A 54502-nucleotide genomic window follows, 5' to 3' on the forward strand; every position below is an offset into this window, starting at 1 on the left:
CCAGTCATACTCTGCGTATTTTTCTGCGCCAGCGTTTTGGTATTGATGTTCTTACTTTTGAACAGCATCCTGTGGCTTAATTCACATAAGGCGTTCTGTAGAAAATGTAACTGAGTACCGTTGCTATCTGTCAACAAACTATGACACTCTTCCCATTGGTTGAAAGTAAACCGCTTACTTTTCTCCAATCAGTAATTTTAAAACAAAGAAATGTTAATTATTGTGAAGCCTGCTTTCAGGATCTTGCTCTTAGTTACAGTAAAATTTAATAATTAGTTCTCAGTGATACAGGTCGCAAGTGCTTGCAAGAAAACATTTGCCCTCTAGTTTTACTACAATGTTGATTAAGCACAAACCCATAACGGTTGTCACCAGAATGGGGTGACGCAAAGCATAAAATGTAACATTTTGTCGTAATTTTTAACAATTACGGTTGAGTTTCAAATATAAAAGGTAAAAGGCAGGAGCAATTGTAATGGGTTTTATCAAAAAGTCAATTTCGAGTATTCAGGGTTTTCTTAACGGTATTTTGGGTTTCATTACGGGACTCTTACCAGGGAAGAAGAAAAGCAACGGCTACTTCTTAGAATTGGACGAAGCCAAAGATGCTGTGACAGATGCTGCTAAAGATGTAGCATCGAATGTGAAGAAAGTAGCAGAGACAGTTGGAGCGAATGCTAAGAAAGTAACGGCATCAATTGGATCAGAAGCACCAGCTCCATCCAAGCCAGATTCATTGAACGGAACAAAAACTGCCACAGCCAAGGGTAAGGCAAAACCAGCCAAAAATCCCAAACCAGCTGATGTTACGCTAGTTCAGACTGCTGAGGGTCTTAAAGTTGAACCTGGCAAAAATGCAAAAGCCGCAGCAGCCAAAGTACTAAAAGAGGAGCCGAAAGAAACAACCTTTGCGCCTAAATATCTTTCTCCTTCGGCTACTAGCTCTAATGGACGGCGGCGTCCAGGAGCGAATATGAGTGCTTACTTAGACATGGCACGTCAGATAAAAAAGCCTGGTTAAGTCACAGAGGCGCGGAATTTAACGTCTACTTAGTGTATTTATAGAACTGATGAGTTAAGTGTGAATACGCAAGATTAAGATAAGTTTATCAGTTGTAGATGGGAGAATTCAAACTAGGAGCGATCGCTTAATTTTCTCCACTACAACTGCATTTTTTAGGGTTGAGGCTTTTTGCTCCAACACTACCCGTCCTACGCGACCTTTGTTGAGAGTGAACTCAAAGACGATTTCACCACTGAAGCCAGAAGGCAAGTTTAATTGTTGAAGGTGTTGGCTAGGGATTGAACGTACAAACCGCCTAACTGTTGATTTTGGTTGGCTACTGTATTCATAGGTTAGATATGGCACTCCTATTTGATTTGTAAACTTACTTCTTAAGGTAGGCAATAGGTAATAGTAAACTTAATTACGAATTATGAATTACGAATTATTTAACAAACACCAGTCCACTATATAAATGAAAAGCTGAGTCCCAATTAGTCTCTTCCCTGCGAAATAGATAAATGTGAGACTTGATATTACCCAGCATTTCTGTTTGATCTAATGTTGTATCTGCAAAGGACGTGAAATCTGACCAAATTTTGACTTGAGGTAGTTGCTGGTCAATCCAACTTGATAAACTATTCCAATTAATTCTGATTGTATTTTGGCTAGCTTGGGGAATGATTTCTAAACCTTGCTGAAATTCATAGCCGCTGTCATGAAATCGGAGAATGCAATGTCTACCAGGTAGATGTAAATCACAAAACTGGGTATAGTCTTGTGTTTGAGTTTTCCGTTCCAGTTTCCGGTAGGCATCAACATCTACAACTTGTTCAAAAATGGGCAAAAGTCCCACTACTCTTGCTGTGATTTCTGACCAATCAAAGGTGAGAGAACCGAGTTGATTTGCCTGGTTGCAGCAAACAACAGTAACTTGTGGGGTAAATTCCTGAAAATATTTGACTTGATAAACTTGAATTTGCTGAATTTGAGCTATTGTTGCCCAAAAGCAAGGAATGCCAGCCTGCTGTAACTGTTTCCCGTAAAATTTAAGTTCTCCTACTTGTCCAGTGCGGTACAATCTCCAGCCACGACTTGGCAATACTAATCGTGCAGTATAAGGGTCTAGCTGCATAATCTGGGCGAATTTTCGAGATGCTTCTGTTTTCATCTCGTTACTGAGAGGCTCTAAGATTAGTACGCCAAGTTCAGTGTTATTAGGTTGAGATGTTGCTTGAGAAATGGCTCTTTGTCTTTCTTCTAGCTCCATTTCTTGCAGTCGTCGCAAACCTTGACGTGCTAACGTCACTATTTTGGTATTTATCGTATCTCGCAGCAGTTGCCGATAAATTTTTTTTGCATCCTGATATTTTCCAGATACTTCATGCAATCGACCAAGATAAAATTGCACCCAAGGATTGTCTGGTGATTCTTTTCGCAGCTGTTTGAGTAATTTAGCAGCTGTTTGATAATCTTTATGCTCAAAGGCGATCGCAACTTGCTCAATCATCACTTTAAATACACACTGGAGTGATGTCTCGCGCAAAAGGAGATTTGCGTGAGCTATAAATCATTTATACTTCACAAATTGCGGTAATCAAGGATAATGCTACTACCGGGGCTGTAACTGCTCTCAGGATGCGCCGACCAAGGGAAACAGGTTGAAATCCAGCTGACTTCGCATTTTCAATTTCTTGTATTGTCCATCCTCCCTCTGGGCCAGTAGCAATGACAATCTCCTCACATATGTTACTCAGCACTTTATTTAAATGGGGATACTCTCGACGAGCCTCACAAATGTAGCGGTGACTTGTCTGATTCGTGGTGACAGCAGTGTTAAAAGTAACAGGCTCTAAAATTGTCGGCACGAATGAGCGCTCTGATTGCTCGGCGGCTTCTATTGCGATGCGCCGCCAGCGTTCGAGTTTTTGAGGACTAGGATGAAGCAAAGTGCGATCGCTCAATACTGGTGCAATACAAGTTACTCCCAACTCTGTACAATACCGTACCACTTCATCAAATCCATTGCCTTTAGGCAACGCCACCATTAGCGTAATCGATATAGGTAATTCTGTTTCTACTAAAAGTGGTTCTAAAACCTGTGCCTGCTCCCCTGCTAGCTGCGCCAACCACCATTTTCCCCTACCATCCATTGCAATAAAGCGATCGCCTTCACGCAAGCGCAACACACGCCCTAAATAATGTTGCTGTTCTTTTGTGAGCAAAATTTGCCCTTGCTGAAGTTGGGAGGGTGCGATCGCAATTCTTTGCAGTTGAGACATTTTTCTTGATAAATTATTGCCCTGCTATAGACATCTGCTGTCTAACCCAGGTACGGAAAGCACGAGTTGCTGCTATTTGTCCAACTTTCTTGCTTTCTTGGATAAATCGGGGAATCTCCGTCACCAGCACAGGCGCAAAAGTTGGACTGTGATCGCTTTGCGAGTATTGTCCATTGTTAAGGGTGTAGATTCTCAACACATTTCCGTTATACTGCCAGAATTCTGGGACTCCCATTGAAGCGTAAAGGGTCAATTTGTCTATCTTAGGTCTGGAATATTCCACTTCTAGTACTAAGTCTGGTGGTGGATCTGTATTCAGGTCAATATTTTCTTTGTTACGGACGAAGAATTCATTTTGAATATAGTAACTACTATCCGGTTCGGCTCCTCGCTCCAAATCATCCCGCGTCATAGTCAACGAGCCAGCGCTTTTAACTTCTAAACCAAATTCTTCACACAGCACAAGAACAAAACCTTCAATCAGACGGTTTGAGTTCTCGTGTGGCATCAGCGGGGTAATAATTTCTACAATTCCGTTGTCATAAGCTAGCCTTTTATTTCGCTCAGATCCCATATCTGCCAGCATCGCTTTGAATGTCTGCCAGCTGATGTTTTGCAGCACATCCCTAGTCTCTGCGAATTTTACTGTTGTTACCATAGTTCAGTTTTTCTGTGGATGTGTTACCTAAACTGCATTAGGACTTACGCGAGAGAGACACAGATGGATTTATCTGTGTCTCTGTTTGATTTCATTATCTTCAATTTTTCGGCTTATGAAAGATTCTGAAAGTAAGCCTCTAGCGCTTCAGTAACTAACTGAGTCATCGGCTTACCTTGACTTTGGGCTACTTCCTTCAACTTGCTATAAACCTCTTCTTTCAAATTCACCCGGTGGCGTGATTTGTTTGCACCATTGGCTATTTGCGGGTCGTAGGTGGCAGTAAATTCCCGTATGGCATCAAAACCAACGCGATCGCAAAAATTACCAAAGCTTTCCTTAGATTTCCGAGATTTCTTAAAGTAAACAAAAATTGGCTCTAGGAAGCTTTCCAAGTCATTATGGTGTAGCTTATCTGTGTAAGGTTGCGCCAGTCGAGTCTGATTTGGCGAACCCCCTAACCATAATTGGTAAGATTCTGGAGCGCTACCGACAAAGCCCAATTCTGCTAAGTAGGGACGAGCGCAGCCGTTGGGGCATCCTGTCATCCTTACCACAAAATATTCATTTTGTAAACCTATTTTATCTAACAGAGTGCGAATCCGCTCCAAAATACCCGGTATTGCTCGTTCTGATTCCGTGATTGCCAAGCCGCAAGTGGGCAAAGCAGGACAAGCCATTGCATACCGCTCTAAAGGTTCGATTTTATCAGGATCACAAACAACACCGTGACTATTGAGAATTTCTTGAATGGCTTCTTTGCTATCTGGTTCGATATCGTAAAAAATCAGGTTATGGTTGGGCGTCAGGCGGATGGACAAGTTTAACTGCTCGACAATTTCCCGCAAGGCGGTTTTTAGTTGAAACGAACCTTCATCCTTGATTCGACCATTTTCAATGGAAATTCCTAAGAATAGCTTGCCATCACCTTGTTCATTCCAGCCGAGGAAGTCGTGATATTTAAACTCTGGCAATGGTTTGAAGGCTTCGACTGATTTACCGAAATATTCTTCAACTTGGGTACGGAATTTATCTACGCCCCAATCGTTTATTAGATATTTTAATCTGGCATGACGACGATCAGTGCGATCGCCATAATCTCTCTGGGTAGCAACAATTGCTTTCACTACATCGTAAACGTCATCTTTGGCTACATAACCGATGGGGTCTGCTAACCTAGCGAAAGTTTCTTCTTTACCGTGTGTTCTACCTAAGCCACCACCAGCAAAAATATTAAATCCTTCTAATTGTCCCTTCTTATTGGTAATTACTACTAAGGTCAGGTCTTGGGAATACAAATCAACCGAATTATCCCCTGGCACCGTCACGCAAATTTTGAACTTGCGGGGCATATAGTGAGTGCCATAGATTGGTTCTTCGTTGTTATGAATAATTGTGCCATTCCCATTGCGCCCTCGTGCCGCCTTCACCTCAAGGTTTTCTTCAGCACTAATTGCTTTTTCCCCATCCAACCAAATTTCGTAATAAGCACCTGTTTGTGCTGAGAGCAAGTCAGCAATATTCTGGGCATACTCCCAAGCATATTGATACTCTGGGCGATTCTTAAAGGGGGCTGGTGGTGCCATCACGTTGCGGTTAATGTCGCCACAAGCTCCCAAAGTCGTACCCAGGTTCTTGACAATTGTGGCGATCGCTGTCTTAAGATTCTTCTTTAAAATTCCGTGCATTTGGAAACCTTGACGAGTAGTTACTCGTAAGGTGTGGTTGCCATACTCATCAGCTAGTTTATCTAAAGCCAGATACAGCTGCGGCGGCACCAAACCACCCGGATTTTTTGTCCGCAGCATAAACTGGTAATCTTTTTCCTGTCCCTTGGTGCGGTTGTCACGGTTATCCTGCTGGTAAGAACCGTGATACTTCAAAAGCTGCACCGCATTTTCGGTAAAATGGGTAGTATCTTGAAGGATCTCAGTTGCTACAGGTTCACGCAAAAAATTACTATTTTCCTTGATTCCTTCTAGTTTGGAAGGCTTACGGCTAGCGATGGGGGAAGGAGCAGATTTAACCATTAGACTTGTATAGTATTCTCAATAAAGCATTAGTAGACGCCGAATCAGTACCCTTCGGCTACTTGATCCCCGGTAATCCGGCCAGAATAAAGAGGAATCTTTTAATTTTACCACGGCAAAAGGCGGCTTTCTCAGTGATGTAACACTTAACAAAACCAGCTTTTTGGAGTAGTGAGTGAAGAAGTGCTAAGTCCTGAGTACTAAGTAAAGTATAGAGTGAGTGAGGACTCAATAATCTTTTATTTGAAGCTATAGCCAATATCACCATTGATGCTAACAGCAGAAGCATCGCTATTTTGGTAGGCACCAAGCCCTACCTTGGCATTAGTGTAGACGAGAAAATTATTAGCAACTTTCTCGTCTACACCACCACCTATCACTACTGAATCTCTGTTATTTATGGGAGTTGGTGACCCATCTTTCTCTACAAAAGAATAACCACCAGTTAAATAAGCATTAGTTCTATTGGCGATGGGCACATCCACAGAAAGTTCTGGGATGATGGCACTCGTCTTATTACTCCAGAGGACATTACCGCGTGCAGAAAACGGCGTATTTCCTAATTTCACGCCACCTGTGAGATTACCACCAAATGTGGCATCGTCGTTGATGCCTTGTCCACCGCTGGTAACCCCATCTGCAACACCAGCACCAACATACATAACTAGCATCAGTACTTTTTTGGTTTCAGCAGAAGCTTGGTCAGCAGATAGAACAAGAAGAGCAACTATTAAGGAAGACAATGCAGGAATTGTCATGAAAGACTTGAGTAAGCGCCTCATAATTTTTACCAAGTTTTGTATTTCTTACTTATATATTCCAATTTAAAATCATGTGAAAATGTTTCCAAAAATTCATAGGGTTTATTAAATAAGTGTTATTATTAATGTATATTAATTACAGGGTAACTATCCTTGATAATAATAGATAAGCTATTACGCTTAGATTTCAATACATTTTTATCCTAGTTCTTTATCTAAAGCCAGACACCTTTTAAATTAATAGAATATTTGAAACTCAAACTAATACTAATTATCCGGAAACTTGCATTTAATGATTATTCCTTTTTCGTTGGCATACTTGGCGGTTCGTTTAATAAAAATTAAGTGCATCTCCATAGCGAATTGGTATAAGTCAGGATATGGTAAATAAAATACCCGATTAACAACTTTTTACCGAGCTTTTCACATAGGATGAAAAAGTAGGCTGTAGCATCTGTTGCAACAAGCTATAGAGGGAATCTATAAAGTTAATTTTGAGCAATTATTGTGGAGATTGAATAATGCTAACCGCTGCAAAAACGTTGTCTGGTTTGATGGGTTTATGTGTCGGTGATGCGTTGGGTGTGCCAGTGGAGTTTACTAGCCGTGCTGAACGAGTGAAATCTCCAGTGACAACAATGCTGGGTTATGGCACATGGAATCAACCACCAGGAACTTGGTCAGATGACAGTTCGTTAAGCTTTTGCTTGGCAGAATGCCTTTGTCGGGGGTATTCGTTGGATGCTATAGCTAATTCCTTCTGGCGCTGGTACAAGGAGGCTTACTGGACTCCTCGTGGCGATGTCTTTGATATTGGTCAAACTACCCACACAGCAATTATGCGCCTGAAACAGGGAGTTGTTCCCCATCAGGCGGGTGGCAAAGTTGAAAATAATAATGGCAATGGTTCGTTGATGAGAATCTTGCCGATGGCTTATTGTCACAGAAACTTAACTTTAGGCGAATTGCTGGCGCGGGTGCATGATGTTTCGGCGATTACCCATGCCCATGCGCGATCGCAAATGGCCTGTGGCATTTATATTAGTATTGCAGTAGCGCTCTTGGAAGGGGCTGACCTGCAAACAGCTTATTTACAAGCATTACAAGATATCCAAACAATTTATTCTGTGCGGGAATTTTTGTTAGAGAAGCCCCATTTTGGCAGAGTTTTGAATGGTGAGATTGCCAAGTTACCTGTGGAAGAGATTAGTTCTGGTGGCTATGTGATTGATACCTTAGAGTCATCCCTGTGGTGTTTATTAAATAGTTCCTCTTATTCTGAGGCGGTACTGAAAGCTGTCAACTTAGGCGGGGATACTGATACTACTGCTGCTGTGACCGGTGGGTTAGCGGGAATTTACTACGGGGTGGAAAATATTCCTCAAAAATGGATAAATAAAATTCCTCGTAGACAAGACATTATCTACTTGGCAGAGCGTTTTGCAAGGGCTGTCTATACTTAGAGTTAGGATTGAAAGTTAAGAGTTAAGAATTATGAAATTCCTAACTCCTAACTCCTAAAGTGTAGATAAAGAGTAGACCTGACCATCAATCAACAGTCGTGTAATGCCCTTGGCTTGAAGATGGGTACGAGCCTTATGAAGCATTTTACTATCAGGAACTTTAATCACGCGATCGCGCTTAGTAGAAAAGCGCTTGGCGACACGATGGTTATCAAACACCGGCAAAGTTCTTTGCTGAGTTTCGAGGCTGGGAATTTGCCCCAAGTCGCCAAAGTCCTTGAGAGGTCGGGTAATTAATTCCGAGGAACGGTCAATCACCAAATAGCAAGTTTTAGGCAAATTGGCTACCGACAGAGGTAAAACTTGAACTGATGCTTCACCTGGTCTTGGTTTTGTGACTAAAGGTCTTTGCTCATCCAAGTCATCGTCATCAAAGTCTTCTTCCTCAAAGTCGTCATCTTCTAAATCATCATCTTCTAAATCATCCAAATCCTCCGATTCGTCTAGCAAGTCTTCGCCCAGCATCTGCGCTATGACGGCCGCTCCTGGATGTTCATTCTTTAGCGGTGGGATGGGGATGCTAACTATTTCCGGCGGCTTTTGCTCTGGAGTTTCTAATTTCTCTGTGACTCGGAGCTTCGGTTTTTCAGACGCCGAGGGGCGTCGCCGCACCCGTCTACTAGCGGCGATTGACTCCGCCGTTTCCTCTGAGTAAAGTTCCTGCTCTAGATGAATTACCCGACGCGGCTGTGGCTCTACTTTTGGTACCTCCAAGGGTTGACTTTCACTTTCAACGGGTGGAACTTCTATCTCAGGCTCTGGTTGAATCGGTAGGGGTAACTGCTCGTAGCTTACCTGCGCCCTACCCTCAGGAGTTCTAGCAGCCCGCTTTAAGGAGACCAAGTATTCATACTCATCTTCTGGCAAAGTGCTTTTGAGCAGGCGACTAATTGTCGAGTTACTCACACCATAGCGGTCTGCCAAAGTTGAGGTTGTTTCGGCAGTCTCTCGATATAACTTAAGAATTTCTTGCTTGTCAGAGTCTGTTAATTTTCTCACGGTAGATACCAAAATCTTTACTAAGCTCGTTTTCGTCCGGTGGTACGCCGCGTTCGTCTTAGTGATGCGTCATATTCTAAGACAGCGCCCATGCCAAATAACACTCCACTAAACACCCAAAACACTTCTAATATCTCCCCACTTTGATAATTGGGACCTTGGGCGTATTTAAACCACATATCTGCAATGTAAAGCGAAAAAGCCGCCGCTGCAATCATTCGCCAAGACTGGGAAACTCTTCCCCCCCAAAAGGCTAAAAGCAGAATGGTAGCAATAATTAATAGAAGCACATCACTAACTACGTAAAACCAATTCAAAATAGCGACTAGCAGTTCTGTGGGTGTTTCCTGTTGCATAGAAATCCACCATGCCAACAAACTACCGAACACTGCGATTGCTAACACAATTAGCCACTGCCATTTTTCCAGATTGATTCGCCTGGAAGCCACAGCGAAAATCATACCTGCGCCAAGTAATAGATAAGTGAGTACAAAAAATATATCGCCTGAAGACACATCCGGTTCATTTTTTAAAACTATTTCGGTATAGCCGAAAATTATCCCCCCAACTAAATAGGAAAGCATACCTAAGCCAATTAAGAGCCAAACATTCCGGCCACTGACGATTTGTGGACTCAGCCAGTTCCTCAAGCATAAGATACCGGCACTCAAATAAGCTAAACCTTCAAAAATATTTGTGCCAATCACATACCACTCGGCCCGGCTTTCTATGCCATCTGCTCCGGGAACTTTGGCACTAAACAACAAATAGTATAGCAGTGCCAGTACGGCCCAGCCAATATTAGCTAAGACAATGTTCTGAGTGGTGAAAATGGATTTAGAAAGGAACGAATTCTCGTAAGAGTTATTCATAAGACTTGACTATGTAGATGCACTCTGACAGCATTTTGAGTTAAAAAACTGTATATCTAGTACTGTGTCTGCCAAACAATACACAATCAGATACCAAAAGCAAGTACCAGTAGCAGGAACTTTGTTAAAAAATTTCCATGCTACTGCCATAGTTTACCCAGTGGCGATTGATTTAGCCAACTGATAAACAGCGATCGCTCCCCTTCTGGCATATCTTCTAACTTATAAATCACTTGTTTGGTAAAATTAGCGTTGCCAAAATACGCTTTTCCTAGTCGATGCAGTTCTTCCAACAGGATAACTACATGATTTTCTTGCCAATTAGGTATTTTGGCTGTCGGCAAAGGATTTGTAGATACCAAATATTTAACTGCTTCTAGAGAAGATGCCTGCGGAAATTGTTTCTGCTGTAATACTTCTGCAATATCTTTCTCAAATAATGCAGATTGCCTAGCACCTAAAAACTCTTCAATGTCGATAGAAACACCTTGCAACAGCAAAATACTGGCTTGGATTAAAATCCCCGTTTTACTATGACCACCTGTGTCATTACCCAGATGCTCTAAACGGATTTTACCCCAGACGCTAAAGCGTTCCGGTTCCTCCAGCAAAACACAGGCTTTACCCCGATTATCCGTTAATTCTCTCCATAAGGCTCTAGCTTCTTCTTCTTGACTAGCTTTGAAAACACTAATCAAGCGAAAAGTCTGCCCTTGATAATTGAGGATCGGCACCTGCTGATCCCGTTTTGGGTGCTGAATGCTTGAGATTTCAACATCCTGCCGTTTGAGAATAAACATGGCACTAGCAAATAACTCCTCACAGGGGCACTCTTAATATGGAATATATAATGGCATTTGGCAGCATCGCCAAGGCTGAAATTACCTAGCGTGCTGTGGAAATGAACCTAGCGATCGCTAGATACTTCTCGAAGGTAGCTGCCCAGAGGGCGTTGGCGCTAACAGGCAAATAACCCCTTAGCAACACAATATATTTAAACCCCATCTGTTTCGTTTTTAGTGTAAATTTACTAGCTAGCGACTAGCATCTTAGCCTTGCTAATGGTGAATCTGCAATTTTCGATTGCTTCTTGGTAGGTAGGAACGATATAATAATGCAGGTGACTTCTTTGGGAGCCATAATTTTGTTTTGGGCGCGTAGCTCAGTGGATAGAGCAATTGCCTTCTAAGCAATCGGTCGCAGGTTCGAACCCTGCCGCGCTCGTTTTAAATAAATATGAACCCTCAAGCACTGGGACATGAGCTAATGATTTCCTCGATTGAGGGTTTAAGTCCCCCGCAACTAGTAGAGTGCATGTTTTGTGTCGGGGTCTAAATCCCCGTTATAAAACGTAATTGCTTTAACGAAGCCTCGAGCGTCATTGCGAATTGGTTTTATGGACAGATGGTATCCATTGTGATATTAATTTATGTGCATAAAAAATTTAAGTGTAGGTATTGTTTGTTGTTAGCGCTACTCTACGACTTACTGCTGCTCGCTGATAGCGCTAACATTTAAATTTGGTGTCTTTTCAAAATTACATTGTCAAAGATTGAGGATTCGTCTCAATCAATTTCGCTAAATCTTGCAAGAACGCCGCAGCATGGGCACCGTAAATAATCCGATGGTCGGAAGTAATATTGACTTGCATTTGTTGTCGCACACCAAACAAACCGTCTGCTGTTGCTACCACTTGCGGACGGGATGCCCCGATCGCTAAAATTGATCCTTGCCCAGGTGGTAAAATCGCATCAAATTTGTCTACGCCAAACATCCCTAAATTGGACAGGGTAAAAGTACCACTGTTGTATTCTTGGGGCTGTAGTTGTTTTGCCCTAGCTCTCTCTACCAAAGACTTCCAAGTACGTGATAGAGAATATATATCCACTGCGTCGGCATTTTGCAGCACAGGCGTAATCAATCCGCCATCATCCATCGCTACTGCTACGGAAATGTTGATATCAGAATGATAGACAATGCCCTGGTCTGAGTAGCTAGCATTTAACAATGGGTGTTTTTGTAAGGTCACTGCGACAGCTTTCGCCAGCAGCGCTGTCATTGTCACGCCTTTGGATTTAATTTGTTTATAAAGCTTGTCTAAACCATCGGTGGTAATTGTATAACCGACGCGGAAGACGGGCACGGATATGGTGGCTACCATGTTCCGCACTACAGCATTTTGGAAGGTAGTTAGAGGCACGATTTGACCAGGAACAGCCGCTACTGCTGGTATCGGTGCTGGTGTCCGAGGTGCTGGGGGTGCAACTGGGGTACTGCTTGGTACAGGTGCTGGTGGGGCAACTGGGGTAGTATCGGGTTGCTTGCCCTGATTGGACAATGCTTCTATATCTTCGGCGACAATGCGACCGTAGGGACCACTGCCTTGGAGAGTAGTCAAATCAACTTTGAGTTCTTTGGCTAATTTGCGGGCACGGGGTGAAGCTACAAGCCTTCCTTCTTTGTGGTTAGACCCGTTTTGAGAGACTAAGGCAGGTGTTGCAGCTGAGGCTGTGGCGGGGAGTGGTTCGGGAGATGACGTAGCATTAGCAGCCACGCCGCCTGAATTGGCAAGAGATTTCGCCTGTTCAATTTCAGCTTCCGTTTCTGCAATAAAGGCGATCGCAGATCCTACCGGGGCAGTTTCACCAGCTTCAACTATGATATGAGCAAGAAATCCCTCATAAAAGGTTTCTACATCCATATCTGCTTTATCTGACTCTACAACCACCACTGTTTCGCCTTTTTCCACTTTGTCACCTGGCGATTTCACCCAGGAGACGATTTTGCCTTCGGTCATGGTAGAACTCAGCGCCGGCATAAATACTTCGTGAATGCTCATAGGGTGGTTTGGGAATCAATGGTTTATGGACTTTAACAGCTTTTATCAGATCGAATTGTATCTTGTTGACACTCCCCAGATTGAACAAATCTCGCTGCGCTCATATCTTCAGTCTGGGGATTTTTAGTTCATCCAGCAATCGGTAACGGAGGGATCTTTACCGAACGGTATTGGGGTAGGATGTCTGGTGAGCGCGATACTTTGATTCTTACAAAAAGAATTTTGGATTGGAGATTTTCTATTTTAGGTTGGGCATTGGGCATTGGAGGAGATGAGGGAGCAGGGGGAGAGTTCCTAACTCCATATAGGAACTTAAATATAACTTAAAGGTCTATAATACAGAGCTATCCTCAATGGTTAGCCAATATCTCGATCTCGTTTTAGTAGTTGACTAGCAAAAACCACCACGAGTTGTTCACAGATTAAATGGGATTGCTATTTATATTCCTTATAACCACTGCTTAAGATACAGGAGATTCTCACAGGTAGAGGATATGGGATGCAGTTCAATCTAGAATTCAAAATTGGTAATAAACCTATTTGAAATTCCTGTTTACTTTTATGCCGGCAAAGCTGAAATTGTTTTTGATTATGATACTAAGTATCTTTGCCACTACTGGCGCTGGAATATATATTACCCACAGTCAGCAGTATGCACCGATTGCTGAGACTAATAAAGAACTTGCCCAGCAGGTGGGAGCAATACATCAGTCTCAAGAGGTTGTGGCATACTTAGAGCGTTCTGATTATAAAACTATACCTTTAGGAAATATTAACTCATCGCTCCAAGGTAGTGATCCTGCTACCCTTGCGCTGAATGCTTTTGACGACATAGCATCAGTGCGAGGAACGCGAAAGGTAGAGGTAGCTTATCCGCAACGAAATCAGGCTTTTGTAACGATTACGCAAATCAAGCGGGGTGATGATTCTGTTGGTATTAAATATCGAGTTGAGATGACAACCTTTGGGCGATCGCTTTTTATTAGCTCACCTCCAGTGTGGGAAATTGTTTGGGCTGGCTCCCAAGTGGAATGTTGGGCTAGGAGCCGCTCCAAACTCAAGTTAAATCATATCTGTCAGTAATTAAAAGTCTGCCAATAGATTTTGAATTTTGGATTTTGGTGAAGCAGCGCGGTCTTCTCCCAATGTGAAAAGGGGAGCTACTGCGGTCTCCTCCCTACAGCCCTTCCTTAACGGGACGCCTTACGGCGAACGAGCATCTGACGGCAGGCGTTAGCCTCTCCCAATGTGAGAAGGGGGAGACGCTAAGGGCGATAGCGAACGCAAGAGCGTCTCCAAGAGTTGCGTAAAGCCTGCGGCATGGCAACTCTTAGAGAGGCTGCGCCAACGCTTAGAGCGAGTCTTCTCCCAAAGGGAGACGATGCCGCGCAACGAGCGTCACGAGCGTCAGGGATTAAAGGAAAAATCTAAAATCTAAAATCCGAAACTGAACGACTCATAACTTTTTAAATGTCGCCGCGAATTTCTTCTACAACGCCATCACGCAGAACAATTTCGACCTGCATTTTGCTAATCAGGTTATCTCCCGTCTCTACCCGGAAAAAGCCTTCCATTTGGAATTGGTTGACTTCCTGATCTTGCTGGAGAAACTGCACTTGCTGGAGATTTTGTAGCAACTGATTTTTCTGCTCTAGAAATTCACTTTTCTTTTGATTGACTTGGAGTTGGATATTGTCAATTTGTTGGAGAGTCTGGGGACCAGGTGGTTGCAGACTCTGCTTTTGAATTGCAGCGATCGCTCTTTGTCCTTCAACGTCTAGCTGTTGCAGTTGCTGGTCAAGTTGATTGATCTGCGTTTGCAGCTGCTGTTGTACTTCCTCTTTCCAGAGGGGAGTAACAATGACTTTGACGTTAACAACGCGTTTTAGGAGCAAATTAGATTTGGAGACATCCATAAATATTTCACGTTCACTCTTACTAGTTGGCAGGTGGAATAATCAGGCAAACATGCCGTCAATAATATCGTGATAGCGTTCCGTAACGACCTGTCGTCGAACTTTCAGTGTTTGTGTCATCAAGCCATTTTCGATGGAAAACGGTTCCAGAATGAGTTTGAATGTCCCGATGCGGTCATCTGGTCGAAAGCCTGGACGATTTTGCACTTCCCGATTCAATTCTTGCCGAAATAAATCCTGGATCATTCTACTCTCCAAGTCAATTTTTTGACTAGGTGAAGAAGTAACCTGATCATTTTGTCTATCCAGTGTCAGATTCTGACTTGCTGCCCATTTTTCTAGGGCTTTAACATTGGGGACAATTAAGGCTCCCAGGCTGCGCTGATCTTGACCGATGAGCATAATTTGATCGATATATGGCGATCGCAAACACGCATCTTCGATCGGCTGTGGCTCGATGTTTTCCCCGTTAGTCAATACAATCGTATCCTTCGATCTACCAGTCAGCACTAAATCATTTTGTAGTGTCAGCCAACCCAAATCGCCGCTATCAAACCAACCTTCGGCGTCAATTGCTTTCGCTGTCGCTTCGGGATTTTGGTAATAGCCTTGCATAATCTGTGGCCCCCTCAACAATAACAAGCCTCGCTTCTCTACTGGCAAAGGCGCTTTTGTCTCAGGATCTACAATTTTAGCTTCTGTAGCCGGAAGTGGTAGCCCTGATGCACCAATCAAATTTCGCCAAGGACGCCGCACATGGGTAACAGGAGAAGTTTCTGTCAAGCCATAACCTTGCAAAATCTGCACACCAATAATTTCAAAGAAGTTATCTATGTGTCTGGGAAGCGCACCGCCGCCGCTAATCATCTGCTTAACTTGTCCTCCTGTGGCTTCTCGCACTTTGGCATAAACCAGTCGTTCTCCCAAGGCATGGAGGGGTAATAAAGCTGATGTTTGGATCGTAGCTGCTAATCGCTCGACGGGTGAAGCGTGAAGATTATTCAAACTCAATCCCTGAGCAACTCGCCGCGCTTTGATGTATTTTTCGCTAATGCCCAATAAAAAGTTAATTAGGCGTTGCTTATTTGCTGGTTGTTCGCGGAATTGCTTTTGAACTCCTTCATAAATCGATTCCCACAGGCGGGGTACACCCACCATATAGTTGGGTTTAAATTGTCTCAAATCTCCTTTCACAGAGCGCAAGTTGGTATAAACTTGCGTGCAACCTTGAGATAGTAAATAATACTCAACGGTTCGTTCATAGCTGTGCCACGAAGGTAGGATACTGAGAACGATATCGCCCACATTTGGTTGTAATACTGTGCCAAAGGTTGTCACTTGGTGCATCAAATTGTTATAAGACAGCATTACACCTTTGGGTTTACCTGTGGTGCCAGAGGTGTAAATTAGGGTTGCCAAAGCGTCACGATTTTGCTTGACTGGCACAAAAGTATGATTTACCCCAATTTCGATCAACTGGGCAAAGTTCAGCACTTTTAGGGTTTCGTCTGTTGGTGGTGCTTCATCCGAAAGTAAGATGACTACCTGAATTGGTAAATCTTGGAGGCGGTCTTGTAGTTTTTTAAATGTCTTTAAATCTTCAACAACTATTCCTGTACTGCCACTATTGGTAATGATAAACAGCAGTTCTTCTTTTTCCGCTTGGGAGCTACGCACTGCATCAACTCCACCAGCAGTCATGATACCTTGATCGGCAATAAACCAGCGAGGACTGTTGTCAGAAATTAAGGAAATGCGATCGCCAACTTTTACTCCCAACGCCTGCAACCCAGCAGCAAATAGTTGTATTTGCTCTGCTAACTGGGTATAAGTAATCACTACTTCTGGTTTAGCGTGAGGGCTGTGGAGGGCGACAACATCACCAAATCGCCCAGCTGCCAAAGGCCAAATTTCTGGCAGTGATTCCACATTTGTGTAATCTACCAACCGCTTTAATGCCTGGCGTTCTCGCTCATTGATGTTAGATAAAAAAGAAGACGCGGTTTGGGTTTTTGACATAACACCTTACCTAAATATCGTAAACTGATCGTTTTCCAGTTTATTTTGTTATTTTGCTACAATTACCTTCCTTATTATCCACATTCCCCTCTGTGTATGATAATTCCAGGAATTCCACCTTTATATTTACAAAAATTTATGTTAAAGTTAATTTACATAGACTGCAAGCAATGATTCTGTTTGCAGTTAAGAACAGCGATCGCCTACGTTTCACAGGAGATGATTACCTATGAATTTGATACACGTTATACTGCTAACGCTACTCAACATTGCTGCTTGCATGGCATTTCCTAAGCTTTTAGCTCTTTTTCTGGATCAGAAAACCAAACTTACTAAAACGTTGCCGAATGCTTCCAAATTACAAGCAGCTAAAATCGAACTTACCAGCTTTCCTTATTGTACAGCTTATGCATTGACAGGTAGCCAATTCTGTAAATTTAGCCCTAACTTCTGTCCTAATTGTTCTCCGAATTGATGGACAAGTTGCCAATAAATTATTTTAAAATTTAGGTGAGATAGTTTATCTACCTCACCTAAATTTTGGCAACACAACCGAATTTAACACTGCCTAATATCTACCTATGAATAACGCAAAACTCCATTCTTGTATATCCCCTTAATCAGAATTGATGTTGAGTTGTATGTGCCATTAATTCTGCGACAACTTGCCGTTAAGGTAGCTCCAGCAACACCAATGTTCCGACAGAAAGCTGGATAACTACTAGGATCGGTGGGTGCTGCAAAAGCAGCATTAATAGGAATTGTAGCTATGATTGTACCACAAGCCGCAAGAGTCATTAAACGTGGTGAACAACTTATGCTTTGCGAAATAAGACATGAGTATCCTCCTTTGAAAAATTAAGTTTTATTGCCCTTGTTTTACATAAAAAAGGACATCTACAGATATCGTTTTGATGAGGAGAAAATTTAGTTATTGGTGCAAGGCGATGTCTCAAGGTAATATTCAAAATGAAAGTTTGATTACTTATTATTTGTTCTTGCTGTAGTTGTTTTAGGTCTGACGATAATAAAAAATGCGATCAGAGTAAAAGCTAACATTTGCCAAGTCACCAAATTCCAGCCACCAAGATTCCAGCATAATAGACCAATACTAGTACCTATAGAACCGCCGATAAAATAGGTAGTCATGTAAACTGTGTTGATGCGACTATTCGATTGAGCATCAAGAGTGTATATTGTTGCAACATTGGTAACTTGGGTTGCCTGTACACCTACATCTAGTAACAATACAGCAACAGCGATCGCCAGCGCTGAACTGGAAGCGATTTTAGCAATTACTAAACTTGTAATCACCAGCGATACAGCAATAGTTAAGGAACGTTGGGAGTTACCTTGATCAGCTAATTTACCAAAAACTGGTGCCATCAATGCACCTGCGATCGCCACAAAGCCATACATCCCAATTGTGTCAGATTGAAAATTAAAAGGCGCTCCACTTAAATGGAAAGTCAGCGTTGTCCAAAATGAGCAAAAGACACCAAACAATAACCCACCAATTAAAGACGTTTCTCTCAACAGTGAAAAACGTTTTAATTGTTGAAGCGTTGATTTTAATAAATCTAAATAGTCACCACTATATTTATTCTTGACATTAGGCAAGTATATCTGTAGTAAGATAGTAACAATTAAAATCATTCCTGCTGAAAATCCATATACATAACGCCAACTCAACCATTCAGCAATATATCCACTAAAAACCCTTGCTCCTAAAATTCCGATCAATATACCAGTAAAAATGTTGCCTACAGTTTTGCCTGTAGTTACTCTATCTATACTTGCTGCTAAAGGAAGAATAACCTGAGCCGAGACTGTTGCAATCCCAATTGCGACGCTCAATATCAAAACTTCGACGATGTTTTGTGAAAACGTCATGAGGATCAACAAACAGAACAAACATATCAGTAAGCAAAGAATTAATTTTTTCTTATTGATTTTATCGCCCAAGGGGATTAAAAAGAAAAGCCCAAAACCGTAACCAACTTGCGAAAGCACAGATATGCTACCCGCTTCGCCTTCACTGACTCCAAAAGAAGATGCAATATCTTTGAGGATTGGCTGATTATAATAAATGTTAGCAACACAGACACCAGCTGCGATCGCCATAATCATTACCTGGACTTTAGTTAATGCGTTACTGGAGATTTGTTTTTCCATTCAACCTAAGTACACTATAATCTACTTGTTTGAGGACTTGAACGGCAGTTGCTACAAGCCAGGAAACAAGTCTAACGCACTATCTTATCCTGAGTCATAAATTCTTACTTAAAACTTTAAATTATCACTTCCGATTTTCGCGCCGCCATTTTCCCCGCACTAAACGAATTTCATCAAAACTGTAGCTTTCGCCTAATTGTTCTCGAATTGGTGTTAAAGAGATATCACCAAGTACTTCTAAAACTTGCCAAATTTTTTGTTGATGTTCAAGAGATACTAACTGACTTAAATCTACAGGCTGATTTTTTTCAATTAAATCTGTCAAATGACGAATGATTGTAGTGGGACGAATGTTACGTTTCTGGGCAATTTCAGTCACACTTAAACCTTGTTTATGCAATTGAAATGTGAATATTTCTGTGTCGGAAGGTAAGCTAAGAGAGGGTGTGAAATTCACCTGTGGTGGATCTACCAAACCTTTTTCTTGACGGTAGGCGCGAATTTCTGTGAGGAATTTATCGCCATATTGGGAAAGTTTGTGACTACCTACGCCAGAAAGTTTACCAAATTCGGTTAGTGTTTTAGGTTGTACCTGTGCCATCAATTTCAAGGTAGAATCCTGAAAGACAACGTAAGGTGGAACAGACTGTTCATCAGCAAGTTGTTTACGCAGCGATCGCAACCTCTGCATTAATATCTCTGCTTCAACAGCTTTTTCACTCCCTTCTTCCCAAGTAATTTTCTGTGCTATGGGAACAGCAAGGGAAACAGTATGCTGTCTCCGCATCACTTCCCAACTGAGGGCGTTAAGCTTTAAAACTGAGTAACCATCGCTAGTCTGTTCTAGCAACCCTTGATGTAAAAGCGATCGCCCCAGCATCCGCCATTCATCTACACTCTTATCTTTGCCAATACCATAGGTAGAAAGTTTATCGTGTTCATTTTGGGTGATTTTCTGGTTTTTTGCCCCCCGCAACACATCAATAATATGTAATATCCCAAATCTTTCTTTACAACGCGCCACACAAGATAAAAACTTCATGGCTTCAATTGTCCAGTCTTGCATTGGTTTGGGATGACGGCAATTATCGCAGTTACCGCAATTTCCACTAAAACGTTCCCCAAAATAACCTAGTTGAATTGTCCGCCGGCAGACAGTACCTTCTGCATAGTCAATTACCTGACGTAGTTGTTGCTTGGCAATTAACTGTTCTTGGGGGTCAGTTTTTTGGTTAATACTCCATTCAATGGTTTTAATATCACTGAAACTGAAAAAAAGTGTACAACGTGAGGGTTCACTATCCCTTCCCGCCCTACCTGATTCTTGATAATAACTTTCCAAATTCCGTGGTAAATCAAAGTGAATTACTAACCGCACATCTGGCTTGTTAATTCCCATACCAAAGGCAATTGTTGCCACCATGACGCGCACATCATCTCGAATAAATCGAGTTTGATTGCTGCTGCGTTCTTCATCAGTTAATCCGGCATGATAGGACAAAGCAGAAATATGATCATTTTGCAGTTTAAAGGTGAGTTCATCAACTTTTTTTCGTGTCAAGCAATAAATAATTGCTGAACCTTCATTTTCTCGAACGAGTTCTAATAATTCAGCGTAAGCAGACTTGCTTTTAGAACGAACTTCGTAGTAAAGATTTTGGCGATTAAAGCTAGCAATGTGAATACTAGGTTGCTTTAGCCCTAGTTGTTGGATAATATCAGCACGGACGCGATCGGTTGCTGTGGCGGTAAGGGCGAGGGTAGGGACATCAGGATAGCGTTTCCGCAGAGATTTCATCTGTCGGTATTCTGGGCGGAAGTCGTGTCCCCACTCAGAGACACAGTGGGCTTCGTCAATCGCAAAAGCTGCAATCCCAATTTTTTCCTTGACTAAATCGAGAAACGGGAGAAATCTTTCACTCAACAGACGTTCTGGGGCGACGTAAAGTAATCTAACTTTACCGCTGAGGATGGCTTCTTCCCGCGATCGCACCTTATAGGGATTCAGACTACTATTCAGAAATGTGGCAGCAATGTTATTATTTCGCAGTCCTTCCACTTGGTCTTGCATCAAAGCGATTAATGGCGACACTACCACCGTTAAACCTTTTTTGATCAATGCAGGTAACTGAAAGCACAGAGATTTTCCCCCACCCGTAGGCATGACAATCAATAAATCCCGATTTTGCAGCGCATCTTCGATAATTTGCCGTTGTCCAGGGCGGAATCTGTCGTAACCGAAGTGATACTTTAGCGCTTGTTCGAGATTGGGGTACTGAAGCATAGCGATCGCTTTTTCGGGGGCTGTCTGCGTGAGTAGTTATGAAGATATCAGGATTTTAACTCACATCATCGGCAGCTTTGGTCAGACCTGTGTTTCTGTTGGCGATGTCTACGACGGGCTACGCCTACGCACGCTCATCAACCTTCATACATGATGCGATCGCTTTTAGGTCAGGTTGAACTAGCAAATAATGGCGTGATCGCACGCTCATCAACCTTCATAAATAAGCGATGCTTGACTTTTAAGACTGTCGCTACAAGAGCCGCGATCATACTTGGAAGACGAGGCGATCGCACGCTCATCAATTATCATATATAATCATACCTTCGCTAATTTATGAGGGTTCAACGGCTGTAGAAACATTGTGAATACGACCGAGAGAGGTAAGCTTGGCAAAAATCTGGGTTAATAAAATAGGCTCAGGCTGTTGAGGAAGCGAACATATCGAAAACCACGACAGTAAGCCTTAAAATCAACAATGCCAGAGCCGGGATTATCTTGACGGAACTGAGCTAGAAGATAATGGGACAAATTGACCTTTATCTGCGGTAACAGGCACGCTCAATAGTGATCCGATGTCGGATATGGGCTGGAGAGTAGTTTTTGAGTTGTCGTTTAGAGAGAGAATAACTCTACTACCGCAGCCCTCTCTCTTCATACTTTTTTTTTGGCGAAGGTATTGCCTTAAGGGTCAATTTTTCAGGCAAATCCAAAACATTAGCTACGACTTCTGGTACAGGGCAGGGAGGAACCTTAAGTGTGACTGGCACTCTTTACGGCTGTTAGGAGATTTTTGGGATTGACTCCGATAATTCCACCTTTAAATAGGCGGGGGGAACCTGGGAAACTGCTCATGGTAGTTGTGCTTCTTTTTATTATTTGAATCTCAGATTTTTTAGGGTCTAGAGTAGAGCAGTTTTGCCAGAGTGCGAATGAGGTACGATATAGCTCTTCCATCAGTCTTGGAAAAAAGAACGAGTTTTCATCATTTCAGCCAATGGAAAATTAGGGGTTCACCGAATGATCTGAGCGAGATAGGCTAGGTCGGGGTCTGCTGACACTTGATTTGAATTATGATCTGTGTTTTCATTTGAATTATTATCTGTGTCTCCATTCAAATTATTCACATAGTCGAAAAACTTTTCTGCTCGCTCTAAGAATTGTTCGGGTGGCGCTGGCGGTAGATTCCGGAACTCGAAAATCGGCTGAGCCTGGTTTTGTCGTCCTCTATCAACCCGATTCTCGAATTGACCCATACTTGTATCGAAGTTATTAAGCTTGTCTTCTGCACCTGACTCTTGCGTAAAACTCCTAATCCAATCTTCAATTTCCAGGTAATGATCATCATTATCATCATCATCGTTAGAGTAGTGTTCAAAAGCTGTGGGAATCGTCTCACCTGAGAACGCAGAATTCACGAGATTTTTCCAAGCGTCTGGTGTACGTCTTAAATACTCCTTCATCTCTTGGTCGATTTCATTGAAAAGCCTTACAAAACTTGTCCGTGCCATCAGAGGGGTTATATTCTTGAAATTAGATTCGTTTCTCTGACTACCAGTAATGTAAAGAACCATTAGACTGAAAAGATTTGTAAGCTTCTCTCTTCCATTGTTAGGAAAATTCTGCATCTGTGATGCCACACTTGCTATGGCGTTTTTCGCTTTGTTTACAGATATTTTGCCCGATTTGTTCTGAACTCCCAAATTAAGTTGACTATTATCATCGTGGCTGATTACGTTTGTTAGTTTTGTGATACCGATACCTCCTGTTGCCTGCACTACGTACCGATGATCCACCCCCGGAATTATGACTACGTTCGCTTTGCCCGGCACTGACAACTTTGATGCCATCAAAAATGGTTTTTCCTGTTGGCCCGCGTTTTCTATTTCTTTTGCAAGATTTTGTACCTTCTTAACCGCTTGTATCAATTGCTGGCGCTGATCAAAATTGAATCCGTCCTTGTCGGGAACAACAAATTCAAGAGTCGCGAATCCGGGTCTGGTATCGTCTGCTTCTAAGGTGTAGTCTGCTCCCTGTATTATGACTTCTTTTCTTTTTGGTTTCTCAAAATTCTTCTGTATCTTCTCTTTGAGGTCAACATCACCCTGGTGTTGTTGGTAATAAGTTTCAAAGGTATTGGGATTTGATTTTATAAAAGTATGTTGGAGATTCTCGAACTCAAAACCTACCCGACGTTGTATGGTATCCTGTAATCGTTGAATTGCACCCCCATTCTGCTGCACGACACCCTGCTTCGCCGCCCCATTCTGTACCCCGTGTGTAAACTCATGTGTAATCAACGTATCCCCTTTCTTGGTACCTGGATTATAAGTTCCACCCCGAAAGTACACATGGTTCTTATGGGTAAACGCTAACGCCCCTATTGACCGACTTAACTGGTCTGCCTGACTATCTGTGTGAATTTTCATTTTACTAAAATCAGCCCCACCAAATCCTTGCTCTATCTTTTCACGGTAATTCTTTTCCATTGGTTGTCCCCCACCCCGTGTCTGATTGAGGGCTGCTTCAAAATCCTGTGTTCCCGCCATACCACTGTTTGAGGCACGACGCTGCACCATCGGCTTCATTTGCAATTCTTGTTGAGCATCAGGCAATGACTCGCGCTGGATACTACCTGATGGTTTCATTTGCAATTCTTTTTCCTCTTCAGGCAAAGACTCACGTTGAAGTTTCTCGCTCTGTGGCTGATGAATCCTTTGCACAACCTGAGCCGCTATTTTGTCAGCTTCCTGCTCATACTTATCTCCAGGCTCCCCAATTGTCAGCTTTGCCTGAATTGGTGCTGCTATATCTGGTCTTGTTAGTGGAATATTGGCAATGTTATGACTAAATCGCCTTGCGTGTTGCAGTTGAGAATTCAATAATCCATCCATCTTGGCTTGCAGCACAATCAGCCGTTCCTGCCCCTCTGGAGTAATCTTGCCATATTTGGCTTGTAATTCCAGTCTAGTTGCCTCCATCTTTTGTTCTGCAAAGGCAACATCTTCTTTTTTACTTTGTGTCACAGGTGCAGCTGATGATTTTTGAATTTGGCTATCAAATGATCTATACGCCAATTTAGGGTTTTGTTCTGCTGTTTGGGAATTGGTATTAATGGATGAGGGAGTCTTTGACAATCTTTTATTGTGCATTGTTTTTACAAGTTCTTTATTTGCAGTCAACCTGACATTAAATTTTCGGTCTACTGACTTTGGGTAATATCTTTATCAAAAGAAATACATATGTAGTATTTTATAAAATTATTTTCCTGGGATAAAACTTATTCATCTATCTTCAGATAGAGATTACTATTTAAATAATATAATTTTTAATTAATTCCGCAAAAAGTAAGATATAAAATTTGTCTCAGCATCCACCTGAGCGATAATTTGCAGTTATTTCTTTGCCCTGATGCCCTATTTTGGTACATTTTCGCTGTGATTTTAAAGCATTAATCTTTTGTAAAAGCGATATTCCCCAGACTGTAGAAATCACCAACTTAATCGTCATGCTAAAGAGCAAAAATGTTACTATCCTGGCAGTGCGATCGCCTGTAGGTTGGGTTGAACCATGAAACCCAACAACTCAAGATTCAAACATTCCCGAAACATTACGGTTTACTTTAACATACACGCATTCATACCGTAGGAAAAGTTGGGTGTCGCTGTTGCTCAACCTAACCTACGAATTGGTATGATCCGAAGTGCGTTAGCGCAGCTGAACGAAGTTACCGCTTTTTTGATTGGTTTTTGGGAAAACAAAGCGATCGCCACATAGCGTTGCAATAGGTAATTGACTTCAATATTGGCATAGCTATCGCGACTGTCTATAACTTCACTAGGCTTGTCAAATAAGGTATCAGCTTTGTTAAATAATAAAATCACCCCGCTTTCCTCTGCGGCATCAAAGACTTGTCAAAGTGCGATCGCCCGTTGGTAGCGACTGTTTTAAAAGTCAAATGATTGCTTTGTTTGTGGAGATTTATGAAAGCGATGCCTACCGCGGGCTACGCCTAAGTATCTGTGTACTTGATCGCGGTGCGACAAAGTTTGAAGTACTCCAACACGACTTCGGAGTACCTCAATACGATTTTCAAGTACCTCAACACGACTTTCAAGTACCTCAACACGACTTTGAAGTACCTCAACACGATTTTCAAGTACCTCAACACGATTTTCAAGTACCTCAACACGATTTTCAAGTACCTCAACACGACTTTGGAGTACCTCAACACGACTTCGAGGTATCTGTATTCAGCAACGCCAAGCATCAGCTTCGTCAAATAATAAAATGACCCCGCCTGACTCTACGGCATCAAAGACTTGCCAAAGTGCGATCGCCCGTAGATTGAGTTGAAGCATGAAACCCAATAAGAACCGAGTGCGATCGCCGATGTTGTCAAGTGTGTATAGCCTTGGGCTTGCGAAACATTTATTACAAATAGACAAAAAATATTCACCAGATTTTTGCCAAATCCAAAACAAAACCTGGTAAAACATCCTCTCCCGATAAAGTTTGTGGACTTGGTAAAATTTCAACTTCTCGATTGGGACAATAAATTTCTACCTGCTGCTGTTGGCGATTAATTAACCATCCCAGTCTTGCGCCATTATCCATATATTCCCTCATTTTGGCGCGTGTTTTTTCGGTGGAATCACTGGGAGACATTAATTCAACCACAAAATCAGGACACAAAGGAGCAAATCTTTCTTTTTCGGCTTGAGTCAAAGCATTCCACCGTTCCATTTTCACCCAAGACGCATCTGGGGAGCGCTCCGCACCGTTGGGAAGTTTGAAACCAGTAGAAGAGTCAAAGGATTTTCCTAGGTTGTTTTGGCGACTCCAAGCTCTTAACTGATAAGTTAGATCGGCATTGCGATCGCCAGTTTCACTTCCCGTAGGTGGCATAATAATTAATTCCCCTGTAGCTGTACGCTCGAATCTCAAGTCACGGTTATTTTGACAAAGTTGAAAAAATTGCTCGTCAGTTAAGTCAATATTTAATTCCAGGGGAGCGGGTAAACTAACGGTATTAGTGTTCATATTATCTGTACAGACAGCAATAGATTTCTCAATTTTAGTACCGCTGTTGTAGCGACAGTCTTAAGAGCCAAGCGTAGGCCTATGCATGAAGGTTGATGAGCGTGCGATGGGTTTCGCCCCGCCAAGGGCGATCGCAAAAGTTGGAGCGCCAACATATATTCGATTAATGTCTAATGGATTTAGGTAATGATGGGTGAGATAATGTTTTGATTACCCACAGTTGAGTTGTGAGGTAGGCAATGAACAAACGATCGCACACTCACAAAAAAGCTGACTCGTCCGCTTCAAACCCAGTAAAAAGTCAGTTGCAGTCGCGCCCCAAAATTACCCAAGCTCAACCGCAATCACAAAAGCCTCTCACGCAAACCCAAACAGAGAATCAAGAATTTCAACAGCAGAAGTTTGAGGCGACGAAACTAGAACTCCAGACGAAGTATGGCACTATCACTCCAGAGGGACAGGAACAACTCACTGTATTGCAGGCTAAAATGAGTGGCTCACTGCACAGGAGACTCCAACAGGCATCGAGCAATAGTAGCAACTTTGCCAATATCCCCAGAAGTCGTCCTAATACACCATTACAGCAAGCGGTTCAAACGAAACTGAAGATTGGAAAGCCGGGAGATAAATTTGAAAACGAGGCAGACCAAGTAGCAGAAAAATTTGTCGAAGAGTATCGTGCACCTATTTCTGGGCAGGTAGATCAAAATCTTCAGCAGCAGGAAATGTTTGTTGAAAAGAAACAACTTCAAATGAAGCCAATGTTACAGCTTCGAACTGCTGTAGGTGGAATGAGTGCGACAGCGGGCTTGGAAACTGCCATCAACCAAGCAAGGGGTGGTGGACATCCACTGGCAAAGGGAATAAGAAAACCGATAGAGCGGTTTTTGAGGGCTGACTTTAGTAAAGTGAAGGTTCACACAGATTATCGGGCGAACCAACTGAATCAATCGATACAGGCGAAGGCGTTTACAACCGGACAGGATGTGTTCTTTCGGCAGGGGGAATATAATCCCGGTAGTCTGGGAGGAAAGAAGTTATTGGCACATGAGTTGACCCATGTAGTGCAGCAAAATCGCAGTGCAGTACAGCGCAAAGAACAGTTAACAGGCTTTTTAGTGAGTAGGCAATCGGTACAAGAAACAACAAGCACAGGAACAAGAACACAACCAAGGCAACTAGCAGCAAAGATGCCAACATCCACCCGCTCTGAGACGGAAAATTTGCAACCCCTTGGCGCTAAGGAAACAGCAGGTTTGGATGTCATACAATGTGTAAGATATAGCAATGCTTTGCCAGGAAACCTAAAATTTTCTAAAGCACGGGGACTCAAAATAGGGAGTCAAAGAGAAACTGAACAAATTGCAGAAGAACAAGAGGTAGAAACCGAAGAGGTTGCAGAAGCACAAGAGGTAGAAACTGAACAAGAACAGGCACACAGAAGAGTGTCAGAAATATTAAGCACAGAAGCGGAAAAGAAGGACTTAGAACCAACCCTATTAGCCGAGTCCAAAAATGTGGAAAAACTCGTGCGCTTCCTCCGAATGCCTAGTGAAACGGTTATCGATTCGGAAGAATATCACAATTCAGAAAAATATCAAAGATACAGAGACTGGAGGGAAAAAGTATACGAAAGAATATCGCAGGGAGCGGCTCATCTTGTCAATTCAATTAATTATTGGAGGAGGCAATTACTAGACGAAAACGTTCCAATAGACAACTGCCAAATTACGAAAGTGGAACTGGCAGGAAGCGATCTACATGAGCGAGGACTAGGAACTGTTTTTGTGGAATTCACTAAACCGCCAGGTGGACAGATAGCAGCTTATACCGGTGACACGAACATCAAGGTAGTTATAAAACCAGAAGACCGGAATATAGAGAAGTCAGTGCTTGGCAGCGAACCGACGAGTTTAGCAAACCAAATCAATGAACTAGCAGGACTGAATACAGAACCAGAAAGACTCATCGAAACGATCAAGATGGAAACGTCGAGAGATTATGGAACAATGGTCGAATTCATAAGAGGAGAGACATCGCAAGACGCAGGAAAAAAACCAGGAAAAAATCTCAATTCATTAACAGAAGCGATCGCATTTGTGTTACTGGCAGGACTTAGTGATATCAACAGAGAAAATGTACTATGGAAAGATGGTAAGCCGTACTTAATTGACGCGGACAATGCGCTCAACGCAGTAAAACTAAATAATGCAGAAATGCAAAGCGGGTTCGAGCTATACGATTCCGAAAGAACTAAGGCAACGCTAAAAGACTGGAGCAATGATATAACAACCCAAGAAAGCATGATTCAGAAAGCGCTGTTGAACGATAAAGCTGTGGATATGATCGCGGCAGTCAGACAGGCGTATGCAGGAAAGACGGGAAGAGTGGTGCCACTGCATACAAGTTCATGGGCACTATTTTTAAACAAAGGAATTTATGGAACCCTGGAAGAGGGGAACCAAGAAGATAAGTTGCCAAAACAAACACGATGGGCATATGTTAACCACAACGCGGAGAAGCTAAAAAAAGGAGGGAGCAACTCACAAGAGCGTGGACTGGAGGGAGAAGCGGGGACAAATACGGCACAGGAATTTTACAAGCAGGAGTTAGAGGCCGTGCTGATTAAACAAGATTTGGACAAAGGGCAAATCCCCTTCTACAACTACGAATACGATACCGGGCACGTAATCCATAATGGGCAAGTGATATACCACGGACAAAGCATCAAAGATGCCGAGGTGATACTAAAAAATAAATTCCGTGTCCAGACATGAGCGCGAGTTGCAAAAGTACGTGTAAACCGCTTGCTAAATCGGGAGCTTATACATTGAGGGTTTTTTTACTGCCTAGCCGACTTTTCAAAAATCGTCTCAGTATTAGTGCTCGACGCTCGCTTGCTCCCTTCCTCTATTTGTCGATGATCCTGAGAAAGGCGTGACTAATTACATTTCTTTAGAGATAGCTTCTAAGCCTATCTATAGTCGGTTCCAAGGAGAAAGCGCCAACAAATATTCGACTAATATTCGACTAATGTCTAATGAATTCAGGCAATGGTGGATGAGATAATATTTTGATTACCCACAGTTGAGTTCTGAGGTAGGCAATGAACGAACGATCGCACATCCAAAAAAAAGCTGACTCGTCCGCTTCAAACCCAGTAAGGAGTCAGTTGCAGTCGCGCCCCAAAATTACCCAAGCTCAACCGCAATCTGAAAAGCCTCTTTTGGAGACCCAAACTGAGAATCAAGAATTTCAACAGCAGAAGTTTGAGGCGACCAAATTAGAGCTTCAGGCGAAGTATGGCACTATCACTCTAGAGGGACAGGAACAACTCACTGTATTACAGGCTAAAATGAGTGGCTCATTGCACAGGAGACTGGAACAGGCATCGAACAATAGTAGCAACTTTGCCAATATCCCCATAAGTCCTCTTCATGCACCATCACAGCCAGTGGTGCAAACAAAACTTACAATTGGAGAGCCGGGAGATAAGTACGAACAAGAGGCAGATCGAGTAGCAGCACAAGTCGTCAACCAGATTAATGCACCTGTATCTGTGCAGTCAAGTCAAAATCTTCAGCGGGAGGAAATGTTTGTTGAAGAGAAAGAGCTTCAAATGAAGCCAATGCTACAGCTTCGGTCGGCTAAAGTTGGGATGACTGCCGCACCGGAAGTGGAAGCGTCAATTAAACAAGCAAGCGGCGGTGGGCAATCTCTAGCTAAGAGCATCCGAGAACCAATGGAGCAGGCAATTGGGGCTGACTTTAGTAGAGTGAAGGTTCACACAGATTCTCGGGCTAACCAATTGAATCAATCGATACAGGCGAAGGCGTTTACAACGGGACAGGATGTGTTCTTTCGGCAGGGGGAATACAATCCCGGTAGTCTGGGAGGAAAGAAGTTATTGGCACATGAGTTGACCCATGTAGTGCAGCAAAATGGCAGTGCAGTACAGCGCAAAGAACAGTCAACAGGCTTTTTAGTGAGTAGGCAACCAGCAGCAAAGATACCAACATCCACCCGCTCTGAGACGGAAAATTTGCAACCCCTTGGCGCTAAGGAAACAGCAGGTTTGGATGTCATACAATGTGTAAGATATAGCAATGCTTTGCCAGGAAACCAAAAATTTTCCACAAAAGCCCCATTTATCAAAAGGGTGAGCCGAAAACCCAACGAATCAGCTGCTTCTAGCAGAGCAGTCGGTTTGGAAAACGCCGAGGAAGTCGCCAGTGAAAACATCCAAGGAATAAAGGATGTAGAAACTCAATACCTCACAAACCTTTCCAATTTACAGAAGAAGACTTTTGACGCTATAAGGAATAACGATAAAGAAGTTCTTGAAAATAACAAACTAATCCTAGATCAAGTATCGGAGCTACACAAGAGAAAGCTGCTGGGCAATAATATAAACATAGACCTACCCGCAGCAAAGGCATCGCACCAAAAGGTCAACTCAGAGGTCGAGAGATTGAAAAGAGACCTGGAACAAACAAATGATACTAAGCGGGATTCTCAGCCTGGATCGTCAAACACAACGGCAAAGCCAATAAACGAAAGACGTGAAGTGACGCTTGCCATGGGACAGGGAGTGGTGGCTCCTCTAGGAGAAGTGGTATTAAGTAGCGATTCATTTAGTAGTTGTTCGCCAATAGTTATGTTTAATGCTGGCAGCCAAAAAGGCGCGTTAATACATTTTCCAGCGGGAGACATTGAGAATATGTCAGCCTATTTAAAAAGTATGTATAAAAAAGTCCAGCCAACCGAAATCTATATCAATGAAAGAACGGCGTTGAACAAGACGGGCTTTACCTTGCAAGTGGATACAGAGAAAGACCCGAAGGAGTTGACAAGCTTTTTCCAAGATGAATGTAAATTTAACGGCAGAATAAAACGAATCGATAAGGAGAGCTCAGAATATTCGGTGACGCTGGGCGAGGACGGAAATGTGATGATAGTAGGGTCGGAAATCCTAGCCACCAGGGAGGCAATCGATGCCCGAAATGAGGGCGATGAAAAGGAGATAAACCAAATCAAAGCTAATTTGTCCCAAATACCAGGAGGAGGTGCGGAGTTGTTTGGGGAAGACATGTGGACACCTCAGTTTGGGAGGTGAAACTGAAGGACAAAGCGAATACGGTAAAGAAATGCTGTATCTATCAAACTCTTAAGATTAGTTGTCAAAACTGCCAAGCCGGGGTAAACTTCCATGCTCTGCAATAGGTAACTGGCTTCAATATTGGCATGGCGGTCATGACTATCTTTTACTTTACTGTGCTTGCCAAATATGGCGTGACTCTTCGTCAAATAATAAAATCACCCCACTTGCTTCTGCAACATCAAAGACTTGCCAAAGTGCGATCGCCCGTTGGTAGGTTGGGATGCTCCCATGAAAAGTGCGATCGCCTGATCTTGTAGGGTGCGTTAACGAAGTAACGCACCGAACCAATCTAATGGTGCGTTACTACGACAGATATTGATTCGGTATAAACAATGGGTATTTTAAAACAATCAACTCATCAATGAATACTCATGCCCAATTACCGTAACGCACCCTACGGGCTGGATAGCCGCTAATAACCATACTCAAAGTGCGATACCTCCAGCGGGCGTAGCCATCGCTACGGGTACATTCCCCTACCGGGTAGACAAAGAATTTTCAAATAACTATCATATAATTATTCGTCTACTAAATGGTAGCCATGTCCCTTGACCTTCGCAACATTCATCCCCTATCCGACTTTCAACGGAGCGCCAAAACGTTTTTAACCACCCTGAAAGACACCCAGGCACCCATAGTGCTGACCGTGAACGGCAAAGCCGCCGTCGTCGTCCAAGACGCTGAAAGCTACCAACGCCTGCTAGAACGCATCGAACTCCTAGAATCGCTAGCCGGAATTCGCAAAAGCCTACATGAATTTGAGCAGCGTCAGGGCATTCCCTTAGACGAAGCCTTTCAGCAATTGCGTCAAAAGCATGACATACCGGATTGAAATCTCACCCACCGCTATGGCGGATGTCGAGGGCATATTTCTGTGGATGAAGGACTACTCAGTCGATCAAGCCTATCGGTGGGTCAGAGGTTGCTACGAAATCATGCTAACGCTAGAGAACTTTCCGAATCGTTGCCCTCTCGCCATCGAAAGCCAATAGCTGAATCGACCTGTCCGGCAATAGCTTTATAAAAAACAATATCGAATTCTATTTACAGTAGGTACGGGCAACGACGAAGATAGCCAGGATATCGTGCAAATCCATAGAGTTCTTCGTGCTGCCCAAGAGCGATTGCAAGATTTGTCGCAATTGCTTGGTGATGAGGATGATTAAGATGAGATATCTGACCTTACGTTGCAATAGGTAACTGACTTCGATATTGGCACAGCGATCGCGGCTGTCTTTGACTTCACTGCGCTTGCCAAATAACACATCAGCTTCGTCAAATAATAAAATCATCCCGCCTTCCTCTACGCTATCAAAGACTTGCCAAAGTGCGATCGTCTGTTGGTAGGTTGGGTTGAGGGAACGAAAAGCAACAAATTAAAGATAAAATAGGAAACAGACTCAAACCACCTTGAGCGCTATGAAAACATCAGCATTTCAACAAGCCATTGAATCAGCAGAAAGTTTACTCTTAGAAGATCAAGAAATCTTGCTCGATATCTTGCAAAAACGATTATTTGAACGGCGACGAACTAATTTATACCAATAAGTTTTTATTATAGAATCAGTCTAGCTTAAAAGTAAGTAGCTCACAAGTAAGTTGAAAACATATGGACAATAATAAACAAACTTACAATTACACAGTTCTTTTGGAAAAAGAATCAGATGCAGGTTATCACGCTTTTTGTCCTATCCTAAAAGATTGTCATTCTCAAGGAGATTCTTTTGAAGAGGCCACTCTTGAATATTACAAAAGCTATTGAATTATATCTTGAAAGTTTAAAGAATGATAATCAGCCAATTCATAGAGAAGATTTAATTGTTAAGTTATTAAGTATCTTGGTATGAGTAATTTTCAAGCGTGTCAAAGCTAAAGAATTTATCAAGGTCATCGAAAATAATGGTTTTTATCTTGACCGTCAAAAGGGAAGTCAACCCCAACTTTTGGAGACGCTACGCGAACGGGGAATTCAAAATTATTAATTCAAAATTCAAAATTAAAGAGATTATTGGGGGCTTACACCTACGACTAATTTCAAACCGCTAAATTTGCATATTATGGCGGGGGCTTTGATGCGTACCCCTACGGGGAAGCAAGCTACGCATAGCGTCTTTGTTAGGAGAAGGATTAATCAATTCAAAATTATCTTAATTCTTCCTACGTGAATTTTGAATTTTGATTTTGAATTCAAAAAAGGTCAATAATCTTAATCCAGGAACTTACTTAATACAGATACAAGTAGATGGGGCAGAAAGCCCCCTGCAAACCAATCAAGCTGGGCAAGTATAATTCACTATGGGTAACTATATGAGCAAACAGTGGTACGACGCAAACCAACAGTATTTATATGCATCTATAGCCTTGATAAGGCATACTTTGGAGCAGTATACCGTGAATTTGCTTAACTCTTCCAATGAATTAAGTAACAATGATAAATATGAGCAAGATTTACAAAAGGCTGCTGAGGCAATACCCGCTCCATCGGCGTTAGAAAGAATTTGTCAGATTTTTGGTCTCTCAGGCTTTGAACGCGATGTACTTCTATTGTGTGCGGCAATGGAGTTGAGCAGTAACTTTTCTAGTGTATGCAGTGTAGCTCAACCAGAGGAGCAAAAACCTTATCCGACATTAGGTCTAGCCCTAGCAGCTTTACCAAATCCCCACTGGGATGCGATCGCCCCATATGCGCCTTTGCGTCGTTGGCGTTTGATAAAAATAGGAGAGGCTCATGCACTGACTCTCTGTCCGCTACGAATTGACGAAAGAATTTTGCACTATTTATTTGGAATACAATATCTTGACGAAGGGTTGTCTGGCATGATTGAGCCATTGCAATCTCACAATGATTTAGTGCCGTCACATCAAACTGTAGCAGAGAAAGTAGTAGCAGTTTTGTTGCACACTCCAACCACGGGGGAATTGCCAGTTATCCAATTTCATGGCATGGAATCTGTAAATAAACGTGATATAGCAGTCACCGTGTCTGAGATGTTGGGTTTACAGCTAAACGCAATGTCTGCACACTTAGTCCCGGTGATACCAAATGAATTAGATAATTTTATTCGCTTGTGGAATCGGGAGATACTTTTAAGTGCGAGTGCAATGCTTATCAACTGCGATGAATTAGATACAACTGACATGGCTCGTCTGAGAGCGATCGCACATTTAATTGAGCATTTGAACGGTGTCTTAATGATTACCAGTCAAGACAAAATGACCGTAAAACAACGTCCAACTGTTAGCTTTGATATTCACAAACCAACTTTAGAAGAGCAAGGTACAGTGTGGCGAGAGGCGCTCAGTGATTTAGTTCCCCAATTAAACGGTTCGGTCAACATTTTGGCGAATCAGTTCAACTTGAGTGCCGTCAGTATTCAAGCCGCTTGTGCACAAGTCGCAGGACACTTAAGCCAAAAACAGGAAAACAGTGATATCAATAGTATTTTATGGGATGTCTGTCGAATACAAGCACGTCCGCGTTTAGATGAACTCGCCCAGAGAATTGAACCTGCGGCTGATTGGGAAGACTTAGTGCTACCGCCGTTGCACAAACAGCTATTGCATGAAGTAGTAGCCCATGTACGCCAACGAAACACTGTATATGGAGCGTGGGGATTTGGTGGCAAGAATGCACGGGGATTAGGTATTACCGCCCTTTTTGCTGGTCCTAGCGGTACAGGTAAAACCCTAGCGGCAGAAGTTCTGGCATCGGTGTTGCGTCTCGACCTTTATCGTATTGACTTGTCTTCAGTCATTAGCAAGTATATTGGCGAGACCGAGAAGAATCTCCAGCAAGTCTTTGATGCCGCACAGGAAAGCGGAGTGATTTTATTATTTGACGAAGCTGATGCCTTATTTGGCAAGCGCAGTGAAGTTAAAGACAGCCGCGATCGCTATGCCAATATTGAGGTCAGTTACCTATTGCAGAGCATGGAAGCTTACCCTGGCTTGGCAATTTTAACAACTAATCTTAAGAGTTCGATAGATACAGCATTTCTACGGCGTATTCGCTTTGTCCTTCAGTTTTCCTTCCCAGACACTATTCAACGAGCAGAAATTTGGCGGCGAGTTTTCCCAACGAGTACTCCCACACAAGGGTTAGACCCGATGAAGTTGGCAAAGCTGAATGTTGCAGGAGGTAACATCCGCAATATTGCTCTCAACGCGGCTTTTCTCGCTGCTGATGCTGGGGAATCCGTGCAGATGAAACACTTGTTACGTGCAACCCAAAGTGAGTATTCTAAATTGGAAAAACCTTTGACTGATGCAGAAGTTGACAACTGGACTTGATCTAAAGTTTAGACTTAAGCCGATAACAGTACCATATTGGCAATATTATGACCAAATCGCTTTGCGTGTTCCAATCGGTAACTTTTAATTAATTCTGTAAAAAGTAAAATCTAAAATTCGCCTCAGCATCCACCTAACCGAGAATTTGCAGTTATTACTTTGCCCTGATGCCCTATCTGGGTACATTTACCCTGTGATTCTAAAGCATCAATCTTTCGTAAAAGCGACATTCCCCAGACTATAGAAATCACCAACTTAATCGTCATGCCCAAGAGCAAAAGTGTTACTATTCTTGCAAATTTCTTTTGTTGAACCAGCCTTTTTTGTTGTTCTGCAAGTCGTGCTTCAACTTCTTTGGCACGTTCGGCCTCTAATGCTTGCTGCATTTCTCGCCGATCTAATTCTTCACTAGCAGCTAAAAATCGATAATCTGAGTTGTTCAAGCTTTTGCCATTTGCCCAAATTTGGGCATCAATCAAGGCTTGTCCGTGCAATAGGCGAGATTCATCCTTTTCCTTTGAGGCTACCCATGCATTGAAGGTTTCGTAGTAGGGGCGCAAGTAAGCTAATTTTTTTCCAACCCATTCTAAATTGAAAACTTCTTGATAAACTCGGTTTTTGATTTGGAGAAAACCTTGCTTTTTGATCACCAAACCAGATAGTAATAGTTCTACCTGTTCTCGACTGTCGTCGGCTGGTACTTCCACTCCTTGGAGAATTTGCTGATAAATTCCTAGCAATCTGGCGGCAAATTGTTCGTTTCTGAGGATGCGATCGCGAATTGTCCGCAAATGCTCTGGTTCATCAAGTGATTCCCATTTCTCGATGATGTGCGATCGCACCACATTTTCTATCCAAAATTCTTCTGTGCCAGGGGGAAATTTTAGCTTTCTACCCACATCATCTTGAGATAAACTGACAAGTAGCCGACACAGCTTTTGAGTAAGAAATGGTTGCCCTTCTGTCCAAGCTAATACTTCTTTCAAAACTTTTTGGGGATGATTGTCTTTAATATCCAGTCCCAATGATAGTGGTTGAGCTTCTTCAAATGTGAAACCATTCACTTGTATAGCTTTACCAAAATTAAACGGTGTAGAATGATTTCGATATAGAATTAATTCTGAAGGTGTCGCAACACCGAAAATTGCAAATGTAATCCGATGATACTCTGGATCAATTGCTCGTTGGTTGTAGCAAAATCGAATTAAGTTAAAAAAGTCATCAACAGAGAAATCCAGGTTGAGAATACTATCAATTTCATCAATAAAAATAAATAATCTTTCGTTAGGAAATTGAGCTAACAGATTTTCCGAAATAAACCGACTGAGTTTTTGAACTGAAGAGATATCACTTTGTTGTTCACACCAACTTTTTAAATTGACTTTTCCTAACAGTTTAAAACCTAACCATAAGTCCCCGATAATTCCCTTATACCACTGCTCTGGAGTTATATTTTCGCAACCAATATTAGTCATATCAACGGTTGCACATCTAAAACCTTCTTGTTGCAAGCGATGCTTTGTTTTGACCATCAGTGAGGATTTGCCCATTTGCCTACAGCTAAGAATGTAGCAAAATTCACCCTGTTTCAAGGCTTCGTAGAGTTCTACATCTGCCCTGCGCTCAACATAGCTAGGAGCGTCACTAGTCAAAGTGCCGCCAACTTGGTATCGATAATTGTTCATTTGATTTAAAATTTAAAATTCGTTCACGTTCTTAATAAATGAATTAGTATCGGGACAATTGACAAAATTCATATTAAGAATGAGAATTAGTTATTTTGATTATTTGTCTTTTAATAGTCTACCAGAACCATTAGTACCCTGAGTGTCCAAGTTGTTGGCTAAAATAAAGGCGATATAACTCACACATCGTGTGAGCTTGATTGCCGTTTAGTTGAACCAAACCCATGCTTTCTAGCTTATAAGCAGCGATCGCGTCTAGCTCTACTTTTTCATCTGTCGCAATTACCTGTTGCATAGCTGCCATTAATTCTGGTTCTTTTTGGAGTAGGTTCAACAATTCTCGTAAATGCTGACTGTAAATTCCCACTGGTGTAGATGCGGTTTCTAGTAACACCTCTAATGTCATTTCCTCCTGACATAGATGATAAAGCGCAAGGCTCACTAAATAGGGATGTCCTCCTACCATTACTTGTAAGGGTACAAGGCGTTTTGCCCCTTTGGATTCTGCTGCCCAATGTAGTCCGTAACATAATGCTAAATTCTGTACCTGATTGAGAGTAAACGGTGGCAGCGTAATTGTTATCCCTACATTGAAAGGTGATTGGTTAAGGTTGAGCGGAATATAAATTTCTGTTGTGTGAACCACCACCATCCGCAGTTTTTGCCAGATTTGATCCTGCTTTGCTTGTTCATGCCAAAATCGCAGCATTGGCAGAAAGTCTTGGGCAATATTGGGATGTTCAAAAACTCGATGGACTTCATTCAAAGCCAAAACTACAGGACTATGATCAATGTATTGCAGCAGATATGCTTCAAAATATATTTTGCAGCTTACCTTGCTGCCCATTTCTGTATCCCAAAAATCATTTAGACTTGGAAAGAGATTTAACTGCCTGCTGACATTGACACAAAACCAACGCAAAAATTTATCAATACAAGCAAAAACGTCTTGGTCAGCTTCTTGAAAGTCCAAATAGACAATTTGATAACCTTGCTCTCTAGCATAAGCAATCATCCGGTTGAGCAGTGAACTTTTTCCCATATTTCTAGGTGCTTTAATCCGGATTAAGCAACCAGGGTGTAAAATCTCGTTACAAACAAGTTCTTCCAGGGGAGGGCGATTGATGTAAAAAGGAGAACCCAGTGGTACAGGGCCGCTAGGAAATTCTATCTTGCTTGCTGAAAAAAAGTCTGGAGATATTTCTAAGCTAGATACTTCACCGAACTGATGTTGGCTCTGATTTTCCCGAGCACCTATTTTGTTTTGCAGGTATTTATTCAAGGCTAAATGCAGATTTTTTTTCGTTACTCTTTTTCCAAGTGCAACGGAAAGGTCTTGCCACAACTCAGAGCCAACTTCCTTGATGTAATTGTTGCAGTAGCCTGATGCCTCTGCCATTTCACTGTAACTTTTGCCCAACCACGATTGAGAGAGCACAAACCACTGAATGGAAGCAAGAGGCTTGTCTTGCAAAATTCTTTCTACTGCTTGCTGAATATCTTCCACGGATATTAAAGGTTAAACAATTAGTAGATGCATTTATCCACTTTGGTCTAGTAATAATATACTACAGAATAAATATTTAAAAACAGAAAAAAATGTGTATGGATAAAAAATTGTCCCCTTTATTAATCTTCAAAGAAAGAAAATTTTTAGGATGACACTTCAGAGTAGCAAAAGTGGATTTTAGTAGGAATCAGCTACTATAAATGGTCTTCTTCCTCGAGCGTTATAGATGAAAGTAACTTATGGAACCACTATTTTTTGTAAAAGTGACACTACGCCGCTTCTGCGTTCGTAACAAATGGATAAATGGGGATTAAAAGATATTACTTCTTCAGTGCCAGAGTCAAGCCATCTGCGATCGCTACTACACTAAGACTAACTCGCTGATCTTGATGCAGCTTTTGATTAAAGGCACGAATCTTTTTAGTTCTATTATCTTGCACTTGGGGGTCGGCAACCCTGCCTGACCAGAGGACATTATCGATCGCAATCAGTCCTCCCCGTCGCACTAATTGCAGCGATCGCTCATAATAGCCATCATAGTTGCTCTTATCTGCATCGATGAAGGCAAAATCAAAAGTTTCCGCTTCTTTTGTTGCGAGTAGCCGATCCAAAGTCTCCAAAGCTGGGGCAATGTGCAGTTGAATTTTATCCGCCACTCCTGCTTGCTGCCAATAGCGCCGTGCGATCGTTGTAAATTCCTCGCTCACATCACAGGCTACCACCTGACCGTGGCTCGGTAACACCAATGCCACCACTAAGGCACTATAGCCTGTAAATACCCCAATTTCCAAAGTTTTCTTGGCTGCTAACAACTGCACCAGTAATGCCAGAAACTGCCCCTGTTCGGGAGCAACCTGCATCCTCCCGATTGGATACTGGGCTGTTTCCTGTCTTAGTTGGGTCAAAATCTCTGGCTCTCGCAGAGAGATTGATAGTAAATAGTCATAAAGGTTTTGTTCGAGTCCTAATGTTTGAGTTGTCATAAGGTGCGTTCCTTTTTTTGAGAGTTAGCGATCGCCAACTCAACACTACACTTAGTACAGCATTTCATTTAGGACTTACGCAATAACTCTCTGAAACTTTATTCCTTTGTGTCCTACCCTGCGGGAAGCCACTTCGTGTCTATGCGTCCTTTACGGTTCGTTTTTTCATGATTTTGCGTAAGTCCTGTCATTAATTCATAGCGAATTAAATTTGGCAATACCCGGCAATGCCAATGCATCGGCTTACATTGTTAATGCGTCGGCTTGCATTGTTAATGCATCGGCTTACATTGTTAATGCGTCGGCTTACATTGTTAATGCGTCGGCTCACATTGTTAATGCGTCGGCTTGCATTCTTAATGTATCTGCCTGCATTAACAATGCTACGCTTTTACACAAAGTTGTACTTACTACTTAATGTACAGTCTTTTTCTTTACCTCTGAACAGAAATGTGCATATAATCCCGAAATGCAATCTTCAAAATCCAAAAACTTTTGAGGATTGAATGTCTTTTAACTCAGGGATGAAAGCCAATAGCAGTAAATATCGAGACCTTGATATAGATAAAGTTAACTTCCTATTACCAGCAAAATACTCAATCCCCTGCCTAATATTGACAGTTTAAAGAAATTCAATCTATCGTCTGGAATAACACTCGGCTGTTGTGTAAGAACTTCATAACTGAACTTTGATCAGAGGTTTTTGTAATGCCTATCGATTTACTGAGCCGCAAAAAAACTCATTTTGTCTTGTGGCGTCCCGCTGCTTCAGAACTAGCTCCCACTCTCTATATTGGCAACACTGCTCCCGAAAGCCCAGACAGATTAGCTCAATTCAAAGAGATTCCGCTTCGTCAATCAACAGAATTTCCAGAATTGTGGGAAGTTTCGGCTGAAGAATCTGGTCTGACTGAAGGACAGGTCTACTTTTATTGGTTTAAAGTCCGCAACTCAGACCCCTACGACTCTGCCAATGCTAACCAAATTCTCTACTGCACAGATCCAACAGCGACAACTGTGGATCGACGCTTACGTGCGCCAACGCCGTCAGAATCGGGAGGTGTTGCTAGCTTCGATCCGGCAAGCGTCGTACTTTATCAAAATGGGACGCTGATTCCCTGTGATCCCCAAGGGCAAACTGTAAATTGGGAAGGCGATGCTCCTTTAGAGACGCTGCCAAACAATAATCAACTGGTGATTTACGAATTACCAACCCGCTGGACAAAGATTAACTCAAATGGATTGATTGAAGAAGGAAACGGCACATTTCGTGACGTACTGGCACTGTTGATCCCAGAAGCGATCGCTCCTACTTTTCCCATAGTCAGCGCCTTGAATAACCGCGCTCATCTTGTGGAACTGGGAATCAATGCCTTAGAACTTCTGCCACCAGAAGACAGTGATGATAATCTCAATTGGGGCTATGGTACAGCAAATTATTTTGCAGCAGATTTTGACTTAGGAAGTCCAAATAGCGAGTCAGCACCTACTGCTTCGACTGATTTAGCTAATCTGATCAAAGTTTGTCATCAGCAAGGGTTGCGCTTTTTTGTGGATGTGGTGATGGCATTCTCGCGGAATAACCCTTACCATAACGTTAATTTTTTGGAATTTTACATCAAATGGGCTAGTGGTGATCCAGAACAAGGGTCAAGAGATGGCTTTGGTGGGGATTTATTTAAGTACGACTATTGGGTAGAGGGCTATAACCCAATTACTGGGCAAAAGTCCTGGCTTGTCCCAGCCCGTGAATATTTAAAAGCTCATATTGCCCACTGGTTGGAATACTATCGGGTTGATGGTTTGCGGTTGGATAGCGTCAACAATATTGCCAACTATGACTTTTTGCAGGAATTCAAAGATTTTGCCCGCACTCTTTGGGACAAAAGAGGTGGAAGCAGTGATGGCTTCCTCGTAGTTGGCGAAGAGTTGAGTGTACCCTTATCTCTCATCCACCAAAATCGTCTGGATGGACTTTGGAATGAAAAGTTCAAGCAAATCATCCGACAGGTGATTTTAGGTAAGAATGCCTGGGATGAACCCAGTTTTGAGTGGAGTATCCGCAAACTAATTGATTGCCGAAACTTAGGCTTTACAGATGGTTCTCAGGCGGTAAACTATATAACTTCCCATGATGTTGGCGGTTATGGTAACGAGCGTTTCTTCAGCTACCTTGTTAGTAATGGAATTGATCATACTGAACCGCGGATTAAGTTGGCATTTGTCTGCCTGCTTACCGCTGTAGGAATTCCCATGATCCTTGCCGGAGATGAATTTGCCGCTCAGCAGGATTTGCCTCCAACAGATGATCATAAGCAGATTGATCCTGTTAATTACAGCCGTGTGAAAGATGATTGGCGGCAACGCATTTTCCAATACGTTGCGAGGTTGATTCGCTTGCGTAAGACTTCTGATGCTTTAGCTATGAATGATACTCAATTTATTCATATTGACTTTAATGATGGTAAACGAGTTCTAGTCTGGCAGCGTGGTAATAAAGCCGATCAATTAGTAGTTATAGTGGCAAATTTCTCTGACTACGGCACTTCTATTGGTTCTGAGTACAGAGTTCCGAATTGGCCTGCAACGCCAGTTGGCAAGCAGTGGAAGGAAATTACTCAAGAGCGGATAGTTCCATCAGAATGGGTAGGCAGAGAAGGTATCTTCCCTTGGGAAGCTAAAGTGTACGCTCTAGTTTAATCTTGATAGCCGCTCAGTCAAAGATTATGTTTAGGTCAGGTTTGGGAATTCAACCTGATTTATTTCTATTGTATAGGATGAGATATCACAAAATTCGGATGCTTAATTCTGAAACTCAGCTGCTACATCCATGATTATGGGTACAGATGACTCTGAAAGTGATCTAGTTTGTAATTATTATGCAATAAACCAGCGCACAGACATTCTATATGTAGAGATATTGCATACCAAGCCTTTACTTGAGTTACTCGCCTAAACCCTTCTAGAATTAAAACTATTGTAGGGAAATTGTATTAATAAACTTGCTTTCATTCTGGGAGGTATGATGAGCCGTCCAATAATTCTTGGTATTGTCGGCGACAGCGCTGCTGGGAAAACAACACTAACGCGCGGAATCGCTCAAGCACTCGGCCCAGAAAATGTCACAATCATCTGTACAGATGATTACCACCGTTATGATCGCAAAGAACGTGCAGAAATTGGGATCACTGCTCTCCACCCCGACTGCAACCATTTAGATATTATGCAGCAACACCTGTCGTTGCTACGCACAGGACAGCCAATTCTTAAACCAATTTACAGCCATAGAACCGGCACATTCGAGCCACCGCAGTATATCAAGCCTAGTAAATTCGTGATTATTGAGGGATTACTCGGTTATTCTACTCGTGCTGCCCGTGATTCTTATGATGTTAAAGTTTACCTTGCACCTCCTGAAGAACTACGCACTAAGTGGAAAGTCAAGCGGGATACGCAAAAGCGCGGCTACACTGCCCAACAGGTAATAGGGGAATTAGAAAAGCGCGAACCAGACTCAGCACAATTCATCCGTCCGCAGCGGCAATGGTCTGATATAGTAATTAGTTTTTACCCACCCATTGAGGAAGCTGATGAAACCAATGGACATTTAAATGTGCGTTTGGTACTACGTCCGACAATTCCCCACCCAGATTTTACCCCGATTATCAATTCTAGCTATGGTAATTCTGACTCAGCGATCCGCCTGGGGCTAGACAGGGATATGAGTAAGCCTGTGGATGTTTTAGAAGTTGATGGTCATGCAACCTTAGAACAGGTGAATAAGCTAGAGCATATTATTTGTTCTGATATGCCCCATTTACGAAGTATTTGCGATCGCGAAAGTAATCCAGAACTGGGTAGAATTGCTGGTACAACTGGGGAGACATTGCAAAGTTACCCCCTCGCTCTTACTCAGTTAATAATTACCTACCACATGCTGAAAGCAACGCAAATGTACTAATAACTGGGATAGGGAGTGGGGAGTAGGAAATAGGGAGTAGTATAGTTCCATCAATTGAAAGACGACTTAGGAAAAGAACCGCTCATAATTATCATGGCTACCAATCCAAAACCATGTAGCTTAGTTGAACTTTGGCGTGAAAATTATGCGATCGTACTATCGTCTTTAAGCAAACCGTAAGCAAGTGTATTGAATATACCATTTTGAGTTTTCGTATGTTGCCTTAAGCACCCTTCTCGCTTAAATCTGTTTTTCTCTAAAACCTTCACTGAAGCGATATTGAAATCAATAACATGAGCAGTTAGGCGAATCACTTCGAGATTATCAAACGCATACTGAACAAAAACATGGAGCGCATCAGTAGCTAATCCTTGCCCACGATATGCTTTAGCTAGCCAGTAGCCAATCTCTACTCTATGTGCTTTCCCAACTTTTAAGTCATCTACACCAACTGAACCAATTAAATAACCTTCAGGGTTGCGAAGTGCAAAGGATATTTCTCTTCCATTTTCTCTCAAAAACTCAAGCCTATGCTGTATCCACCAATCTGCGGCAGCTTCTGTATAGGGATAGGGGATGACAGGAATTGTATAGGAAATACTTCTGTCGTTGAAATGTTCCAAGTATGCAGTTTTATCTGTGGGGTAAATGCTAGTTAAATGAAACCCGTCACGGATATTTAGTTCCATATCGGAGATTTATCACAGATTATTGAATTACATTAGGTAAACTAACACTGATATAATCTCAGTTACTACACGCATAACGGCACAGCAAAGCTTCACAGATAACTTTCAAATTGCCTCGTCCTCACCGATTGATAAAGTCGCCTAACTCTAAACGTAACATCTTGCTATTGATGACCGTTATTCTTGTGAAGGCAAGATGTGCTGAAAGGAGAGAATTGCCAAAGATTAAAGATTTTCTCAAATAAAGATGATCTATAGAGCAAACAAGGGATAAATAAGGATAGTTTGATGTGTGGTGACGATTATCTTAGTTTATGACCTATTGCCTTAGAATTGCTGACCTACCTACAAATGAGCGTCCGCGTGAACGGCTAATGACGCACGGTGCCAAAATTTTAGCCACAGCGGAGTTAATTGCAATTCTTCTAGGCACTGGTCAAGGGCCGGGAAAATTATCTGCTGTGGGTTTGGGACAATATATCTTGAGCGAATTAGGCAAACACCAACGTGATCCTTTGGTAGTTCTGCGAGAAGTTACCCCCGCTGAGTTGATGCAAATTTCTGGTGTTGGCCCAGCGAAGGCGACAAGTATCTTAGCAGCAATTGAATTGGGCAAACGCGCCTTTCAATCTCGACCTTTAGATGGCACATTAATTGATAGCCCACTTGCTGCTGCTGCTACCCTCAGTCAAGATTTGATGTGGCAAACAAAAGAACGTTTTGCAGTGGTACTGTTAGATGTCAAGAATCGTTTGTTGGGTACGCAAGTAATTACCATTGGCACCGCAACCGAAACCCTAGCCTCTCCCCGTGAAATCTTTCGGGAAGTTATTCGCCAAGGTGCAACGCGGGTAATAGTTGCTCACAACCATCCTTCTGGGAACCTTGAACCCAGCCACGAAGATATAGAGTTAACGCGTCAGTTGTTAGCAGGGGCGCTGCTTTTGGGCATTCCGGTATTAGATCATCTGATTTTGGGGAATGGCAATCATCAAAGTTTACGGGAACTGACAACCTTGTGGGATGAGCATCCACAAGGGGATTAAATTAACAGGACGCGGGGGCGTTACAACTTATTTGCTTTCCTGCATGTTTCTAACTAGTTTAGTCACTAGCTTTCTGGGAGTAAATCTTACGGATTCAGCCAGTAGCTTATTTTTTATTCCAGGAACAACAACAGTTTTGTTTTCCAATAGACCACGATAGCCGATCTCGGCTACTGCTTCCGCAGTCATAATCTTTTGACCGCTTACCAGCTTTGAGTTTTCCATTGCGGCTCTTTGTTGAAAACCAGATTCTGTAGGCCCTGGACAAAGCGCCGTCACAGAAACACCCGTACCTTCTAATTTATTAGCGATCGCTTGCAGCAACTTTGTTAGGTATCCAAATTAACAAAACGAAAAAACCTTTCTTTACTCCCTATTCCCTACTATCACTCCTCAAAGTTGCCTTGAGTGACTACAACTTAACAATCACATTTATTGCCATTTGGAGATTTCCAAGCGAACTGCCGCGTTTGTTCCTAAGACTTTTTGTCCACGTTCAGGTAGGGGAACATCTGCAACATATACATCTGAATTGGATTTTGGATTGGGATTTAAGTTGGTTACTGGCTCTTTTTCATCGGAAGTCCAGCTATATGCAGCCTAAACATCCCATCGGTATGATTGGCTTAGGCTGCGGGGAAGAGAACCTGTCACACCTCGACAAGTAGAGTTATTAGAAGAATTTATCGAACGAGAAATGGGGCAACCATTCACTTTAATTTTTTTAAGTTGGTCAAATGGAGGAAATTCGACATTCCGAACCCAGACGCTGAACTTGCTAATTTGGCATGAATGAGGAGAGAATTTATCAGTCAAGTCAAACTAACTTTCCAAAACGCAATAGTGGATGTTACAGAATTAGTCAAAGTTTTAATTATTCTCCTAATCGTTGCTACAGGTGTAGCTTTGCTATCCCGGCGGTTGCGAATTCCTTATGTTGTGGGTTTAGTATTAGCAGGTTTGCCGATCACTGAGTTATTATCTCGTCCGATTGGTTTAAATCCAACCCTTGTTTTGAATCTTTTTCTGCCAATTCTCCTCTTTGAAGCTGGTATTAATACAGATGTCAGCCGCCTACGCAGCACCTTTAAACCAATTGCCCTTCTCGCTGGGCCAGGGGCTGTGCTTTCCAGTGGTATTATTGCCGTTCTGTTGAAATTTGGGCTGGGACTGAGTTGGATACCTGCCTTATTTGTAGGAGTAATGCTGGCAAATACTGATACAGTTTCAATGATTGCCATCTTTAAGGAAATACCGGTACCCTCTCGCCTTTCCACCATCGTTGAAGGAGAAACCCTATTTAACGATGCTGCTGCCCTAGTTACGTTCAACCTGGTTTTGCAAGTATATTCGACAGGTTCACTCACATTACTACAGGGAATCCAACAATTTCTATTTATCTCTCTAGGAGGCTGCCTGGTGGGGTTAGTCTTAGGCTACTTAAGCATACCTGTATTCGCCCGTTTGGATGATCCCCTTAGCAGTCTATTACTGACAGTAGCAGTTGCATTAGGCACTTTCCAGGCTGGAGAATTTCTAGATGTATCAGGTGCTGTCGCCGTAGTTGTGGCTGGATTAATTTTCGGGAATTTAGGGCTTTCTGGCAATACTTCTGCTTCTAGTCGCATCACCTTATTAAGTTTCTGGGAATATGCCAGTTTTACCGTCAACACCTTTATTTTTCTGCTGATTGGTGTACAAATAAACCTGGTAATGCTCTGGAGGACTTTACCTGCAATTCTACTTGCAGTTTTGGCTTATCAAGTGGGGCGAGTTCTTACGGTCTATCCTTTGCTAGCAGTGGTTCGTTGGTTTGACCGCCCAATTCCGCTGCGCTGGCAACATTTACTGTTTTTAGGCAACATCAAAGGTTCACTCTCAATGGCTCTGGCATTGAGCTTACCCACTACATTACCAGGGCGAGAAGTCCTCATCGCTTTAGTCTTCGGCAGTGTGCTGGTGTCGTTAGTCGCACAGGGTTTAAGTTTGCCTTGGGTGGTAAAACGCTTAAAATTATCTAAATTTTCAGAAGCTCAACAACAGGTTGAAGAATTACAAGCTCAGTTGATGACAGGTAAGGCAGCACAGGATGAATTAGATAGCTTGTTGAAATCAGGGGTGTTACCAAAAGCCGTTTATGAAGAGATGCGTTCAGCTTATCAGGTACGAATTGCTGGTGCAGAAAAAATACTACGGGAACTTTATAATCGTCGTCCTGATGAGTTGTCAGGCAAAAGTGGCAACAGTAGTAAACTTGATGCCATTCGTCGGCGTTTACTGCTGGCAGAAAAAGGGGCACTCAATGAGGCAATGCGGAAGCGAATTCTCTCAGAAGAAATTGTGCGCGGGCGGATACAGACTCTTGATGAACAATTGCTGAAGCTAGAAGATGATTGAGGTAATTCATAATTATGAAAATAGAGATTAAAACTTCCGCTTATTCATGATTAAGGTAAACACATCTAAATATTGACGAACCTGGATAAGAGGGGAATGCACTAAGACCGCAATTACATAGAACTTTCAGAAAATTAAATATTCACTCTCATATAGCAATCCTAAATCATTCGTGAAAAGTTAAATCCGCGACTTCTATAAGAAGTCAAGGATCTGGACACCGCGAATTTGAACGAAATCAGATAGGACTGCTATATATTAATCAATACGGTTCACTTAAGAAAATTGTAGGTTGGGTAGAACGAAGTGAAACCCAACAAAGTCACGGAGGTGTTGGGTTTCGTTCCTTAACCCAACCTACGCAGAAGTTGAGTTTTAGGCTTAACTGAACTGTATTGATATATTAATTACTTTAATAATTAGTCAGGAGTTAGAACTGCCTCCTGTTCTATGTATCTACAACAGCCCCTCTATCAATTGATCGAAATTGCGGCGATACACTTGTTGGGCGTATTCTTGCCACACTTTGTCTGACGAGTAGGGTGACAGTTTTAATGTTGCCTGTTGGACGTATGCCATTAATGGGTGACGAAGACACTCATATTTATCAAAAGCTTTGGCTATAGCTTGCGGATCATCCCAGTTATTCTCCTCAGCAATTTTAGCGATGAGTGTTGTAACTACTAGTGCATCTTCAAATCCTTGATTAGCTCCTTGAGCCATGAAGGGAGGCATTCCATGTGCGGCATCGCCAACTAATACGATTCGCCCTATACTCCAGGCTGGTGGAATTTTGGCAGGATCAGCTTCAGTATTGAGGTCAGTTGGGTTAGAAACTTGTAGAGAATCCGAAATGGTAGCGTGGTGAATATAGTATGGCCGCTGCTGCATCTTGGCAGGAGGAGATATACGTACTAATTGCTTAAGTGCATCAGGAAAGCCTGCCTTCTCCAACTCCTGCAAAGCTAAGTCAATTAAAGAACTTTCAGACTTTCCTTGCAATGAGTCTAAAGGCAAAGCAAGATGTATCGTGTACCCTAGTTGAGTAGTTGATCTATTAAATAAAATCATCCTGATGTTATTTATACAAACAGAATTTCCAGATATTTCATCATTAGCAATTGTTACAATTGGTGAGTGTTGAAAGAAATATTCTTCTAATTTAGTCCGCAGTTCCTTTGCTATCTCAGCAACTTCCCTACAAAATATAGCTGCAAATCCAGAGTATTCAGGTCGGGCAAAATTATGGTATTGACTATCTGTGTAAAGCAGCCTACGAACTGTAGAATTAATCCCATCTGCTGCAACAATTAGTTTGGCTGTAATCGATTTTGTTGCTAATTCTTGGGGGGCAACATCTGAATTTTGGGGCTGGGTGTCATTATGTTTCTGCGCCTCTGTCCAATACGCATAGGGGTTAGCTTCTATTCCTATGTTAGCTACACAATCTATGCGGACACAACCGTTTTCCGGCTCATTCACAACATTAATACAACGGTGATTAGCTTTAACTCGGTCTTGGGGAAGTAGCTGTCTTAGGGTTGTCTGCAAATTGCACCAAGAAATTGACACTCGACCCTCGCCATAATCTTTAAACCAGTCATCGAAACTAAGCGAGATTGACCGAATTATCTGCCCCTGTAAATTTTTATAAGCCCATTGAGGTGAAGTCTTTGGAGGTTGTTGCTCTTGAGTAGGTTCAATAGTTTTCTGGCCATTAAACTGATTGGAATTCAAGAAACCAAGTCCAATTTTTTTGACTTCTTCGTAAGCGTTAGGATCTAAATGTTTGAGAGCTTGTAATCCATTGGGGAGTAGATCCAATCCTTGTCCAATTTCACGAAAGGCGCGAGTTTGATCGACGACAAGGACATTTTCAATCCCACGTTTACGTAAGCCAATGGCAGTTGCTAATCCAATAGGCCCAGCGCCAACCACTACAACATCGTAGATTTCCTGAGGAGCAGAAGAGGAGATAACAGATGCAGCCAAGGTATCAGCATTGGTTGATGTGTTTGTATGTGGATGAGGACTTGATTTAGTTTCTAGCATATTTATACACATGAATCTTGGATAGAAGTTGGGCAATGTGGAAAGCTATAGCTATCAAGTTACATAGATGCACATAACAATATTAAAATCAAATACAAAAAGTTAGATATTTTGCGGCGATCAAACTTTTATCTAAAACACCAACTATGGTTATACCAATTCTGTATGAAGGTGCGTCAAACTATATGAGGAACGAACTGCATTCGCGCAGCGTCTGATAGAGAAGGGCGCATAGACAAGTTCGCGGAGCGTCTCTAAGAGTTGTGGCTTCCCGCAGGGTAGGACACAAATAAAAAAAGAAATAAGAAGCCAAGAAAATTTGGTGCAGCCTCACAATGAAATGGTATTAGCTGACAAAAATCCTGAGTACTCTTTTCCAGTAATGGGTATACGCACTTTTAATCCCATTTCACGCAAACCCTGATACATATAGATTTTTCGTAGAAGCACAGCATTACTCATTGGTGTAAATTTAAGCTAAAATCCTTTAAAATCTCGTTTCCAGCCAGAGGCTGGAAATAGTCTTTCATAGCGGCAAAGCCGCTAGTCTTGAGGCGGAGCCTCTGATTGGGCATTCCCAGTCTGAGACTCTTAACGAGACACCTCTAAAAGCTTTTTCTAGGCAGGCTTGCTTTTACGTTAGTTGATATGTATGAGCAATGCTGTGCCCCTACCAACGTATTTGTATGATTACTCCACTATTCGTCTTCCAACTACAAATTACGATATATTTTCTACTGAGACAAATCCATCAAGTTTGCCAGCTTGTAAACTACCCGCGCTCCAACATTACCATCCCACTCAGCATCACCGACTTCGCAGATATCAAAGCCAATAATTTTTCTCCCACTATTTACCAATTCTCGGAACAGACAAAAAGTCTGCTCTAATTCCAACCCACCTGGAACAGGAGTACCTGTACTGGGACAGAGTTTTGGATCTAGACCATCTGCATCAAAGCTAATGTAAACGGACTCAGGTAAATGACTGGTAATTTCTCGGCATAAATCAATCCAAGTTGTTCCAGAGTAAAGCTTTTGCTTAATGGCTGGGTCGTAATATGCAATAATGCGATCGCTAGATTGGTCAATCATTTGTACTTCATCATGACTAATATCACGCAAACCCACCTGCACTAGCTTGGAAATTTGCGGTATTTTCATCGCATTAAACATAATAGACGCATGGGAAAACTCAAATCCCTCATAGGCATCGCGTAAATCTGCGTGAGCATCTATGTGCAAAATACCATAGTTCGTGTACTTAGCCGCTAATGCTTGGAAATAACCTAACGGCGAACTGTGATCTCCACCAATGACTGCAACTCGCTTACCATTGTTAATTGCTTGTTGACAATTTTCAAACAGCCATTTATTAACCTGTTGACAAGCCTGATTAATTTCTGTCAGCACAGGTGTTAAATCTGGTGTATCTGAGAGTTGTTTCCCTTGGGCTAATCGCTCGATAATTTTTGCTGCCAAGGCGCGGTAGTATGTATTCTTCTCTAAAATATCCTGGGGAATTTCTACCATGAAAATTCCCTGCTTCCAACCATTAGGGTTATCGAAATCGAACAAATCTAGTTGAGTCGAAGCATCTAGAATTCTCTGTGGACCGTTAGCTGTGCCTGCGCCATAGGAAACAGTGACTTCCCAAGGCACACCAAAGACAATCAAGTTTGCAGACTCGTAATCGCAGGGCAAACCTAAGAGGTTGCCATTTATTTCACCTACGCCGCTAGGATTGTAGTCTTGTAGTTGATTACTCATCGATTATCTTCTGGATTTACGTGGATGGACAGCACAGTGGACATCTGTATTGTAATAGAGCTAATGCTTGAAGGGGACATAAGGATATCCCTGTTTGCGTCTTGGCGTCCCCACATCTTTTTTAGTTCCCTTTTAATCTCTCGGTAAAATTTGTCTCAATTGTTCTGGTAGTAAGCCTTCAAAGAAACGCTCAATAGCTTGGCTGTTGCGTTGATACAAAATACCCAAATAGATCACAAATATTCCCAGAATAGTCAGCACAATCGGAAATAGTACGGCATTATTAAAAACTGTAGAGGCAAGATATCCAAAATATCCAAATACACCTATTGCCCCAAAGACTATAAAAACTTTTCGCCTCAACAACACCGACAGCACCATTAAGCCTAAATTAATCAAACAATATATAAATTTTTGGAATTCGTTACTGTCTCCCATGAAAGAAAGACTAAACCAGAAAGGGATTAATCCAAACAGATACAGCCAAAAAGCAAAATCTCCATCCCGCCTGCGAGTGCGAATGTCGATTAGGTACGCAACGATTAAACACGCGATACCAAACCACATAGAAACTAATACTTGTTGCTTCCAATTAAAATCAGTTTTACCAAATAGCAGTGGTGTTAAATCCATCGATATGAAGTACAGCGAAAAAGCAATGGGAGCAGTCAAAAACGGAAACCGCACAAACTTGAGTGCAACTAAAGCTGCAATGATAGTTCCCACTTCCATGAAAAACCAGCTGCCTTTGATCCAATGATAGTAATCACGATATGTTCCCGGGTCGGCTTGAATCCAAAATCCCGTCCATCTTTGCAGTCCATAAATCGCTAGGGGAGTCATGCAAACTGCGATTGTAAATAACAGTCCTCCAGGAACTTTCAGATTTTGGTCGAACCACAGCCTTCTACCCATGATGACGAAGCAAAAGGCATAAATGCTGGCTAGGAGAAAAATTCCGCCACCGCCAAACGACTCCCAAGCTAGTACCATAAACCAAGTCATGGCAGAGATCACAATCAACGCGCCAAAGTAAAAAGCTACATTGGCAAAATTAAATTGAGGCCGATCGCTGTTACGCTCAGACATTGCATCCCAAAGTGCATTCACTTGTTCCGGGGAGATTAAACCTTGCGAAGCAGCCCATTGCAAATCTTCTTTATAAAGTTTCATATTTAAGATTTGGTTCGATTTTCTATATCCAATGACGCCAGTGGCTGACAAAAGTCACCACTTTTCTTTTATGGTATCGGGTCAAAGCGATCGCAAACCAAATATAAACAAACAAAGCACAACACGTCAGCAATGTCAAAAGCGGGCATAAATGCAGCCCGCTAACCTTTATCAAATTGAAAAGCTACTAGTTAACATCATCATGGGCAAAGCGATTAAAGAGGAAATCTAGGGCATAATTACGCAGTTGGTAGTATTGTGGATCTTCCATAATCCGGGCGCGATCGCGTGGACGAGAAAAGGGAATTTCCATGACTTCGCCAATTTTTGCATGAGGGCCGTTAGTCATCATTACTAATTTATCTGCTAAAAATAATGCCTCATCAATGTCGTGGGTAATCATTAGCACTGTGCAGCGATTCTCATTCCAAATTTTGAGCAATTTTTCCTGTAATTCTTCTTTGGTGATTGCATCCAAAGCCCCGAAAGGTTCATCTAAAATTAAGACTTTGGGACGAATCGCCAAAGCACGAGCAATAGAAACCCTTTGTCTCATACCACCTGACATTTGCATTGGTTTCTTTTCCATCGCATCAGCTAGTCCCACCATTGCCAAATGATCGCGCACGATCGCTCTTTTTTCGGCTTGTGGTTTGTTGGGATAAACGGCGTTAACAGCTAAGTAGATATTTTCAAAAGCTGTTCGCCAAGGTAGCAAGGCATAGTTTTGAAAGACAACCATCCTGTCTGAGCCTGGTTTGGTAATGGGTTCTCCTTCCAGCAACACTTGCCCGGAAGTAGGAAAGTTAAAACCGGATACCATATTTAGTAGTGTCGATTTGCCGCAGCCAGAGTGACCGATGACGCAAATAAACTCGCCTTGTTCGACGTTAAGGTTAACGCTATCGAGTACGGTGAAGGGGCCTTTCTTTGTGGGATAGACTTTGCTAACGTCTTTAATTTCTAGGAAAGGTCTGTGGCTGGTGGTTGTAGTGGCGAATGGTTTTCCAAGTGTGTTTGTAGCTTTTGAGTTGCGGTTTTGCATGGTATTTGGTATTTGGGTATTGAGGCTTGGGGGCTGGGAATTAGGGATTGGGGACTACTCACCGCTACCTAAAGGTTTGTTAATGAAGTTCAAAGGCTCATTAATGGAGTTCAGAGGTTCATTAATCGAGTTCAGAGGTTCATTAATCGAGTTCAAAGGTTCATTAATCGAGTTCAAAGGTTCATTAATCGAGTTCAGATGCTCATTAATGGAGTTCAGATGCTCATTAATGGAGTTCAAAGGCTCATTAATGGAGTTCAAAGGCTCATTAATGGAGTTCAAAGGCTCATTAATGGAGTTCAAAGGCTCATTAATGGAGTTCAAAGGCTCATTAATG

The 54502-nt window shown here is 42.3% G+C and carries 45 protein-coding genes, 1 tRNA gene and 5 pseudogenes; 18 read left to right on the top strand and 33 right to left on the bottom strand.

Features of this window, described 5'->3' with window-relative positions; genetic code table 11:
- Window positions 1-188 (bottom strand): hypothetical protein (locus V7K21_RS21860; RefSeq protein WP_335177313.1); only part of this gene is annotated, 188 nt, incomplete at its 3' end.
- 287 nt (window positions 189-475) lie between these two features.
- Between V7K21_RS21860 and V7K21_RS21865 the strand changes: the two genes are divergently transcribed.
- Window positions 476-1021: a hypothetical protein gene (locus tag V7K21_RS21865; protein WP_335177314.1), complete on the top strand. Its 546-nt coding sequence runs from the start codon at window positions 476-478 to the stop codon at window positions 1019-1021.
- A 108-nt stretch (window positions 1022-1129) separates the two neighbouring features.
- Here V7K21_RS21865 and V7K21_RS21870 read toward each other — a convergent pair whose 3' ends face one another.
- The 6 genes from V7K21_RS21870 to V7K21_RS21895 all read right to left on the bottom strand — a co-directional run bounded on the left by V7K21_RS21870 (window position 1130) and on the right by V7K21_RS21895 (window position 6755).
- Window positions 1130-1369: an after-VIT domain-containing protein gene (locus V7K21_RS21870; RefSeq protein WP_335177315.1), complete on the bottom strand. Its 240-nt coding sequence runs from the start codon at window positions 1367-1369 to the stop codon at window positions 1130-1132.
- 79 nt (window positions 1370-1448) lie between these two features.
- Window positions 1449-2513 (bottom strand): tetratricopeptide repeat protein, encoded by a 1065-nt coding sequence (locus tag V7K21_RS21875; RefSeq protein WP_335177316.1) that lies wholly within the window; start codon window positions 2511-2513, stop codon window positions 1449-1451.
- Between the two features lie 64 nt (window positions 2514-2577).
- Window positions 2578-3285 carry a 16S rRNA (uracil(1498)-N(3))-methyltransferase gene (locus V7K21_RS21880; RefSeq protein ID WP_335177317.1) on the bottom strand — a complete coding sequence of 236 codons (708 nt, stop codon included), beginning with the start codon at window positions 3283-3285 and terminating at the stop codon, window positions 2578-2580.
- A gap of 13 nt (window positions 3286-3298) precedes the next feature.
- Window positions 3299-3943: a Uma2 family endonuclease gene (locus V7K21_RS21885; protein WP_335177318.1), complete on the bottom strand. Its 645-nt coding sequence runs from the start codon at window positions 3941-3943 to the stop codon at window positions 3299-3301.
- A gap of 113 nt (window positions 3944-4056) precedes the next feature.
- On the bottom strand, window positions 4057-5973 hold the full coding sequence (gene sir, locus V7K21_RS21890; protein WP_335177319.1) for a sulfite reductase, ferredoxin dependent: 1917 nt from the start codon (window positions 5971-5973) through the stop codon (window positions 4057-4059).
- Between the two features lie 239 nt (window positions 5974-6212).
- Window positions 6213-6755 (bottom strand): hypothetical protein, encoded by a 543-nt coding sequence (locus tag V7K21_RS21895; RefSeq protein ID WP_335177320.1) that lies wholly within the window; start codon window positions 6753-6755, stop codon window positions 6213-6215.
- A gap of 500 nt (window positions 6756-7255) precedes the next feature.
- Here V7K21_RS21895 and V7K21_RS21900 point away from each other — a divergent pair, with 500 nt between their 5' ends.
- Window positions 7256-8197: an ADP-ribosylglycohydrolase family protein gene (locus V7K21_RS21900; RefSeq protein ID WP_335177321.1), complete on the top strand. Its 942-nt coding sequence runs from the start codon at window positions 7256-7258 to the stop codon at window positions 8195-8197.
- Window positions 8198-8251: 54 nt separating this feature from the next.
- Here the strand turns inward: V7K21_RS21900 and V7K21_RS21905 are convergent, their stop codons facing one another.
- From V7K21_RS21905 to V7K21_RS21915, 3 genes are all read right to left on the bottom strand, one after another.
- Window positions 8252-9256, bottom strand: coding sequence for a transposase (locus tag V7K21_RS21905; protein WP_335177322.1), 1005 nt, complete (start codon window positions 9254-9256; stop codon window positions 8252-8254).
- A 20-nt stretch (window positions 9257-9276) separates the two neighbouring features.
- Window positions 9277-10128 (bottom strand): hypothetical protein, encoded by an 852-nt coding sequence (locus tag V7K21_RS21910; RefSeq protein ID WP_335177323.1) that lies wholly within the window; start codon window positions 10126-10128, stop codon window positions 9277-9279.
- A gap of 140 nt (window positions 10129-10268) precedes the next feature.
- The gene (locus tag V7K21_RS21915) at window positions 10269-10928 is read right to left on the bottom strand and encodes an Npun_F0813 family protein (RefSeq protein ID WP_335177324.1); all 660 of its coding nucleotides are present in this window, start codon (window positions 10926-10928) and stop codon (window positions 10269-10271) included.
- Between the two features lie 351 nt (window positions 10929-11279).
- On the opposite strand from V7K21_RS21915, the gene V7K21_RS21920 reads away from it, so the two are divergent.
- Window positions 11280-11352: transfer RNA gene (locus V7K21_RS21920), tRNA-Arg, on the top strand.
- A gap of 313 nt (window positions 11353-11665) precedes the next feature.
- Here the strand turns inward: V7K21_RS21920 and V7K21_RS21925 are convergent.
- Complete coding sequence (locus V7K21_RS21925; protein WP_335177325.1) at window positions 11666-12967, bottom strand: dihydrolipoamide acetyltransferase family protein; 1302 nt, start codon at window positions 12965-12967, stop codon at window positions 11666-11668.
- Window positions 12968-13528: 561 nt separating this feature from the next.
- Between V7K21_RS21925 and V7K21_RS21930 the strand changes: the two genes are divergently transcribed.
- On the top strand, window positions 13529-14050 hold the full coding sequence (locus V7K21_RS21930; RefSeq protein ID WP_335177326.1) for a hypothetical protein: 522 nt from the start codon (window positions 13529-13531) through the stop codon (window positions 14048-14050).
- Between the two features lie 383 nt (window positions 14051-14433).
- On the opposite strand, the gene V7K21_RS21935 is transcribed toward V7K21_RS21930, so the two are convergent.
- The 7 genes and pseudogenes from V7K21_RS21935 to V7K21_RS21965 form a co-directional block, all read right to left on the bottom strand.
- Window positions 14434-14883 (bottom strand): YlqD family protein, encoded by a 450-nt coding sequence (locus V7K21_RS21935; RefSeq protein WP_069072569.1) that lies wholly within the window; start codon window positions 14881-14883, stop codon window positions 14434-14436.
- A gap of 42 nt (window positions 14884-14925) precedes the next feature.
- Window positions 14926-16902 carry an AMP-dependent synthetase/ligase gene (locus tag V7K21_RS21940; RefSeq protein ID WP_335177327.1) on the bottom strand — a complete coding sequence of 659 codons (1977 nt, stop codon included), beginning with the start codon at window positions 16900-16902 and terminating at the stop codon, window positions 14926-14928.
- Window positions 16903-17481: 579 nt separating this feature from the next.
- The gene (locus tag V7K21_RS21945) at window positions 17482-17700 is read right to left on the bottom strand and encodes a hypothetical protein (RefSeq protein ID WP_335177328.1); all 219 of its coding nucleotides are present in this window, start codon (window positions 17698-17700) and stop codon (window positions 17482-17484) included.
- A gap of 183 nt (window positions 17701-17883) precedes the next feature.
- A complete protein-coding gene (locus tag V7K21_RS21950; RefSeq protein ID WP_335177329.1) occupies window positions 17884-19077 on the bottom strand; it encodes an MFS transporter in 1194 nt (397 codons plus the stop codon).
- A gap of 124 nt (window positions 19078-19201) precedes the next feature.
- Complete coding sequence (recQ, locus tag V7K21_RS21955) at window positions 19202-21361, bottom strand: DNA helicase RecQ (protein ID WP_335177330.1); 2160 nt, start codon at window positions 21359-21361, stop codon at window positions 19202-19204.
- A gap of 334 nt (window positions 21362-21695) precedes the next feature.
- A pseudogene (locus V7K21_RS21960) lies at window positions 21696-21898 on the bottom strand (IS4 family transposase); the annotation flags it as partial.
- Window positions 21899-22374: 476 nt separating this feature from the next.
- Window positions 22375-24513: an eCIS core domain-containing protein gene (locus V7K21_RS21965; RefSeq protein WP_335177331.1), complete on the bottom strand. Its 2139-nt coding sequence runs from the start codon at window positions 24511-24513 to the stop codon at window positions 22375-22377.
- A 269-nt stretch (window positions 24514-24782) separates the two neighbouring features.
- Here V7K21_RS21965 and V7K21_RS21970 point away from each other — a divergent pair, with 269 nt between their 5' ends.
- Window positions 24783-24935: a hypothetical protein gene (locus V7K21_RS21970; protein WP_335177332.1), complete on the top strand. Its 153-nt coding sequence runs from the start codon at window positions 24783-24785 to the stop codon at window positions 24933-24935.
- A gap of 97 nt (window positions 24936-25032) precedes the next feature.
- Here the strand turns inward: V7K21_RS21970 and V7K21_RS21975 are convergent, their stop codons facing one another.
- Window positions 25033-25245, bottom strand: a complete 213-nt coding sequence (locus tag V7K21_RS21975; protein ID WP_335177333.1) for a hypothetical protein — start codon at window positions 25243-25245, stop codon at window positions 25033-25035.
- A gap of 35 nt (window positions 25246-25280) precedes the next feature.
- Between V7K21_RS21975 and V7K21_RS21980 the strand changes: the two genes are divergently transcribed.
- Window positions 25281-25655: a hypothetical protein gene (locus V7K21_RS21980; RefSeq protein WP_335177334.1), complete on the top strand. Its 375-nt coding sequence runs from the start codon at window positions 25281-25283 to the stop codon at window positions 25653-25655.
- Between the two features lie 12 nt (window positions 25656-25667).
- On the opposite strand, the gene V7K21_RS21985 is transcribed toward V7K21_RS21980, so the two are convergent.
- Together V7K21_RS21985 and V7K21_RS21990 are read right to left on the bottom strand one after the other, a co-directional pair.
- Window positions 25668-25820, bottom strand: coding sequence for a hypothetical protein (locus V7K21_RS21985; RefSeq protein WP_335177335.1), 153 nt, complete (start codon window positions 25818-25820; stop codon window positions 25668-25670).
- Complete coding sequence (locus V7K21_RS21990; RefSeq protein ID WP_335177336.1) at window positions 25817-26404, bottom strand: Uma2 family endonuclease; 588 nt, start codon at window positions 26402-26404, stop codon at window positions 25817-25819. Before V7K21_RS21990 ends, V7K21_RS21985 begins: the two co-directional genes overlap by 4 nt.
- 239 nt (window positions 26405-26643) lie before the next feature.
- Here V7K21_RS21990 and V7K21_RS21995 point away from each other — a divergent pair, with 239 nt between their 5' ends.
- Window positions 26644-29181, top strand: coding sequence for an eCIS core domain-containing protein (locus tag V7K21_RS21995; protein WP_335177337.1), 2538 nt, complete (start codon window positions 26644-26646; stop codon window positions 29179-29181).
- A 329-nt stretch (window positions 29182-29510) separates the two neighbouring features.
- Window positions 29511-31520 carry an eCIS core domain-containing protein gene (locus V7K21_RS22000; protein ID WP_335177338.1) on the top strand — a complete coding sequence of 670 codons (2010 nt, stop codon included), beginning with the start codon at window positions 29511-29513 and terminating at the stop codon, window positions 31518-31520.
- A gap of 153 nt (window positions 31521-31673) precedes the next feature.
- Here the strand turns inward: V7K21_RS22000 and V7K21_RS30825 are convergent, their stop codons facing one another.
- On the bottom strand, window positions 31674-31853 hold the full coding sequence (locus tag V7K21_RS30825) for a hypothetical protein (RefSeq protein ID WP_442948906.1): 180 nt from the start codon (window positions 31851-31853) through the stop codon (window positions 31674-31676).
- Between the two features lie 253 nt (window positions 31854-32106).
- Between V7K21_RS30825 and V7K21_RS22010 the strand changes: the two genes are divergently transcribed.
- Window positions 32107-32397, top strand: coding sequence for a type II toxin-antitoxin system Phd/YefM family antitoxin (locus V7K21_RS22010; protein ID WP_335177339.1), 291 nt, complete (start codon window positions 32107-32109; stop codon window positions 32395-32397).
- Between the two features lie 316 nt (window positions 32398-32713).
- On the opposite strand, the pseudogene V7K21_RS30830 reads toward V7K21_RS22010, so the two are convergent.
- Window positions 32714-32893 (bottom strand): annotated as a pseudogene (locus tag V7K21_RS30830) (hypothetical protein); the annotation flags it as partial.
- A gap of 91 nt (window positions 32894-32984) precedes the next feature.
- On the opposite strand from V7K21_RS30830, the gene V7K21_RS22020 reads away from it, so the two are divergent.
- The 3 genes and pseudogenes from V7K21_RS22020 (at window position 32985) to V7K21_RS22030 (ending at window position 35855) form a co-directional block, all read left to right on the top strand.
- Complete coding sequence (locus V7K21_RS22020) at window positions 32985-33113, top strand: hypothetical protein (protein WP_335177341.1); 129 nt, start codon at window positions 32985-32987, stop codon at window positions 33111-33113.
- A gap of 61 nt (window positions 33114-33174) precedes the next feature.
- Window positions 33175-33412: pseudogene (locus V7K21_RS22025) on the top strand (type II toxin-antitoxin system HicB family antitoxin).
- Window positions 33413-33860: 448 nt separating this feature from the next.
- The gene (locus V7K21_RS22030; RefSeq protein WP_335177342.1) at window positions 33861-35855 is read left to right on the top strand and encodes an ATP-binding protein; all 1995 of its coding nucleotides are present in this window, start codon (window positions 33861-33863) and stop codon (window positions 35853-35855) included.
- A gap of 122 nt (window positions 35856-35977) precedes the next feature.
- On the opposite strand, the gene V7K21_RS22035 is transcribed toward V7K21_RS22030, so the two are convergent.
- The 3 genes from V7K21_RS22035 to V7K21_RS22045 all read right to left on the bottom strand — a co-directional run bounded on the left by V7K21_RS22035 (window position 35978) and on the right by V7K21_RS22045 (window position 40033).
- Window positions 35978-37540, bottom strand: coding sequence for an AAA-like domain-containing protein (locus V7K21_RS22035; protein ID WP_335177343.1), 1563 nt, complete (start codon window positions 37538-37540; stop codon window positions 35978-35980).
- Window positions 37541-37670: 130 nt separating this feature from the next.
- Window positions 37671-39053: an AAA-like domain-containing protein gene (locus tag V7K21_RS22040; RefSeq protein ID WP_442948907.1), complete on the bottom strand. Its 1383-nt coding sequence runs from the start codon at window positions 39051-39053 to the stop codon at window positions 37671-37673.
- Window positions 39054-39370: 317 nt separating this feature from the next.
- On the bottom strand, window positions 39371-40033 hold the full coding sequence (locus V7K21_RS22045) for a class I SAM-dependent methyltransferase (RefSeq protein ID WP_335177345.1): 663 nt from the start codon (window positions 40031-40033) through the stop codon (window positions 39371-39373).
- Between the two features lie 708 nt (window positions 40034-40741).
- On the opposite strand from V7K21_RS22045, the gene V7K21_RS22050 reads away from it, so the two are divergent.
- Together V7K21_RS22050 and V7K21_RS22055 are read left to right on the top strand one after the other, a co-directional pair.
- The gene (locus V7K21_RS22050; protein ID WP_335177346.1) at window positions 40742-42733 is read left to right on the top strand and encodes an alpha-amylase family glycosyl hydrolase; all 1992 of its coding nucleotides are present in this window, start codon (window positions 40742-40744) and stop codon (window positions 42731-42733) included.
- 325 nt (window positions 42734-43058) lie between these two features.
- Entirely contained in the window at window positions 43059-43994 is a 936-nt protein-coding gene (locus V7K21_RS22055) for a phosphoribulokinase (RefSeq protein ID WP_335177356.1), read from the top strand.
- Window positions 43995-44137: 143 nt separating this feature from the next.
- Here the strand turns inward: V7K21_RS22055 and V7K21_RS22060 are convergent, their stop codons facing one another.
- A complete protein-coding gene (locus tag V7K21_RS22060; protein WP_335177347.1) occupies window positions 44138-44683 on the bottom strand; it encodes a GNAT family N-acetyltransferase in 546 nt (181 codons plus the stop codon).
- Between the two features lie 314 nt (window positions 44684-44997).
- Here V7K21_RS22060 and radC point away from each other — a divergent pair, with 314 nt between their 5' ends.
- Window positions 44998-45729 carry a RadC family protein gene (radC, locus tag V7K21_RS22065; protein WP_335177348.1) on the top strand — a complete coding sequence of 244 codons (732 nt, stop codon included), beginning with the start codon at window positions 44998-45000 and terminating at the stop codon, window positions 45727-45729.
- 27 nt (window positions 45730-45756) lie between these two features.
- On the opposite strand, the pseudogene V7K21_RS22070 reads toward radC, so the two are convergent.
- Window positions 45757-46047, bottom strand: a pseudogene (locus tag V7K21_RS22070) (SDR family NAD(P)-dependent oxidoreductase); the annotation flags it as partial.
- Window positions 46048-46055: 8 nt separating this feature from the next.
- Between V7K21_RS22070 and V7K21_RS22075 the strand changes: the two are divergent.
- The 3 genes and pseudogenes from V7K21_RS22075 (at window position 46056) to V7K21_RS22085 (ending at window position 48126) form a co-directional block, all read left to right on the top strand.
- Window positions 46056-46397 (top strand): hypothetical protein, encoded by a 342-nt coding sequence (locus V7K21_RS22075; protein WP_335177349.1) that lies wholly within the window; start codon window positions 46056-46058, stop codon window positions 46395-46397.
- Window positions 46355-46502, top strand: a pseudogene (locus V7K21_RS22080) (TIGR00341 family protein); the annotation flags it as partial. The gene V7K21_RS22075 and the pseudogene V7K21_RS22080, both read left to right, overlap by 43 nt.
- 70 nt (window positions 46503-46572) lie before the next feature.
- The gene (locus V7K21_RS22085; protein ID WP_335177350.1) at window positions 46573-48126 is read left to right on the top strand and encodes a cation:proton antiporter; all 1554 of its coding nucleotides are present in this window, start codon (window positions 46573-46575) and stop codon (window positions 48124-48126) included.
- Between the two features lie 456 nt (window positions 48127-48582).
- Here V7K21_RS22085 and V7K21_RS22090 read toward each other — a convergent pair whose 3' ends face one another.
- The 5 genes from V7K21_RS22090 to V7K21_RS22110 form a co-directional block, all read right to left on the bottom strand.
- Window positions 48583-50178 carry an FAD-dependent oxidoreductase gene (locus tag V7K21_RS22090; RefSeq protein WP_335177351.1) on the bottom strand — a complete coding sequence of 532 codons (1596 nt, stop codon included), beginning with the start codon at window positions 50176-50178 and terminating at the stop codon, window positions 48583-48585.
- A gap of 734 nt (window positions 50179-50912) precedes the next feature.
- Entirely contained in the window at window positions 50913-51947 is a 1035-nt protein-coding gene (gene speB, locus V7K21_RS22095; protein WP_335177352.1) for an agmatinase SpeB, read from the bottom strand.
- A gap of 132 nt (window positions 51948-52079) precedes the next feature.
- Window positions 52080-53120: a DUF2157 domain-containing protein gene (locus V7K21_RS22100; RefSeq protein WP_335177353.1), complete on the bottom strand. Its 1041-nt coding sequence runs from the start codon at window positions 53118-53120 to the stop codon at window positions 52080-52082.
- Window positions 53121-53307: 187 nt separating this feature from the next.
- Window positions 53308-54165, bottom strand: a complete 858-nt coding sequence (locus tag V7K21_RS22105) for a nitrate ABC transporter ATP-binding protein (protein ID WP_335177354.1) — start codon at window positions 54163-54165, stop codon at window positions 53308-53310.
- Window positions 54166-54219: 54 nt separating this feature from the next.
- A partial coding sequence (locus V7K21_RS22110; RefSeq protein ID WP_335177355.1) for a hypothetical protein occupies window positions 54220-54502 on the bottom strand: 283 nt, incomplete at its 5' end.

It is taken from the genome of Nostoc sp. (assembly GCF_036919595.1).
Taxonomy (GTDB): Bacteria; Cyanobacteriota; Cyanobacteriia; order Cyanobacteriales; family Nostocaceae; genus Nostoc.

Excerpts from the sequence above, each read along its gene's own strand:
- V7K21_RS21865 (WP_335177314.1), top strand. The coding sequence starts at position 476 with ATGGGTTTTATCAAAAAGTCAATTTCGAGTATTCAGGGTTTTCTTAAC.
- V7K21_RS21875 (WP_335177316.1), bottom strand. The coding sequence starts at position 2,513 with ATGATTGAGCAAGTTGCGATCGCCTTTGAGCATAAAGATTATCAAACA.
- V7K21_RS21880 (WP_335177317.1), bottom strand. The coding sequence starts at position 3,285 with ATGTCTCAACTGCAAAGAATTGCGATCGCACCCTCCCAACTTCAGCAA.
- V7K21_RS21885 (WP_335177318.1), bottom strand. The coding sequence starts at position 3,943 with ATGGTAACAACAGTAAAATTCGCAGAGACTAGGGATGTGCTGCAAAAC.
- sir (WP_335177319.1), bottom strand. The coding sequence starts at position 5,973 with ATGGTTAAATCTGCTCCTTCCCCCATCGCTAGCCGTAAGCCTTCCAAA.
- V7K21_RS21895 (WP_335177320.1), bottom strand. The coding sequence starts at position 6,755 with ATGAGGCGCTTACTCAAGTCTTTCATGACAATTCCTGCATTGTCTTCC.
- V7K21_RS21900 (WP_335177321.1), top strand. The coding sequence starts at position 7,256 with ATGCTAACCGCTGCAAAAACGTTGTCTGGTTTGATGGGTTTATGTGTC.
- V7K21_RS21910 (WP_335177323.1), bottom strand. The coding sequence starts at position 10,128 with ATGAATAACTCTTACGAGAATTCGTTCCTTTCTAAATCCATTTTCACC.
- V7K21_RS21915 (WP_335177324.1), bottom strand. The coding sequence starts at position 10,928 with ATGTTTATTCTCAAACGGCAGGATGTTGAAATCTCAAGCATTCAGCAC.
- V7K21_RS21925 (WP_335177325.1), bottom strand. The coding sequence starts at position 12,967 with ATGAGCATTCACGAAGTATTTATGCCGGCGCTGAGTTCTACCATGACC.
- V7K21_RS21930 (WP_335177326.1), top strand. The coding sequence starts at position 13,529 with ATGCCGGCAAAGCTGAAATTGTTTTTGATTATGATACTAAGTATCTTT.
- V7K21_RS21935 (WP_069072569.1), bottom strand. The coding sequence starts at position 14,883 with ATGGATGTCTCCAAATCTAATTTGCTCCTAAAACGCGTTGTTAACGTC.
- V7K21_RS21940 (WP_335177327.1), bottom strand. The coding sequence starts at position 16,902 with ATGTCAAAAACCCAAACCGCGTCTTCTTTTTTATCTAACATCAATGAG.
- V7K21_RS21945 (WP_335177328.1), bottom strand. The coding sequence starts at position 17,700 with ATGACTCTTGCGGCTTGTGGTACAATCATAGCTACAATTCCTATTAAT.
- V7K21_RS21950 (WP_335177329.1), bottom strand. The coding sequence starts at position 19,077 with ATGGAAAAACAAATCTCCAGTAACGCATTAACTAAAGTCCAGGTAATG.
- recQ (WP_335177330.1), bottom strand. The coding sequence starts at position 21,361 with ATGCTTCAGTACCCCAATCTCGAACAAGCGCTAAAGTATCACTTCGGT.
- V7K21_RS21965 (WP_335177331.1), bottom strand. The coding sequence starts at position 24,513 with ATGCACAATAAAAGATTGTCAAAGACTCCCTCATCCATTAATACCAAT.
- V7K21_RS21990 (WP_335177336.1), bottom strand. The coding sequence starts at position 26,404 with ATGAACACTAATACCGTTAGTTTACCCGCTCCCCTGGAATTAAATATT.
- V7K21_RS21995 (WP_335177337.1), top strand. The coding sequence starts at position 26,644 with ATGAACAAACGATCGCACACTCACAAAAAAGCTGACTCGTCCGCTTCA.
- V7K21_RS22000 (WP_335177338.1), top strand. The coding sequence starts at position 29,511 with ATGAACGAACGATCGCACATCCAAAAAAAAGCTGACTCGTCCGCTTCA.
- V7K21_RS22010 (WP_335177339.1), top strand. The coding sequence starts at position 32,107 with ATGTCCCTTGACCTTCGCAACATTCATCCCCTATCCGACTTTCAACGG.
- V7K21_RS22020 (WP_335177341.1), top strand. The coding sequence starts at position 32,985 with ATGAAAACATCAGCATTTCAACAAGCCATTGAATCAGCAGAAAGTTTA.
- V7K21_RS22030 (WP_335177342.1), top strand. The coding sequence starts at position 33,861 with ATGGGTAACTATATGAGCAAACAGTGGTACGACGCAAACCAACAGTAT.
- V7K21_RS22035 (WP_335177343.1), bottom strand. The coding sequence starts at position 37,540 with ATGAACAATTATCGATACCAAGTTGGCGGCACTTTGACTAGTGACGCT.
- V7K21_RS22045 (WP_335177345.1), bottom strand. The coding sequence starts at position 40,033 with ATGACAACTCAAACATTAGGACTCGAACAAAACCTTTATGACTATTTA.
- V7K21_RS22050 (WP_335177346.1), top strand. The coding sequence starts at position 40,742 with ATGCCTATCGATTTACTGAGCCGCAAAAAAACTCATTTTGTCTTGTGG.
- V7K21_RS22055 (WP_335177356.1), top strand. The coding sequence starts at position 43,059 with ATGAGCCGTCCAATAATTCTTGGTATTGTCGGCGACAGCGCTGCTGGG.
- V7K21_RS22060 (WP_335177347.1), bottom strand. The coding sequence starts at position 44,683 with ATGGAACTAAATATCCGTGACGGGTTTCATTTAACTAGCATTTACCCC.
- radC (WP_335177348.1), top strand. The coding sequence starts at position 44,998 with ATGACCTATTGCCTTAGAATTGCTGACCTACCTACAAATGAGCGTCCG.
- V7K21_RS22090 (WP_335177351.1), bottom strand. The coding sequence starts at position 50,178 with ATGCTAGAAACTAAATCAAGTCCTCATCCACATACAAACACATCAACC.
- speB (WP_335177352.1), bottom strand. The coding sequence starts at position 51,947 with ATGAGTAATCAACTACAAGACTACAATCCTAGCGGCGTAGGTGAAATA.
- V7K21_RS22100 (WP_335177353.1), bottom strand. The coding sequence starts at position 53,120 with ATGAAACTTTATAAAGAAGATTTGCAATGGGCTGCTTCGCAAGGTTTA.
- V7K21_RS22105 (WP_335177354.1), bottom strand. The coding sequence starts at position 54,165 with ATGCAAAACCGCAACTCAAAAGCTACAAACACACTTGGAAAACCATTC.